The 57671-nt window shown below is 36.4% G+C and carries 50 protein-coding genes, 1 tRNA gene and 3 riboswitches (2 of these 54 cut by a window edge); of the genes, 17 read left to right on the forward strand and 34 right to left on the reverse strand.

Annotated features, from left to right (window positions below; genetic code table 11):
- The 7 genes from LY60_RS00515 to LY60_RS00545 form a co-directional block, all read right to left on the reverse strand.
- A protein-coding gene (locus LY60_RS00515) for a signal peptidase I (protein WP_145078503.1) crosses the window boundary here: on the reverse strand, positions 1 to 902 show its 5' portion. Its footprint begins 313 nt before the window's first position; the window shows 902 of its 1215 coding nt (coding positions 1–902); it begins with the start codon at positions 900 to 902; its stop codon lies off the left edge, out of view.
- A 36-nt stretch (positions 903 to 938) separates the two neighbouring features.
- A complete protein-coding gene (locus LY60_RS00520) occupies positions 939 to 1388 on the reverse strand; it encodes a hypothetical protein (RefSeq protein WP_145078506.1) in 450 nt (149 codons plus the stop codon).
- A gap of 19 nt (positions 1389 to 1407) precedes the next feature.
- Positions 1408 to 1983 (reverse strand): hypothetical protein, encoded by a 576-nt coding sequence (locus LY60_RS00525; RefSeq protein ID WP_145078509.1) that lies wholly within the window; start codon positions 1981 to 1983, stop codon positions 1408 to 1410.
- Positions 1971 to 2609, reverse strand: coding sequence for a response regulator (locus LY60_RS00530; protein ID WP_145078512.1), 639 nt, complete (start codon positions 2607 to 2609; stop codon positions 1971 to 1973). The genes LY60_RS00525 and LY60_RS00530 overlap by 13 nt, the downstream gene beginning before the upstream one ends.
- Positions 2606 to 4300, reverse strand: a complete 1695-nt coding sequence (locus tag LY60_RS00535; protein ID WP_145078515.1) for a sensor histidine kinase — start codon at positions 4298 to 4300, stop codon at positions 2606 to 2608. Before LY60_RS00535 ends, LY60_RS00530 begins: the two co-directional genes overlap by 4 nt.
- A gap of 63 nt (positions 4301 to 4363) precedes the next feature.
- A riboswitch (cyclic di-GMP riboswitch) is annotated at positions 4364 to 4447 on the reverse strand.
- Positions 4448 to 4672: 225 nt separating this feature from the next.
- Positions 4673 to 4762: transfer RNA gene (locus LY60_RS00540), tRNA-Ser, on the reverse strand.
- 162 nt (positions 4763 to 4924) lie between these two features.
- Complete coding sequence (locus tag LY60_RS00545; protein WP_145078518.1) at positions 4925 to 5797, reverse strand: DegV family protein; 873 nt, start codon at positions 5795 to 5797, stop codon at positions 4925 to 4927.
- A gap of 174 nt (positions 5798 to 5971) precedes the next feature.
- Between LY60_RS00545 and LY60_RS00550 the strand changes: the two genes are divergently transcribed.
- Entirely contained in the window at positions 5972 to 6529 is a 558-nt protein-coding gene (locus LY60_RS00550; RefSeq protein WP_145078520.1) for an NADPH-dependent FMN reductase, read from the forward strand.
- Positions 6530 to 6550: 21 nt separating this feature from the next.
- On the opposite strand, the gene LY60_RS00555 is transcribed toward LY60_RS00550, so the two are convergent.
- Positions 6551 to 7864 carry an HD domain-containing phosphohydrolase gene (locus LY60_RS00555; protein WP_145078523.1) on the reverse strand — a complete coding sequence of 438 codons (1314 nt, stop codon included), beginning with the start codon at positions 7862 to 7864 and terminating at the stop codon, positions 6551 to 6553.
- 165 nt (positions 7865 to 8029) lie between these two features.
- Here LY60_RS00555 and LY60_RS00560 point away from each other — a divergent pair, with 165 nt between their 5' ends.
- From LY60_RS00560 to LY60_RS00580, 5 genes are all read left to right on the forward strand, one after another.
- Complete coding sequence (locus LY60_RS00560; RefSeq protein WP_145078526.1) at positions 8030 to 9823, forward strand: DUF4153 domain-containing protein; 1794 nt, start codon at positions 8030 to 8032, stop codon at positions 9821 to 9823.
- 308 nt (positions 9824 to 10131) lie between these two features.
- Entirely contained in the window at positions 10132 to 11316 is a 1185-nt protein-coding gene (locus LY60_RS00565) for a pyridoxal phosphate-dependent aminotransferase (protein ID WP_145078529.1), read from the forward strand.
- On the forward strand, positions 11306 to 12667 hold the full coding sequence (locus LY60_RS00570; RefSeq protein WP_145078532.1) for a YjiH family protein: 1362 nt from the start codon (positions 11306 to 11308) through the stop codon (positions 12665 to 12667). The genes LY60_RS00565 and LY60_RS00570 overlap by 11 nt, the downstream gene beginning before the upstream one ends.
- 185 nt (positions 12668 to 12852) lie before the next feature.
- Positions 12853 to 14013: a pyridoxal phosphate-dependent aminotransferase gene (locus LY60_RS00575; RefSeq protein WP_145078535.1), complete on the forward strand. Its 1161-nt coding sequence runs from the start codon at positions 12853 to 12855 to the stop codon at positions 14011 to 14013.
- Positions 14014 to 14028: 15 nt separating this feature from the next.
- Positions 14029 to 15387, forward strand: a complete 1359-nt coding sequence (locus LY60_RS00580) for a YjiH family protein (protein ID WP_145078538.1) — start codon at positions 14029 to 14031, stop codon at positions 15385 to 15387.
- Positions 15388 to 15428: 41 nt separating this feature from the next.
- Here the strand turns inward: LY60_RS00580 and LY60_RS00585 are convergent, their stop codons facing one another.
- On the reverse strand, positions 15429 to 16127 hold the full coding sequence (locus tag LY60_RS00585) for a FadR/GntR family transcriptional regulator (protein ID WP_145078541.1): 699 nt from the start codon (positions 16125 to 16127) through the stop codon (positions 15429 to 15431).
- Positions 16128 to 16338: 211 nt separating this feature from the next.
- On the opposite strand from LY60_RS00585, the gene LY60_RS00590 reads away from it, so the two are divergent.
- From LY60_RS00590 to LY60_RS00600, 3 genes are read left to right on the forward strand one after another with little or no spacing between them, the layout of a single operon-like run.
- Complete coding sequence (locus LY60_RS00590; protein ID WP_145078544.1) at positions 16339 to 17133, forward strand: electron transfer flavoprotein subunit beta/FixA family protein; 795 nt, start codon at positions 16339 to 16341, stop codon at positions 17131 to 17133.
- A 4-nt stretch (positions 17134 to 17137) separates the two neighbouring features.
- Positions 17138 to 18121 (forward strand): electron transfer flavoprotein subunit alpha/FixB family protein, encoded by a 984-nt coding sequence (locus tag LY60_RS00595; RefSeq protein WP_145078547.1) that lies wholly within the window; start codon positions 17138 to 17140, stop codon positions 18119 to 18121.
- The gene (locus tag LY60_RS00600) at positions 18112 to 19497 is read left to right on the forward strand and encodes an FAD-binding oxidoreductase (protein WP_145078550.1); all 1386 of its coding nucleotides are present in this window, start codon (positions 18112 to 18114) and stop codon (positions 19495 to 19497) included. Before LY60_RS00595 ends, LY60_RS00600 begins: the two co-directional genes overlap by 10 nt.
- Positions 19498 to 19693: 196 nt before the next feature.
- On the opposite strand, the gene LY60_RS00605 is transcribed toward LY60_RS00600, so the two are convergent.
- From LY60_RS00605 to LY60_RS00625, 5 genes are all read right to left on the reverse strand, one after another.
- A complete protein-coding gene (locus LY60_RS00605) occupies positions 19694 to 20551 on the reverse strand; it encodes a MetQ/NlpA family ABC transporter substrate-binding protein (RefSeq protein WP_484346120.1) in 858 nt (285 codons plus the stop codon).
- A gap of 132 nt (positions 20552 to 20683) precedes the next feature.
- The gene (locus tag LY60_RS00610; RefSeq protein WP_145078556.1) at positions 20684 to 21346 is read right to left on the reverse strand and encodes a methionine ABC transporter permease; all 663 of its coding nucleotides are present in this window, start codon (positions 21344 to 21346) and stop codon (positions 20684 to 20686) included.
- Positions 21336 to 22352: a methionine ABC transporter ATP-binding protein gene (locus tag LY60_RS00615; protein WP_145078559.1), complete on the reverse strand. Its 1017-nt coding sequence runs from the start codon at positions 22350 to 22352 to the stop codon at positions 21336 to 21338. The genes LY60_RS00610 and LY60_RS00615 overlap by 11 nt, the downstream gene beginning before the upstream one ends.
- Positions 22353 to 22365: 13 nt before the next feature.
- Entirely contained in the window at positions 22366 to 23118 is a 753-nt protein-coding gene (locus LY60_RS00620; protein WP_145078561.1) for a tRNA threonylcarbamoyladenosine dehydratase, read from the reverse strand.
- A gap of 31 nt (positions 23119 to 23149) precedes the next feature.
- Positions 23150 to 23623, reverse strand: coding sequence for a YbaK/EbsC family protein (locus LY60_RS00625; RefSeq protein WP_145079740.1), 474 nt, complete (start codon positions 23621 to 23623; stop codon positions 23150 to 23152).
- A gap of 59 nt (positions 23624 to 23682) precedes the next feature.
- A riboswitch (SAM riboswitch) is annotated at positions 23683 to 23785 on the reverse strand.
- 716 nt (positions 23786 to 24501) lie between these two features.
- Between LY60_RS00625 and LY60_RS00630 the strand changes: the two genes are divergently transcribed.
- Entirely contained in the window at positions 24502 to 25863 is a 1362-nt protein-coding gene (locus LY60_RS00630; protein ID WP_145078564.1) for a short-chain fatty acid transporter, read from the forward strand.
- Between the two features lie 52 nt (positions 25864 to 25915).
- Here LY60_RS00630 and pflA read toward each other — a convergent pair whose 3' ends face one another.
- The 3 genes from pflA to LY60_RS00645 form a co-directional block, all read right to left on the reverse strand.
- Positions 25916 to 26641 carry a pyruvate formate-lyase-activating protein gene (gene pflA, locus LY60_RS00635; protein ID WP_145078567.1) on the reverse strand — a complete coding sequence of 242 codons (726 nt, stop codon included), beginning with the start codon at positions 26639 to 26641 and terminating at the stop codon, positions 25916 to 25918.
- A gap of 4 nt (positions 26642 to 26645) precedes the next feature.
- Positions 26646 to 28874, reverse strand: a complete 2229-nt coding sequence (gene pflB, locus LY60_RS00640) for a formate C-acetyltransferase (protein WP_145078570.1) — start codon at positions 28872 to 28874, stop codon at positions 26646 to 26648.
- A gap of 43 nt (positions 28875 to 28917) precedes the next feature.
- A riboswitch (ZMP/ZTP riboswitch) is annotated at positions 28918 to 28998 on the reverse strand.
- 34 nt (positions 28999 to 29032) lie between these two features.
- Positions 29033 to 29968 (reverse strand): AAA family ATPase, encoded by a 936-nt coding sequence (locus LY60_RS00645; RefSeq protein ID WP_145078573.1) that lies wholly within the window; start codon positions 29966 to 29968, stop codon positions 29033 to 29035.
- A gap of 268 nt (positions 29969 to 30236) precedes the next feature.
- On the opposite strand from LY60_RS00645, the gene LY60_RS00650 reads away from it, so the two are divergent.
- The gene (locus tag LY60_RS00650; RefSeq protein ID WP_019228745.1) at positions 30237 to 30422 is read left to right on the forward strand and encodes a DUF1858 domain-containing protein; all 186 of its coding nucleotides are present in this window, start codon (positions 30237 to 30239) and stop codon (positions 30420 to 30422) included.
- 136 nt (positions 30423 to 30558) lie between these two features.
- Here LY60_RS00650 and LY60_RS00655 read toward each other — a convergent pair whose 3' ends face one another.
- Both LY60_RS00655 and LY60_RS00660 read right to left on the reverse strand, forming a co-directional pair.
- Positions 30559 to 31626 (reverse strand): 1-aminocyclopropane-1-carboxylate deaminase/D-cysteine desulfhydrase, encoded by a 1068-nt coding sequence (locus tag LY60_RS00655; RefSeq protein ID WP_145078575.1) that lies wholly within the window; start codon positions 31624 to 31626, stop codon positions 30559 to 30561.
- Positions 31627 to 31748: 122 nt separating this feature from the next.
- Positions 31749 to 31973, reverse strand: coding sequence for a glutaredoxin family protein (locus LY60_RS00660; RefSeq protein ID WP_019228747.1), 225 nt, complete (start codon positions 31971 to 31973; stop codon positions 31749 to 31751).
- A gap of 157 nt (positions 31974 to 32130) precedes the next feature.
- Here LY60_RS00660 and LY60_RS00665 point away from each other — a divergent pair, with 157 nt between their 5' ends.
- The gene (locus LY60_RS00665) at positions 32131 to 33000 is read left to right on the forward strand and encodes a hypothetical protein (RefSeq protein WP_145078578.1); all 870 of its coding nucleotides are present in this window, start codon (positions 32131 to 32133) and stop codon (positions 32998 to 33000) included.
- A 93-nt stretch (positions 33001 to 33093) separates the two neighbouring features.
- Here LY60_RS00665 and LY60_RS00670 read toward each other — a convergent pair whose 3' ends face one another.
- The 6 genes from LY60_RS00670 to LY60_RS00695 all read right to left on the reverse strand — a co-directional run bounded on the left by LY60_RS00670 (position 33094) and on the right by LY60_RS00695 (position 39232).
- Positions 33094 to 35016, reverse strand: a complete 1923-nt coding sequence (locus LY60_RS00670) for an LTA synthase family protein (RefSeq protein WP_145078580.1) — start codon at positions 35014 to 35016, stop codon at positions 33094 to 33096.
- 123 nt (positions 35017 to 35139) lie between these two features.
- A complete protein-coding gene (locus tag LY60_RS00675; RefSeq protein WP_145078582.1) occupies positions 35140 to 36162 on the reverse strand; it encodes a DmpA family aminopeptidase in 1023 nt (340 codons plus the stop codon).
- Positions 36163 to 36178: 16 nt separating this feature from the next.
- Entirely contained in the window at positions 36179 to 37084 is a 906-nt protein-coding gene (locus LY60_RS00680) for a D-2-hydroxyacid dehydrogenase (RefSeq protein WP_145078585.1), read from the reverse strand.
- 70 nt (positions 37085 to 37154) lie between these two features.
- A complete protein-coding gene (locus LY60_RS00685) occupies positions 37155 to 38018 on the reverse strand; it encodes a nitroreductase family protein (protein ID WP_145078588.1) in 864 nt (287 codons plus the stop codon).
- A 79-nt stretch (positions 38019 to 38097) separates the two neighbouring features.
- Positions 38098 to 38922 (reverse strand): DegV family protein, encoded by an 825-nt coding sequence (locus LY60_RS00690; protein WP_019228753.1) that lies wholly within the window; start codon positions 38920 to 38922, stop codon positions 38098 to 38100.
- A gap of 67 nt (positions 38923 to 38989) precedes the next feature.
- A complete protein-coding gene (locus LY60_RS00695; RefSeq protein WP_040582224.1) occupies positions 38990 to 39232 on the reverse strand; it encodes a GIY-YIG nuclease family protein in 243 nt (80 codons plus the stop codon).
- Positions 39233 to 39413: 181 nt separating this feature from the next.
- Between LY60_RS00695 and LY60_RS00700 the strand changes: the two genes are divergently transcribed.
- A complete protein-coding gene (locus LY60_RS00700) occupies positions 39414 to 40106 on the forward strand; it encodes a 5'-methylthioadenosine/adenosylhomocysteine nucleosidase (RefSeq protein WP_145078591.1) in 693 nt (230 codons plus the stop codon).
- Here the strand turns inward: LY60_RS00700 and LY60_RS00705 are convergent, their stop codons facing one another.
- Complete coding sequence (locus tag LY60_RS00705; RefSeq protein WP_145078594.1) at positions 40107 to 40997, reverse strand: diacylglycerol/lipid kinase family protein; 891 nt, start codon at positions 40995 to 40997, stop codon at positions 40107 to 40109. It lies immediately after the preceding gene.
- A 61-nt stretch (positions 40998 to 41058) separates the two neighbouring features.
- Positions 41059 to 42507 (reverse strand): cardiolipin synthase, encoded by a 1449-nt coding sequence (gene cls / locus LY60_RS00710; RefSeq protein WP_145078597.1) that lies wholly within the window; start codon positions 42505 to 42507, stop codon positions 41059 to 41061.
- Positions 42508 to 42625: 118 nt separating this feature from the next.
- Between cls and LY60_RS00715 the strand changes: the two genes are divergently transcribed.
- Positions 42626 to 43516: a DMT family transporter gene (locus LY60_RS00715; protein ID WP_145078600.1), complete on the forward strand. Its 891-nt coding sequence runs from the start codon at positions 42626 to 42628 to the stop codon at positions 43514 to 43516.
- 7 nt (positions 43517 to 43523) lie between these two features.
- Positions 43524 to 44711, forward strand: coding sequence for an O-antigen ligase family protein (locus LY60_RS00720; RefSeq protein ID WP_145078603.1), 1188 nt, complete (start codon positions 43524 to 43526; stop codon positions 44709 to 44711).
- A gap of 375 nt (positions 44712 to 45086) precedes the next feature.
- Here the strand turns inward: LY60_RS00720 and LY60_RS00725 are convergent, their stop codons facing one another.
- Positions 45087 to 46691, reverse strand: a complete 1605-nt coding sequence (locus LY60_RS00725) for a CTP synthase (RefSeq protein WP_145078605.1) — start codon at positions 46689 to 46691, stop codon at positions 45087 to 45089.
- A 330-nt stretch (positions 46692 to 47021) separates the two neighbouring features.
- On the opposite strand from LY60_RS00725, the gene LY60_RS00730 reads away from it, so the two are divergent.
- Positions 47022 to 48569, forward strand: a complete 1548-nt coding sequence (locus tag LY60_RS00730; protein ID WP_145078608.1) for a DUF3794 and LysM peptidoglycan-binding domain-containing protein — start codon at positions 47022 to 47024, stop codon at positions 48567 to 48569.
- A 194-nt stretch (positions 48570 to 48763) separates the two neighbouring features.
- On the opposite strand, the gene dnaB is transcribed toward LY60_RS00730, so the two are convergent.
- The 6 genes from dnaB to LY60_RS00760 form a co-directional block, all read right to left on the reverse strand.
- Positions 48764 to 50086 carry a replicative DNA helicase gene (gene dnaB / locus LY60_RS00735; RefSeq protein WP_145079744.1) on the reverse strand — a complete coding sequence of 441 codons (1323 nt, stop codon included), beginning with the start codon at positions 50084 to 50086 and terminating at the stop codon, positions 48764 to 48766.
- A gap of 22 nt (positions 50087 to 50108) precedes the next feature.
- Positions 50109 to 50555, reverse strand: a complete 447-nt coding sequence (gene rplI, locus LY60_RS00740; protein WP_145078611.1) for a 50S ribosomal protein L9 — start codon at positions 50553 to 50555, stop codon at positions 50109 to 50111.
- The gene (locus LY60_RS00745; protein ID WP_145078614.1) at positions 50552 to 52561 is read right to left on the reverse strand and encodes a DHH family phosphoesterase; all 2010 of its coding nucleotides are present in this window, start codon (positions 52559 to 52561) and stop codon (positions 50552 to 50554) included. Before LY60_RS00745 ends, rplI begins: the two co-directional genes overlap by 4 nt.
- 20 nt (positions 52562 to 52581) lie before the next feature.
- Positions 52582 to 53535 (reverse strand): DUF2232 domain-containing protein, encoded by a 954-nt coding sequence (locus LY60_RS00750; protein WP_145078617.1) that lies wholly within the window; start codon positions 53533 to 53535, stop codon positions 52582 to 52584.
- A gap of 107 nt (positions 53536 to 53642) precedes the next feature.
- The gene (locus LY60_RS00755; RefSeq protein WP_145078620.1) at positions 53643 to 55376 is read right to left on the reverse strand and encodes a sigma-54 interaction domain-containing protein; all 1734 of its coding nucleotides are present in this window, start codon (positions 55374 to 55376) and stop codon (positions 53643 to 53645) included.
- Positions 55377 to 55386: 10 nt separating this feature from the next.
- On the reverse strand, positions 55387 to 56706 hold the full coding sequence (locus LY60_RS00760; RefSeq protein ID WP_170226059.1) for a bifunctional folylpolyglutamate synthase/dihydrofolate synthase: 1320 nt from the start codon (positions 56704 to 56706) through the stop codon (positions 55387 to 55389).
- 344 nt (positions 56707 to 57050) lie between these two features.
- On the opposite strand from LY60_RS00760, the gene LY60_RS00765 reads away from it, so the two are divergent.
- Positions 57051 to 57671 carry the 5' end (the start) of an L-cysteine desulfidase family protein gene (locus LY60_RS00765; protein WP_145078626.1) on the forward strand. Its footprint extends 666 nt past the window's final position, so only the first 621 of its 1287 coding nucleotides appear in the window; the start codon lies at positions 57051 to 57053; its stop codon lies off the right edge, out of view.

Here is a 57671-nt window from a genome sequence, read left to right on the forward strand (position 1 = left end):
TGCGGTTCCATGCTTCCGGTAATTATAACTGACGGATAAATGGGAAAAACTCCAACAGAAAACCATATAATCAATATGGAAACAACACTTGTTACAATCCAGCTGAGCAGATCTTCATCTTCATTATGATATTTCTTTTTTTCTTTAGAATGACTTGCATAGGAAGACTGCAATGACATTAAAAAGAAAACCGGGCACAGAATTCCTATCAGAGCTGAATTAATCCATTTCAAATTTGGAAGCACAGGTGACATCCAATGAAACAATTGAGTAATGCCAAGGTATATGATCGATGAAGCAGGTCCTCCTAAATAAACCAGGTATGAAGCAAGTAAATTATGTGAAAATTCAGGCGCAAAATATTCTGCTAAAAACATTACGGCACTTTCCAATCTATTCTGTGCAACATATTTATTTATTGAAAATGTTGTAACAGTCATACAAAAAGCAACAACAATAAAAATTAGGTAATTTTCTTTCTTAACAGCACTGTTGATAAGATAGTTTCTTATAAATTCTCTCCCGATCAAACATGATCCAACTGTTATAAAATTAATAAGAATGCCCTCTAGACTATGATTATATGGACTTTTCCCTAATCCATCAAAAAAACCGGCAAATAAATTTATAAGAATAAAAGCAATTCCATAAATAAAAGACCAAGTATAAATGAATTTTTTATGTCTTAGCTTTGCTTTTGATTTTATGCTTGGCAATCTCCAGACATAAAAAGATATGCCAACCCATAATAATGGCTCTATAATATTTGCAGCAATTGAACGGTATATATTTAATTTTGCTGAATAATTATCTAAAACATATATAATTATTACTGTTCCTATAACAAGACTACTATTTAAAACCGAAATTCTTGTAGGCAGATATTTGCCGGAAGATAACATGCTCGTCCTCTTTTTGTTATATAATATATTTAGCTGTTAATTATTATTGGCTGTGCTGCCAGGTTCAATGCTTGACTCTTGTGGTTCAGCACTTGATTTTTCTGTTTCTATGTCTTTTTCTTCAGATTCATTGCCATAATCAATTGTTTCACTGTTTGAATTATCAATAATTGTATTATTAGTTTCCGGCTCTGTAACTGCACCTTGATTTTGGTTTAAAATCATTTGCTCTTCAATTACTTTTTGTTCTTCAAGTAATTTTTGCTCTTCAAGTATTCTTTGTTGTTCTTCAAAGGATTTTTGTAATTCTAACTCACTTTCCAATTCTTCAAGCTGCATTTTCATCGCTTCCAGTTTTTCAGGATCCGGAACTACATTTATACTGCCTATAATGTGTAAATCTTTTACCCAAAAACCATATCCAACTGTCAATAATGTTACAGAAACAAATATTGAAATAAAAATTATCAATAATTTACTTTTCATATATCCTCCAGCACCATATTTATAAACCTTGTTCGAAACTTAGTTTGTACTCAAATTCATATTTTCTTTCTTTGCTATAATAATTTATTTTTTCCCTAAGTATTTCTATTTGCTGCTCCAGACTTGAAGATTCTTCATTAAAGGTGGAGAATGATTCATATAACTGCATTAATTCTTCATCATTATTCGGACTGATATTCAGTGTATAAGATTCTGTATTCTTATTGATATTTTTGTTGATATTTAATTCTGAAACATTGCCCTTTTTTTCAGATAATTCATTAAAAACAGTTGGTATTGTGCCATCATCCATTATTTTCACCAATATATTTTCATTAAAATCAGGATAAACTTCACCTTTGACAATCAATGTATTGCCATTCTGAGATGGGGTTAATGATAATGCTCCATTCTTTACAGTTATAATAGATTCTGAACTATCCATTATGAAAACCGGATCAATAAAGCCTGTTTTATAAGATAAATTAATTGCTGCATCATCATTCCAAGCAGCATAACCAACCCCTGTTATGCTCATTGAAAAAATAATACATATAAAAATGAATTTTTTTCTTAGCAATTTTATTTTACGCATACCATACCCCCATAAAGATTGACTGCTTGATTAACAAGCAATGCTGCTTGTGTTCTATGACTCAATTGAAGTTTTAATAATATACTGCTGACATGTTTTTTTACTGTGTGTTCAGATATAAATAATTTATTTGCTATTTCTCCATTGCTTAATCCTTTGCCAATTTCAACTAACACATCATATTCTCTGGGCGTCAGTTCTGTAAAACTGTCAGATAATGTACTTTCCACCTGGTATTTCGTGATTTCTGGATCAATGAACTTCCTCCCTCTTAGAACAATATGAATTGCATACAGTATATCTTCAGAAAAGGCATCCTTTAGTATGTAACCATCCACACCTTCTTCTTCTGACCTGATGAAATCTTCCTTTTTTACAGATGAAGTAAATATTAAAAATTTAGTAGTTGTTCCCTTGACTTTAGATCTTTTTATTATTTCCAATCCATCTTCCTTGCCCAAATTTAAATCAACAATAGCTAAATTTGGTTTTTTAGAATTAATTAATGAAAGTGCTTCATCTATGCATGAGGCTTCCATTACCACATCAATATCTTCATCACATGAAAGTGTTGTTGAAATTCCTTTTCTCACCAATGGATGATCATCTACAACCAGTACGTTCATATTGCAGCTTCTCCTTTCAATAGCATATTTGGAAATGAAATTGTCAATTTAGTTCCATTCATACTTTCTATATTTATTTCTCCATGTAAAATTTTTGATAACTGTTGAAGATTTTGTAACCCTAATCCACTTGTCGAACTCGGTATCACCTCTTTTGTATCGAAACCTACTCCGTCATCAATAATGCTGAGAAATGTTCTTTCAGCAGAAATATCCAATATAATTTCAATATTTTTTGCTTTGCCATGCCGAACTGCATTTCCTAATCCTTCACAAATCATTCTATATAGTGCTTTCTTTTGTTCTGTTGTAAGAATTTCCAAACTTCCATAAATGCTGAATGGAATGCTGACATTATTAAATTTTTTTATGTCATCAACATATCTTTTTACGTCTGCACTAAAACTGCTGCTTCCCGTCTTCTTCCAGCTAAGTCCATATATTTTATCTCTAAGTTCTTTCATTGTTAAATCAATAGTATTTCTGTAAACATTTAAATCTTCTTCAATATCTTTTACTTTATAAGAATTTAAATTTTTTATTGTTGAAAACATTCCGCAGGATAAACTAAAAAGTCTTTGTAACACGCTGTCATGTATCTCATTGGCTATTCTGTTTTGTTCTTCTGAAATAAGCAATCTGTCATTAACTTCTTCTAAAGTTAATCGTTCAAATGCATTAGACAGAAGTTCAGATAAAAATTGCAGCTGATAAGCACTGTTTTCATAAATTATACTTTCTTGATTTGTTGTAATTTCCATTCCCAGCAAACCGTATGTTGAATAGTTGTTTCCAACATGCATAATTAAAAAGTTAGCATCGCACACACATAACTCATATGGAACATTAAATTCAATATTGTCCATGTCTTTTAATATATGTTCTTCAATTGAGCTTAAATTATGGTAATTTTCATCAGATGAAAGCATTTTGTTATACTCAGCTGTTATGTCATAGTAAAATACAACTTTTGTTTTAGTAATTCTTTTAATGTGATCAAATGAAAGTTTTATTATCCCTTCTCGATTTCCTTGATTAGTTAAAATACTTACTGATTCATATAATTCCTTAATATGATCCAGGGATTCAAGTATCCTGACATTTGCTGTTTTTAGCTGAATATTAGTTTCTTCAAGATTTTTGCTTGTTTCTTTAGTCTTATTAATGGAAATTACTATGACTTGAAAAGCAGCAACTATCATGATAAAACTTAATAAAAGATTAGAGTCTTTAATTATAGATTCCGGAACGTATGTGCTATTATTTGTAAAATATTTCATGATTATTCCATAACATAAAAGGTATATTAAAAAAATCACCCAGCCAAAACCCTTTTTCAAAAATACAACGCTTATTAAAATTGCATTTAAACTATACCAAATGAATGGGCTGTTAATTCCACCCGTCGGCACCAAAAGCAATGTATTGCCCACAATTTCAATAACAAGTAAAATTTTAATGCTTTTTTGCGACTTTTCGTATATTGGATACAAGTAAGATAAAATCACCGATGAAACAAAAATACACCCAATAATGACAATTTTTCTTATAAAGTCATGTCCTTGATTATTTAAAAAATAAAAAACAGATGTTATAATAAACGATATAAATCTATAAGAAACCAATATCTTTGATTCATCTGACTTATCCTTAAAAAAAGTTAAACTATTTTTTAATAATTTTGTATTCAATACAATCACCTTACTAAAGATATTTTTCTTTGCTGATTTATTTTGAACATAATAAAACCAACTAAATTAGTTGGTCGGTTGCACCACTTGCTCCACATGTCCCAGGTGCCCAGTTTTAGAACATACATCACAGCATCGCAATAATATTTTTTATTATAGCAACTGTAATAGTTACAAATTGTCGTAATATGTTATTTAAGTTCAACTTATTAAATTTTAAAAAATAATTGGGGTATAATTTTAGCTTCTTTTACAACATTTTGTCGAAATACATCTAAAGAATAAAGCTTTTACAACAATATTTCCTAAAAACAAAAACCCGCCTCCTAAAGGATTGCGGGTATTTTACATTATATTATTTAAATTTCATTTTGGCGGAGAAAGGGGGATTCGAACCCCCGATACAGTTTCCCGTATACACGCTTTCCAGGCGTGCTCCTTAAACCACTCGGACATCTCTCCACAGTGCCTTACAGCAAAAGTAATTATATCCTAAACCATCGTCATATGTCAATGGTTTTTTAAGGTAAACAAGATGAGATCATTCACTATCGTTAAGATTACAGCATCATAGTTTGTCAAAAGTCTGAGAGAGCCATAGCTCTCTCGATTTACTTCCTGTTTTTATCTCTTTGTTCCGAAGAAGAACAAAGTTATTCCGCCCTGGCCCAGGTGCGAACCAATTATAGGACCTATGTCGTTGATAATAATTTCTTTTACACTGAAATTTTCTCTGACCATTTTAGCCAGATATTCTGCATCTTCCAGACAGTCGCAGTGGCCGATGAATATGGTCTGTCCTTCCGGGCTCACGCATGTTTCTGTCATTTTGTCAAGAAGTGCTCCCAGAGATTTTTTTCTTCCCCTTACATTGTCAACAGCCATAAGCATTCCGTCATCGTCCACGTGAAGAATTGGCTTCACATTCAATGCAGTTCCTATAGTTGCTTTTACGGCGCTGATTCTGCCGCCTCTTTTTAAATGGTTAAGATCGTCAACAGTAAACCAGTGGCATGTGTGCGGAATATTTTCAATTGCCCAATCATGAACCTGATCCAGTGAATATCCGTCTCTTTTAAGTTTTGCAGCAGAATATACCAACAGCCCTTGTCCTATGTTGGCGCTTTTGGTGTCTACACATTTTATAACTGATTCAGGATATTTTTCTTTAAGTTCTTCGGAAGCAATGAGAGATGCCTGGTAAGTGCCGCTCAGTCCTGATGAAAAACCAAGGTACAATATGTCATTTCCTTTTTCCAGTTCAGGTGAAAAATGCTCTTCAAATGTTTTTGAATTCACCAGAGCTGTTGTTGAACGCTCTCCATTTTTCAGTCTTTCGTAAAAAACCTTTATATCCAGCTCCCTGTGGTCAGGATAATCCACATAACTTTCATTTTCAAAACCAAAAACCATGGGTATAACCTTAATGTCTAGTTCTTCAATTATATCAATCGGAAGGTCTGCAGTTGATTCTGTAAAAATTACATAATTTCTCATGTTTATATTCCCCTTCTGTATTCGCATTTTAAGTATCAGGATAATATTAGCATATTGTAATATTATTTTCAACAGATAAAAATTTATGTTTCGTTCTTGTTATTTCAGGGTATCTATACAACATAAGTAGTTAAAAACTTAAATAAGATAACATATATAATTCAGGAGGAATAAATGAATAAAATAGGTATAATTTTAGGAAGCACAAAACCGGGACGCAACGGTGAAGCTGTTGCAAAGTGGGTTTATGATATAGCAAAGAAACGTGAGGATGCTCAGTTTGAGCTGGTGGATATAAAGGATTATGATTTACCGCTTTATGACGAGCCATATCCTGCAATGATGCAGCAGTATACAAAGGACCACACAAAAAAATGGTCTGCAAAAATCAAGGAATTTGATGGTTTCGTGTTTGTTACGGCTGAGTATAACCACAGCATTCCAGGGGCATTAAAAAATGCAATAGACTTTTTGTCAGTTGAATGGAACAACAAAGCCTGCGGAATAGTCAGCTATGGAAGTGCAGGAGGTGCCAGAGCAGCAGAGCACTTAAGGCAGGTTGCAGCAGAGCTCCAAATGGCAGATGTAAGAGCCCAGGTAATGCTTTCATTGTTCACAGATTTTGAAAACATGAGCGTGTTCAAACCGGACCCACGACATGAAAATGAAGTTAATGATGTTTTTAACCAGGTAATAGCCTGGAGCGGTGCTTTAAAAACTTTAAGAAAATAAACTATATCAGGCAAGCTTAGTTCAAGCTTGCCTGTTGCTTTCAAAACTCTTGTATAAATCGTAAAATTCTGTCTTGTGACGTATGAAAGAATCAATGATTTCCGGATCAAAATGACTTCCTCTTTCATCTACTATATAGTTGAAACTTTCATCAAAAGAAAATTGCTTCTTGTATGGACGCTTGCTTGTGAGAGCATCAAATACATCTGCAACTGCAACAATCCTTGCACTTAATGGTATGTCTCTTCCTGATTTTTGTCCGGGATACCCTGTTCCATTCCACTTTTCGTGATGTCCTTCCACAATCTCTATACCCATCTGAAACATGCTGTAGCTTAATTTAGCAATGTTGCTTTCTGCACTTCTTAAAACCTCGACACCATAAGCAACATGTTTTTTCATTTCATCATATTCTTCAGCTGTAAGTTTTCCGGGCTTCAGTAAAATTCCATCCTTCACTCCAACTTTTCCTATGTCATGCATTGGGCTGAATCGTTCAATATTTTTTAAGAATGACACGTCGATAATATCTTCAAAACATCTGTCTTCCATTAAAAATTCAGATATCTTAACAGCATAAGCCGTCATCCTGTCAAGATGATCACCTGTATCCTCATCTCTTGCTTCAGCCATTTTTGTAAGTGCAAGCAAAGTGCTGTAAAGCATTTCATCTATGAAAATATTTTTATTTAAACTTAATGCAATGCTGCTTGAAAGTGTTTCAAGAAATACAATGTGTTCTTCCTTGTATATATTTTTTTCAGTGCTTGAAAAAAATATTATTCCTATGGGTTTATCGTTTATTTTAAGAGGAAGTGTTATTGAGGATTTAATTCCTGCTTCAAGCAATATCTTGTTGTATTCTGTGTCTTTGTGAGTTGTATAACTCTTCAGGTCGTTAATTACTCTCGGCGTACCATTTTTTACAATATTTTCAAGGCTTGTGCTGCTTATTTCTGCCTTTATTCCCATCATCCTTTTTGGAAGATCGCTTAAAAATGGTGCTGAAATACCGAAAGAAGCTTCAAGCAATTTACCGTCTTCTTTAAGAAGGGCAATTCCAATGTGGGAATATGGAATAAATTCAGTAAAATTCATGTAGATATATTCAAGAATTCCTTCAAAAGAAATTTTTTTGCTCATGTTTTCTATGAGAACCACCAGCTTGTCTAATTTGCTGATGTTTGATTCTAATTCCCGAATAACCGGATTAAGTTCCATTTTCACATTATGTGAAATTCCATTGTTTTGTTTTTCAATTCTTATTACATTATTTATTAAATGATTTATGGGCTCTGTTATGTATTTTCGCAACCCGTTTTCTGTTTTATTCATCACTTTTGTCCTTTTTTATTTTAAACCTATATTAAATATCGGCACTTAAAAGATAAATTTAATCACTGACTACAAATATGTTTAGATGTATAGGGAACAATTTAGAATAACTTACGTCTAGACAAATGAAAGGAATGTGCAAAATTCTTTGTACAAGGTGATCACATGAGCAAAATAAAGAATTTTATAAACACAACATCTGCAAATTTAAAATCGACTGTGGCCAGGTTCCCTGCAGCCATATTGTTTTTAGTCACAACAACATCAATAGTTTTCACCGAAATACAAGGCAACCACTTTGATGACAACATTCTTGCAAGAATTGCCTTTTCTTGTATTTTCGGAGCTTTTTTGTCCATTGGGCTTCAGTTTGCAGTTGAACGTTTCAACAATTTAAAAAAATATTCTCTCATGTTAAATATACTTTCATTTGTTTCTACAGCAGCATATTACTTGTTCATGACTGATGGAAGCACATCGCAGTCAATGGTCGTGCACTTGTTTGTAATTGTTTTTGCTGTATTTGCAGCAACACTTTACATTCAATCATCAAAAAATAGACTGAATTTCGGAAATGTTTTTTTGGCTCATTTCAAATCAGCATTTATTTCAGTTCTTTACAGTGGTGTGATGTTCTTAGGCATAGCTGCAATTGTTTCAGCAATAGATCTTCTCTTGTTCAACCTGGACTACAAAGCATATGCCCACAGTGCAAACATAGTATTTACATTTTTTCTTCCTGTTTATTATTTGTCTCTGCTTCCAAAGTTTAATTCTCAGGAAGAAGAAGACATAAAGAAAAGCGAAATAGCATACACGTATCCAAGAGTTTTGGAAATACTGGTTTCATATATTACAATTCCTCTGATCTCAATATTTTCAATAGTGCTGATAATATACTTCATCAAGATTCTATCAACAAGAGTTTGGCCGGTGGGTCAGGTGGGACCAATGGTGCTTGGTTATTCAGCAGCAGTCTACGTTATTTATATACTTGGATCAAATCTTACAAACCGTCTTGTAGTCATGTTCAGAAAAGTGTTTCCCTATGTGCTGATTCCACTGGTGGCAATGCAGCTTGTTTCTTCATATATACGAATTGAAGCATATGGAATAACAGAGTCAAGGTACTATGTTGTGCTCTTTGGAATATTCTCCATAACAGGAGCGCTGATGCTGATTTTAAGAAAAAATAAAAACCCCGGAGCGATTGTTCTTCTTGCAGCTTGTTTTGCTGTCATATCAATCATTCCTCCCGTGGACGCCTTTACTGTTTCCATGAACTCTCAAAAATCCAGGCTTGAGGAAATTCTTACAAGGAATGAAATGCTAAAGAACAATGAAATAATTCCAAAGTCAGATCTGACTGTACTGGACAGACATGAAATCACCAGCATCACAGATTACATGTTCAGGATGGGATATCTTGATGACGTTGAATTTTTCCCTGAAAAGTATGCAAAAGAAAACACCTATTACGGGAACTTTGACAAAATTTACGGTTTCAACCCTCAGTATGGAATCTATGTGCCTGAGGAAGAACCTAGATTCATGTACGCCATGCTTGACGTGAGCAAACAGATGGATATTGAAGGATATGATCAATTTATAAAAGCGAACATCTTCACAAGCTCTAGTGAAAAAGTAAAAATCGGAGACATAAATCTCGACGGTAAAAATTATACCATAAACCAAAAGTTTATAGATAACGAATTGATTATTTATGCATCCGATGAAAATAATGCAACTTTAGTTGAAGTTTCTCTTAAGCAGTTGATCGACGGTCTTTTAGAATTTGCAGGCGATTCAAAAGCAGTCATGGCACCTGAGGTTTTAACAGTCAACAGAACAACAAAAGCAATGAAAATGAAGGTAATAATAAATGAACTCAATGTTGACTTGACAGCTGACAACATGAACATTAATGGAAATATCTTCGTATTTGTAGCTATACCTTAGTAATTTAACATATAAGCACATCAGAAATATTGTGCTCTGACCATTGACAAACCTCGGTACTGTCATCCTGAACGATAGTGAAGGATCTCATCTTTGTTGAAAACATGAGATTCTTCGAGCAAGCTCTCAGAATGACAACGCCAAATTTAAACTTTGTCATCAACCGAAGCACATCAGAAATATTCTGATGTGCTTTTTGTATTCAAAAATATTTTTAATTTTTAAAATATTAGTTGTGTATTTATAAAGGTATGTTATAATAGTTATACATTAGAGGTCTTACCTTAATATAACTTTACGGAGGTATAATGAAAAACAAATTCATATCAAAAAGATACTGGAAAAATAACTCCACACCTATGGGCCAGGTGGATGAACTTGCTAAAAATTTCGATGATGTAATCAATTTAAGCCTTGGTGATCCTGATTTGATTACTCACAACATCATAATTGATAACGCATTTAAGGATGCTAGGCAGGGACACACAAAGTATACGGATTTTAGAGGCGACCCTGAACTTAGATGCGAAATAGCAAAATTCTACAAAGAAGAATATGCACTTGACGTCCATGATAAAGAAATATTTGTAACAACAAGCGGATGTCTGGCAATGTACCTGGTTCTTGAAGCAATTCTCGATGATGGCGATGAGGTCATATTGCAGGCACCATACTTCACTCCTTACTATCAGCAGGTTGAACTGGCAAGAGGAATTCCCGTGGAACTTTCCACCTATGAAGAAGATGATTTTCAAATAAGCTTTGATAAACTTGAAAAATTAATCAATGAAAGAACAAAAGCAATAATAATAAATTCCCCATGCAATCCCACAGGCAACATTCTGTCAAGACAAACACTTGAAAGCATCAGGGACATTGCAGTGAAGTATGACCTCATTGTTATATCCGATGATATTTATACTTCGTTCAGCTTCAACGAACCATTCATTCCTATTGCATCTATTGAAGGCATGAAGGAAAGAACAATAATAATAAACAGTTTCTCCAAGAACTTCACCATGACCGGATGGCGTATAGGAAACATAATTGCACCTGGCTACATAATCAATGTAATTCAGCAGATAAATGAAAATCTTGTGTTTACTTCCCCTTCCATTTCTCAAAGAGGAGCCATTCATGCCTTGAGAAACAGAAAAGAAATACAGCCTGAAATAATAAAAGAATACAAGGACCGCGTGTTTTATGCAGCTGACAGAATCAATCGCATACCAAACATGTCTGTTATAAGCCCCAAGGGAACATTTTATCTGTTTGTAAACATCAAAAAAACAGGATTGAGTTCAATAGAAGCAAGCGATGCAATACTAAAGGAAGCTCATGTTCTGACAATACCGGGAATTGCATTTGGAGACTGCGGCGAAGGATATTTGAGACTTGCCTGCACCGTTGGTGTTGAAAAGCTTAAGGAAGCTTTTGACAGAATTGAAAAAATGGATATTTTTAAAATTAAAGGAGAACATCATGAACAATGACAATACAACAAAAATAGATTCTAAAAGCATAATGAAATTTGCAATACCATCAGCACTTGGAGTTTTTATATTTCTTTTCCCTCTGCCATGGAATGGTTCCGTAAACATACCAATAGGAATTTTATCCGAATGGCTGGCAGCCTTAATAGCTCCTGCTGCTCCAACTTTAATAACAATATTTATTCTGATATCTGCAATAATGACAGCAATTACTTCGTTACTTAAGCCTAAGGCAATTATTGACAACAAGCTTTTATCAAAACTTTTTACATCCAGCCCATTTTATCTGCTTTTTAAAATAATAGGTGCTGTGGTTGTTTTGATGGTTTATTTTAACGTAGGACCTGAGTACGTGATTTCCGGCGACACAGGTGGAACAATGCTGTCACTTTTAAAAACCCTGGTTGCATGGTTTTTTGCAGCATCATTTCTGATTCCTCTCTTGATGGATTTCGGCATTATGGACTACACAGGAACATTGGTCAGAAATTTTACTCAGCCTCTTTTCAAACTTCCTGGCAGATCTGCAATTGACCTTCTTGCATCCTGGGTTGGAAACTGCAACGTGGGAGTTGTTCTTACAACAACACAGTACGAACAGGGATATTACACAGCCAGAGAAGCAATAACAATTGCCACATGTTTTTCTGCAGTATCTCTTCCTTTTTGTCTTGTTATTGCTGCACTTTTAAAAGTTGAACACCTGTTCATTCCGTTTTATGCAATACTCACAATAACAGGAATATTGAGCGTAGTAATAATGACAAGAATTCCGCCTTTGAGCAAATATCCCAATGAATACTATGCTCCTGTAGGCAAGCAGGTAAATGAAGTTGAACCGCAAGGAATAACAAAATCCCAATGGGCTCTGAAACTTGCTGTGGAAAGAGCCGCAACAGCACCAGATGCCAAGGGTGTTTTAAACAAAGGATTTGAAATGTTTATGGGCATTGTATTCCAGCTCACTCCTCTTGTAATGTCCTTTGGAACCATCGCCTGCATACTTGCTACTTACACACCCATATTTAACTGGCTCTCAGTACCATTTGGATACTACCTGCAGATGCTTGGTGTAGAAGAAGCATTTGCTGCAGCTCCTGCAACCATCGTTGGATTTGTAGATATGTTCCTTCCTGCTGTCCTTGCTGCAAACATCGTGTCCTTAAAAACAAGGTTTATAATAGGAATATTGTCACTGGTTCAAATAATTTACATGACAGAAGTGGGAACTCTTATAATTACATCAAAAATGCCTGTTGATTTCAAAGGAGTGCTTATATTGTTCCTTGAAAAAACTATCATAGCCCTTCCTATTATAGTTCTTCTCACAAACATATTCGGCATAGCATAATAGAAGGCGTTTCGTATAATCAGCGAAACGCCTTTTTGTATGCCTATTTTTGTCACCATAAATTTTTAATTTTTTCACCAAAAAATATATTTGAAAACGAAAAAACGCTTGCATAATTATTTGACTGTGTTATAATTATGCTATGGATTAGTGGTCTTACCTTAAAACAACAATGGAGGTGAAATATGAAACACAAATTTATTGCAAAAAGATATTGGAAAGACAAATCAACACCAATGGGTCAGGTAGATGAGCTGGCTAAAAATTATGATGATGTGATTAATCTTAGTCTAGGTGACCCTGATTTGATTACACATGACATCATTATTGACAATGCATTTAAGGATGCAAGACAAGGTCATACGAAGTACACAGATTTCAGAGGCGACCCTGTACTTAGAAAGGAAATCATCAACTATTACCGAGAGGAATACGATTTACCGGTAAAGGATGAAGAAATATTTGTAGCTGCCAGCGGATGTCTAGGAATGTACCTTGCTCTTGAAGCAATTCTTGATGATGGTGACGAAGTCATTCTGCAAGCCCCATTCTTCACACCATATCCCCAACAGGTGGAACTAGCAAGAGGAATACCTGTTCCTTTAAACACATATGAAGAGGAAGATTTTCAGATTAACATTAAAAGACTTGAGAGCCTTATTACGGAAAGAACAAAAGCCTTAGTTATTAATTCACCCAGCAATCCCACAGGCAACATCCTGTCAAGACAAACACTTGAAAGCATCAGGAACATTGCAGTAAAGTATGACCTCATTGTTATATCCGATGATATTTATACTTCATTCAGCTTCAATGAACCTTTTATTCCTATTGCTTCAATTGAAGGAATGAAGGAAAGGACAATAATAATAAACAGTTTCTCCAAAAACTTCACCATGACCGGATGGAGGATAGGAAATATAATAGCCCCAGACTACATTATAAAGGTTATTCAGCAGATAAATGAAAACGTTGTATTCACTGCTCCATCTATTTCTCAAAGAGGTGCAATACATGCTCTGAGAAACAGAAATGAAATACAGCCCGAAATGATCAATGAATACAAGAATCGTGTGTTTTATGCAGCAGACAGAATCAACCGCATTCCAAACATGTCTGTCATAAGCCCCAAGGGAACATTTTATCTGTTCGTTAACATCAAAAAAACAGGATTGAGCTCAATTGAAGCAAGCGATGCTATACTAAAGGAAGCTCATGTTCTGACAATACCGGGAATTGCATTTGGAGACTGCGGCGAAGGATACGTAAGAATCGCCTGTACATTAGGCATTGACAAACTAAGGGAAGCATTTGACAGAATTGAAAAAATGAATATTTTCAAATAAAAATGGAGGCTACCTATGGAATACGATGTAAATAATTTGAATAAAAAAAGTATCATGAAATTTGCAATACCATCAGCACTTGGAGTTTTTATATTTCTTTTCCCCCTGCCATGGAATGGTTCCGTAAACATACCAATAGGAATTTTATCCGAATGGCTGGCAGCCTTAATAGCTCCTGTTGCTCCAACCTTAATAACAGTGTTTATTTTAATATCTGCAATAATGACAGCAATTACTTCGTTACTTAAGCCTAAGGCAATTCTTGACAACAAGCTTTTATCAAAACTTTTTACATCCAGCCCATTTTACCTGTTTTTTAAAATAATAGGTGCTGTGGTTGTTTTAATGGTTTATTTTAACGTAGGACCTGAATACGTGATTTCCGGCGACACAGGCGGAACAATGCTGTCACTTTTAAAAACTCTTGTTGCATGGTTTTTTGCAGCATCATTTTTGATTCCTCTCTTGATGGATTTTGGCATTATGGACTACACAGGAACATTGGTCAGAAATTTTACTCAGCCTCTTTTCAAACTTCCTGGCAGATCTGCAATTGACCTTCTTGCATCCTGGGTTGGAAACTGCAACGTGGGAGTTGTTCTTACAACAACACAGTACGAACAGGGATACTACACAGCAAGAGAAGCAATAACAATTGCCACATGTTTTTCAGCAGTATCTCTTCCGTTTTGTCTTGTTATTGCTGCACTGCTAAAGGTTGACCACCTGTTCATTCCGTTTTATGCAATACTCACAATAACAGGAATACTGAGCGTAGTAATTATGACAAGAATTCCACCTTTGAGCAAGTATCCCAATGAATATTATGCTCCTGTAGGTAAGCAGGTAAATGAAGTAGAACCGCAAGGAATAACAAAATCCCAATGGGCTCTGAAGCTTGCTGTGGAAAGAGCCGCAGCAGCACCTGATGTGAAGGGTGTTTTAAATAAAGGCATTGACATGTTCTTAGGCATTGTATTCCAGCTTACTCCTCTTGTTATGTCCTTTGGAACCATTGCCTGCATACTTGCTACATACACACCTATATTTCAATGGCTCTCAGTACCGTTTGGATACTACCTGCAGATGCTTGGTGTAGAAGAAGCATTTGCTGCAGCTCCTGCGACCATAGTTGGATTTGTGGATATGTTCCTTCCTGCTGTCCTTGCTGCAAACATCGTGTCCTTAAAAACAAGGTTTATAATAGGAATATTGTCACTGGTTCAAATAATTTACATGACAGAAGTTGGAACCCTTATGATTACATCAAAAATGCCTGTTGATTTCAAAGGAGTGCTTGCTTTATTCCTTGAAAAAACAATAATAGCCCTTCCTATTATAGTTCTTCTCACAAACATATTCGGCATAGCATAATAGAAGGTGGTTTCCATACCGGAAACCACCTTTTGATTTAATTATTGTTCATTGAGCAAATACACATCTATGTTGTTCATATGAATATGCATCCTTCTGGCAGCCTCTTTGGCATCGTGTTTTTCAATAGCCTCAATTATACGAAGGTGTTCTTCATAAATTTTGTCTATTGAATCTTCGCCGAAGAAAGACATTCTTACAGTCTTGTTGATAAAACTGTCAAAAAGATATGACGTACTTTCAAGCAAGCTGTTTATCAATATGTTTTTGCTGATTCTAGCAATTTCATAATGAAACTGCTTATCGTACTGCGACTTTTGCTCTGTAGTATCTGCATTTACCATAGCATTGTGTATTTCCTGAAGTATCACTGTGTCTTTTTTATCAGCCAGAATAGCTGCCTGCTTCACTGTGTAGTCTTCAATTAAGCGCCTCAGCTCCAGAATTTCTTCAATATTTCCGTTGGAAAGCTTGAAAGATAGAGAAAGCGGTTTAAACACACTGTTTTCTGTGTTATTTACAACGAAATTTCCCTGTCCATGACGGCTTTCAATAACACCAATTACTTCCAGGGCCTTTAATGCTTCTCTCAATGCAGGTCGTCCGATATTTAAGGTTTGGGTGAGTTCTCTTTCAGGAGGAAGCTTGTCGCCATTTTTAAGTTCGCCTCTCATGATCATACCCTGTATCTGCTCTATTACCATTTGGGATATTTTTTTATTTTCAATTGTTTCGAACATGGTTGCTCCTTATATGTTATAATATTTACAATTTTATACCATTTGAATAAATATTTCAATAAATTGTTGCAATAATTTAATAATAGTTTTAAATATTCATCTACATAATATTTTATAAATAATGCTTGAAATTTCTATGATGATATATTATAATAGTGGTAAGACCACAAATCCATTAAAAGTAAAATACTTTAACCACTAGGAGTTAAAAATGAATATACTTGTGCTTGTCAAAGAAGTACCTGATATGACTAAAGTGAAATTTGACTGCGAAAGAGGCGTTGTTGACAGATCATCAGCTGAGTCTGAAATCAATCCATTTGATATTAACGCCCTTCAAACAGCAGTAAACATAAAAAACCAATTTGGTGCAACAGTATCTGTATTAACCATGGGACCACCAAAAGCAGAAAAATCCTTAAGAGATGCTTATGCCCGTGGAGCTGATGAAGGAATTCTTTTAACAGACAAAAAATTCGGAGGCGCTGACACCTGCGCCACAGCAATGACATTGTCATCTGCTGTTAAGTATCTTGGGAACTTCGATTTAATAGTATGCGGTGAAAAATCCGTTGACGGCGACACTGCTCAGGTCGGAGCTGAAGTTGCTGAATTTTTAGACATTCCACATGCTTACTATGTTGATAAAATAATTGATACTAATAGTGAACATATAACAGTGGAAACAGAAGAGATTTGCGGCAGCAAACAAATAAGAAAAATGAAGATGCCTGCCCTCATAGGAGTTACTAAAAATATTAATTTTCCGAAACTCCCCACTGTAAACCGAAAGCTTAAGTCCATGTTAATTGATGTAAAAAAAATATCGCTTGAAGACTTGTCCCTTTATATTTCAGAAGAATCCACAGGCTTCAAGGGTTCTCCTACAAAGGTTTCAAAAATTGAAATTCCGAGGGCCATTAAAAGAGAAAGCTTAATTATAAGAGACGATTACAATACATTTAAAGAAATAATTCAAAACAAGACAAAGGGAGCCAGGAGGTAGCACCATGGACAATGTTGGAATATTAGTTTTAGCGGAACATAAAAATGGTTCCATTCACAAAATTAGTTATGAGCTCCTTGGAAAAGCTAAGGAACTGGCAAATGAACTGAATGAACCAATCAGCTGCCTTATGGTTGGCCCCGCAGGAATTGACTTAAAAGAGCTTAATCAAAGAGGAGCAGAAACTGTATATTACATAAAATCAGATGTTTTTTCAAATCCCGAAGAATATCTTTACAAGAAAAACATTGTTGATTTCATAAATGAACACAAGCCTAAAATAGTTCTAGTAGGAGCAACCAACTTCGGCCGTTCCCTGGCCCCTAGAATTGCAGCAGCATTAAAGACAGGACTTACGGCAGACTGTACAGATTTAAAAATTGATGAAGACGGAAATCTCATACAAATACGTCCTGCGTTCAGCGACAACATACTTGCTCATATAAAGACTGTAACTTATCCTCAGATTGCAACCATAAGATACAAGGAATTTACAGAAGCTGAAAGAGATGTAGATGCAAAAATAAATATTGTTGAAATGAAGCCATACATGGACAGCTATCCACAATCGGAAGTTCTTAGAATATTTTCTGATGAAAAAGACGACATAACTGAAGCTCAAATAGTTGTGGCAGCAGGCAGAGCCATAAGAAAAAAAGAAGATCTGAAAATGATTCAGGATCTTGCAGATACATTAGGCGGAGTAATGGGAGCATCCAGAGCATTAGTTGATGCAGGCATGGTATCAAGCGCATTTCAGGTTGGATACAGCGGAAACCGTGTAAAACCAAAAGTCTATATAGCCTGCGGTATATCCGGAGCACCTCAGCACCTGGCGGGTATGAAAGAATCAGGAACCATAATAGCAATAAACTCTGACCCATCAGCCCCTATTTTTTCCATAGCAGACTACGGCTATGTGGGAGATATTTATGAAATTGTACCTCAGCTCATAAGAGATTTGTCACAGGAGGAACCATGGAATTAAAAACTGTAAATGAATTAATCGGTATTGTTGGTGAAGATTACGTAATCACTAATCCGTCCCAGAAAATTTCATATATGTATGACCAGGTTGAAATGGCAATGAGGCCTGAAGCCAATGAAAATTCCATTGTTGTAAAGCCTAAAAACACTGATGAAATTTCTAAAATAATGAAGTATGCAAATGAACACAATATTGTGGTGGTTGTAAGAGGAGGAGGAACCGGTCTATGCGGAGCCTGCACTCCTGTAAGAGAAAGCATAATTCTTTCAACAGAAAGGCTTAATAAAATCATTGAAATTGATGAAGACAACATGGTGGCCGTTCTTGAAGCCGGAGTAACGCTTTATGATCTCCTTGAAGAACTAGAAAACCACGAAGGCGTAGGATTTCCTGTTCACCCTGGGGATGAAGGAGCACAGATGGGAGGCATGGCAGTTACAAATGCCGGAGGAGCCCGTGCTGTAAAACACGGCGTAATGCGCAAGCACATTCAGGGAATGGAAGTTGTTCTTCCTTCAGGTGAAATCATGGAACTTGGAGGGAAGCTCATAAAAAATAACGCAGGCTACAATCTCATGCAGCTTATTATAGGAAGCGAAGGAACACTGGCTGTTGTCACAAAAATAATACTTAAAATTTATCCCAAGGATAAGTATTCAGCAACAATAATTGCCCCATTTGAAAGCTTTGATGATGCATCAAGAGCGGTTCTTGAAATATTAAAAAGCGGAGTTACACCACTGGCTGTTGAATATCAGGACAAACATCTTTTTGTTGACACTGCAAAAATGCTGGGCACACAGTGGCAGGCTGAAAAAGGAAATGCAGACCTCATGATAATCATATCAGAAAAAACAGAAGCTGCACTTTATGAAACATGCAGTCTCATAAATGATATATGTGAAAAGAACAATTCATACGAAACATTGTTTGCAGGCAAGAAGAGCGAACAGGACGAATTGTTATTAATAAGAAGCCAGCACTACGAGCTCATAAAGGATATCATAGGCCATTCTTTCGACACTGCTGTTGCAGTTGCTGATGTTCCTGCATACCTCAAAGAACTTAAATCACTGGCTGAGGAATACAACACCATAACAAATATCACAGCCCACATTGCCGATGGCAACATACACAGCGACATTGTGCTTGTTGATGGAAAAATGCCACCTTACGCTGAGGAGTTGAAAGAAAAAATATTCAAAACATGCTTCAAGTACAACGGAACAATTACCGGTGAACATGGAATCGGAAAACTAAGAATCAATGACCTGAAGTTACAAAAATCCTCCACTGAGCTTGATTTGATGAGAGGAATAAAAAAACTGTTCGACCCTAACAACATTTTAAATCCAGGAACAGTTATAGAAGTTTAATCATCGCCCAAAGATTAATATAAAAAAATAACACCTGATCATGTCAGACTGTTGACAAACCACGACGCTGTCATCCTGAACGATAGTGAAGGATCTCATCCTTAAAATATGAGATTCTTCGAGCAAGCTCTCAGAATGACAACGTCATAAGTTACTTAGTCATCAACCTAATAACACATCAGGTGTTATTTTTTTATTAGTCCATTGCTATAACTGCACCCTGGTAAGTTTCTGCAATGTATGATTTAATTTTATCGCTCTTCAAAGCATCAATCAATGCTTTGATTTCTTCTTTTTCTTCATTGCCTGCTTTTACACATAGGATGTTTGCATAAACCTGAGCTGCTTCTGAATCCTGTTCTTCCTTAGCAAGGGCATCAGTTGCAACATTAAATCCTGCGTCAAGGGCGTAATTTCCGTTTAATACAACGAAATCTGTTTCTCCTGCAACTCTTGCCACCTGTGCAGCTTCAAGTTCTACAATTTCAAGATTGTGAGGATTTTCAACTATGTCTTTTTTAGTTGCAGAAAGTCCTGCGCCTTCTTTAACTTTAATAAGTCCGTTTGCTTCAAGAAGCAGAAGGGCTCTTGCTTCATTTGTTGTATCATTTGGAACTGCAATTGATGCTCCGTCAGGAATGTTTGAAAGGTCATTTGACTTTCCGGGATATATTCCAAGAGGCTCATAGTGAACAACAGCTACAGGAACAATATTTGTTTTGTTTTCTTTATTGAAATCATCCAGGTATGGTTTGTGCTGGAAGAAGTTTGCATCTATGTCTCCTGCTTCAACTACAAGGTTTGGCTGTACATAATCTGAAAATACAACTATTTCAAGCTCATAGCCTTCTGCCTTGAGGTCTTCCTTAACTTGTTCCAATATTTCTGCGTGTGGCACTGCTGTGGCAGCAACTGTAATTTTTTTAAGTTCTGCAGTGTCAGCTGCAGGTGTTTCTGCTGCAGGCTTCTCTGCAGGTGCTTCTTCTTTTTTCTGGCAGCCTGCTGCTCCAAGAGCAAGTGCTGCTACTACTAATAATAAAAATAATTTTTTAATGTTTTTCATAATTTTCTCCTTATGTCCTTTATTTTGAGTACTTTGAAATTATGAATATATGAACGGATCTTTCTCCCGGGTACGACCTGAACATCATATTGTATTTCTTGTACTTGTTAACTATAATTTTGACTAAACAACTCTTTTGTCCGTTTTTTTAGCGATTTTCATTCCTATGGACTGCAGAATCTGCACAAGTATTATCAACAGTATTACGGTAATCAGCATTATTTCTTTTTGATACCTGTAATATCCATACTGTATGGCTATGTCTCCCAGTCCTCCTCCTCCAACAACTCCTGCCATGGCAGAGTAGCTGAGGATTGTTCCTATGGCAATTGTTCCTCCCACAATGAGAGAAGATTTTGCTTCCGGAACCAACACTTTAAAAATTATTGTAGAAAGAGAAGCACCCATGCTTTGAGCTGCTTCAATTACTCCATTATCAACCTCTTGAAGAGATGATTCTATGAGCCTTGCAATAAACGGTGTTGATGCAATTACCAATGGAACTATTGTGGCAGTTGAACCGTAACTTTTACCGGCAATGAGCTTTGTCAAAGGTATAACTGCAATCAATAGTATTAAAAATGGTATTGAACGACCGATATTTACTGTAACATCAAGAATTCTATTAAAAAGTCCCATGGGGCTCAAACCGTCTTTTTTAGTTACAACCAAAGCTATTCCAATGGGAAAGGCAAACATATATGCAAATATGGTTGAAACAAATGTCATATATAGAGTGTCGATTGTTCCTTCAATAAGCATTGTCACAGTAGTATTATCCAACATAATCAACCAACTCCTCTACATTTACATTTTTGCTTTTGAGATAATGTATTATTTTGTCTGATATAATTTCGTCTTCAGGCAGCTGAAGGACCATTTGTCCGAATGCCTGTCCGTTTATGTCTCTTGTGTCTGCAAACAATATGTTAACCTGAGCCCTGCATTCCAAAACCATGTTTGCTATAACAGGCTCAAAGGATGATTTTCCGTCGAATACAATTCTTATGCATCTTTTTCCGGTCATTTCGCTTACTGCATTGCTGCTGTGGTATACAAGTTTTTTTGCTGCATCTGTCTTAGGTTTTGAAAATACTTCTTCTACTTTTCCGGTTTCTGCCAATCTGCCTTTATCAATTATTGCAACCTGATTGCATATTTCCTCTACTACTGCCATTTCATGAGTTATGATAATTATTGTGATTCCTAGTTTCTTATTGATATCCTTCAAAAGCCCCAGTATTGAACGGGTTGTAGTAGGGTCCAGGGCGCTGGTAGCTTCATCGCAAAGTAGTATATCAGGATTTGTAGCCAGCGCTCTTGCAATGGCAACTCTTTGTTTTTGCCCGCCGCTTAACTGTGATGGATATGATTTTTTCTTGTCTGAAAGTCCTACAAGTTCCAGAAGCTCAGAGGCTCTTTTTCTTCCTTCGCTTTTGCTCATTCCGCTTATTTCAAGAGGGAAGCAAATATTGTCTTCAACATTTCTTTGCATTAGCAGATTAAACTGCTGAAAAATCATTCCTATTTCCTGTCTTACGCTTCTTAGCTCCTTGTCGTTCAACAGGGATAAATCCTTGTCCCCTATTATAACTGTTCCACCCGTTGGCTTTTCCAGGAAGTTTATGCACCTTACCAGCGTGCTTTTTCCCGCGCCGCTCATTCCTATTATTCCAAAAATGTCTCCCTTGAGTATGTCAAGGTTTATACCGGAAAGAGCTGTCACCGCATTGTTCTGGCTTATATATTTTTTTTCTAAATCTACTAATTTAATTAATGGAGTTGTCCCCACGATGTTTCCTCCTTTAAGCTATTATATCCTTCACTACCTCGCCTGCGATTATAAGTCCTGCTACAGAAGGAACAAAGGAAACACTCCCCGGTATTGCTCTTCTAGATGTGCATTTTCTTGTGGTGCCAGGAGGGCAGACACAGCCTGTTTTACAGCTGTTTTCTCCGCTGTCTGCTGGTGTTATAGGTTTTTCTTTTGAATAAACAACTTTTAATTTTTTGATTCCTCTTTTTTTAAGTTCACTTCGCATTACTTTTGCCAGAGGATCCATGGATGTCTTGTAAATGTCCGTCACTTCAAACTTTGTTGGATCCAGTTTGTTTCCTGCTCCCATGCTGCTCATGATTGGAACTCCTGCAGCATTGGCTCTCACTATGAGCTCAAGCTTTGCCGTAACAGTGTCTATGGCATCCACCACATAATCATATGATGACAAATCATATTCATCTGCATTGTCTGGCATGTAAAAGCATGCATTTGTTTCAACATTGGCTTTTGGATTTATATCAAGTATCCTTTCTGCCATAACCTCAACTTTTTTTCTTCCAATTGTTTTTCTTGTTGCAATTAATTGCCTGTTTATGTTTGTAAGGCACACCTTGTCGTCATCAAACAGCACAAAGTTTCCCACTCCGCTCCTTGCCAGGGCTTCAGCAACATATGACCCTACGCCGCCTATTCCAAATATGGCAACCTTAGCATTTTTTAACTTTTCCATGGCTTCTTCGCCCAATAAAAGCTGTGTTCTTGAAAATTCGTTTAACATATTACCTTCCCGATTTATATTTTAATTAAAGTTATTGTTCCCAATTTTTGCACACGTCAATCCATTTTTTGCTTCTTGATGTTTTTTCCAGCTCATCCAGCGTAAGTTCAATTGCAGAATTGCTGCTTCCGCAAGCAGGAAACATTGTTTCAAATCTTTTCATGGAATCATCAAGGAATACATCAACATTTTCAGATAGAGCAAATGGACAAACACCGCCTATGGCATGACCAGTATATTTTACTGTATCCTCCGGGGCAAGCATTTTTGCCTTGAATCCAAATTCATCCTTGAACTTCTTGTTGTCTATTTTTGCATCACCTGCAACCACTATAACCATAGCACTGTCGCCATTGTAAAACGATAGTGATTTTGCAATTCTTGCTTCTGCCGTTCCAAGAGTTCGAGCAGCCAGTTCCACTGTTGCAGTTGATTCATCCATTTCAAGAATATCTTTATCCTTGTTGAATTGCTTTAAATAAATTCTTACTGTTTCTACAGACATCATTAAGCCTCCTAAAATAAAAACCCTCTACAAAGAGAGGGCAATATACATATACCGTCTCCTCATCTCCCAAAGAATCCTTTGTCGGAATTAGCACCTTTCAGCATACTGCAGGTTGCCGAGACATCACAGGGCCGATCCCTCCGTCTCTCTTGATAAGAAGTTTTTATTTAATTGATTAACGTTGTGACTACTTTATACCATACATAATTATTTGTCAATGGTAAATTTTAATTTTTTTCAAATATTTATTTAATATACATCATTTTAAAAATTAAACAGTTAAATATCAGCCTTATACAATTTATAGTTTTAAATTTTCATGGCGGTATTTACTTGCATCATTGTTAAACAGTACTGGTCTTTTGTGGATTTTAATATATCATTTAATAAAAAAATTTGCTTATCATTTATATCAATTCATATGCATAAAATTACTGTAGAAAAACATACATAATTTTAACGAAATAAAACTTCATTGATACAACTGTATTTTTTAGCATTTGAATGTATTAGGACGTGCAAACGTTTGATTATTTATACCGTTATATATATTAATGTAAATTTTTCCGCATTATTCTGCAAAATCAGATTTTTTTCGTATCAAATGCTCGAAAAAGATAAAAAATTATTATGAATTGTTAAACAACTGTCAGCTCCGCAGAGAAAAACAGAGCTTTATTAAGATAAACACACTTTTGACACATTTTTAACAACTTTGCTAATCATTAACAATAAATTGGAACATTCAATAAGGTTGAATTTAATTCAGTATAGTAATAAAATTACTGTGGTTCATTTAATCTAAGTTTCATTGATGAGTTACATATGAATGTAATGGCAATTGCCAATACAATAAAAATTTAGGAGGAATTTTTATGTTTAAAAAATTCACAAACGGCTGTGTATATGTTATGAACAAATACCTGCCAGACGCATTTATTTTTGCTATTGTTCTGACAATCATCACATTTATCGGCGGTGTGACTTTAACAGGACAATCACCATTTCAAATGATTCTGCACTGGGCAGGACCAAAAGGATTTTTCGGATTACTATCATTTACTATGCAAATGGTCTTGGTTCTTGTACTTGGAAGCGCAATGGCTCAGGCCAAAGTATTCAAAAACTTGCTTAAAAAGATAGCAAAAGCTGCTAAAACACCTGTAAGAGGAATTATGATCACTGCTTTTGTATCAGTTGTAGCATGCTGGATTAACTGGGGATTTGGTCTTGTAATAGGAGCTTTACTTGCAAGAGAAATCGCCAAAGAAGTAAAAGGAATTGACTACAGACTTTTAATTGCGACAGCTTATTCAGGTTTCGTCGTATGGCACGGTGGAATTTCAGGCTCTATTCCGCTTCAAGTAGCTAACCCGGGCGCTCTTGAAAAAGTAGCTCCTACAATATTTGACGGCACATTTACTATAGCAACAAGCAATACTATATTCTCGCCTATGAACTTATTTATTTCAGGAATTATAATATTTGGTCTTCCATTTGTATGCAAGGCTATGATACCTGACAAAGAACATACAGTTGAAGTTGACCCTGCATTATTAGTTGAAAAAGAAGCTCGTTCCGAAGATGCAAGCAAATTTTCTCCAGCCGATAAAATGGAACGCAGCAAAATTTTATGGATTATCACTTTGGCATTTGGTTTTGTATATATAGTTTACAACTTCACTCAGGTTGGTTTAAACTTAAGTCTTGACTTTGTAAACTTCATATTCCTGTTTGTTGGAGTACTTCTCCATGGAAACCTTAGAAATTACATTGACGCAGTTAATGAAGCTGCTGCCAGTGCTGCCGGCATCATTTTGCAGTTCCCGTTCTATGCAGGAATAATGGGAATGATGGTTGGTGCAAATCCTGAAACAGGTATATCTCTAGCAGGAGTTATATCCAACGGTTTTGTAAGCATTTCAAACAATGTGACTTTCCCGCTGTTCTCATTCTTAAGCGCAGGTATTGTTAACTTCTTCGTTCCTTCAGGCGGAGGACAATGGGCAGTACAGGCTCCTATAATGATGCCTGCTGGTCATGCTCTCGGAGTTGATCCTGCTAAGACTGCAATGGCTATTGCTTGGGGAGATGCATGGACAAACATGGTACAGCCTTTCTGGGCACTGCCTGCACTTTCCATAGCTGGTTTGAATGCAAAAGACGTTATGGGATATTGCGTAATTACCCTGTTGTTCAGCGGTATTATTATATCAGCAGGATTCCTGATTTTCTAGAAGTAAAATTAAAAGCTGTCTCGGCATTGCCGGACAGCTTTTTTTAACTTTTCTATCTTACAAGCTTTTCAATTGAAAGGCAGTTCTTCAATTCATAAAGTTTTTCCTTCAGCAATGGTTCAACGCCTTCAAGCCTGTATGCTACGTTTAATTCGCTGTATTTGTACACTCCAAGGGTGTGATAGGGCAAAAGTTCAACCTTTTTAACCATATCATCCGGAAATGTAATCACTTCCCTTTCAAATTCCCTCATGTTATTTAAGTTGTCATTTATTCCCGGCGTTACAACATGCTTTATCCAGATATCATTCTTATTTCTGATCAACGCTTCTTTGAATTCATTGTAACATCCTATATCCATACCTGTGATATCTTTGTACTTAATAGAATTTGAATGCTTGATGTCAAGAATAACCAAATCTGTGTAATTGAGAATTTCTTCATAATCACCCATACCCACTCCTGCAGTGTCCAGAACCGTATGAATTCCTTCCCTTTTGCACAGCTTAAGACATTCCAGCAGGAACTCCGGCTGCATGAGAGGCTCTCCTCCTGAGAAGGTTACTCCTCCGTCATTAAATTTAAAATAGGGCTTGTATCTTTTGGCTTTCTCAACTATATTTTCAGATGTTGTACTTATTCCTTTTCTAAAGGCCCAGGTGTCAGGATTGTGGCAGTAGGCGCACCTTAGTCTGCAACCCTGAAAAAATACAACCATGCGTATACCGGGGCCGTCCAGAGTACCTAAAGTTTCTATTGAATGTATATTTCCCTGCACTTCATCACATCCTGTCGTGGAACGTCCTGCCTATAACATCCATCTGCTGTTCTCTTGTGAGCCTGTTGAAGTTAACAGCATATCCGGAAACACGTATTGTAAGATTTGGATATTTGTCCGGATTTTCCATTGCATCGTACAATGTGTGGCGGTTCATGACATTAACGTTTATGTGATGAGCATCTTGTACAAAATATCCATCCAGTATGTTTGCAAGGTTGTCTATTCTGTGCCTTTCAAGTTTTCCCAGAGTTTCGGGAACAACCGTGAATGTGTTTGATATTCCATCTTCGCACACATTTTTGTACTTTAATTTTGCCACTGAATTTAGAGATGCAAGTATGCCGCTTTTATCTCTTCCGTTCATTGGATTTGCTCCCGGAGCAAATGGCTCCCCTGATTTTCTTCCGTCAGGAGTGGCTCCTGTTTTCTTTCCATACACAACGTTTGAAGTGATTGTAAGAACCGAAAGTGTGTGGTGAGCGTTTCTGTATGTCTGGTGCTTCTTAAGCTCTTTTGAGAAAAATTCCAGTATTTCTTCTGCAATAATGTCAACTCTGTCATCGTCATTGCCGTACATGGGGAAATCCCCTTCAATTTTAAAGTCAACAGCTGTTCCGTCTTCATCTCTGATTGGTTTAACCTGTGCATACTTTATTGCGCTCAGAGAATCTGCAACTATGGAAAGACCTGCCACTCCAAATGCCATAAGCCTTCCAACATTATAGTCGTGAAGAGCCATGAGGCCTGCTTCATAGGCGTATTTGTCATGCATGTAATGGATTATGTTCATTGTGTTTACATAAAGTTCTGCAACATATTCCATGACTTTTTTGTAGCTTTCCAGAACTTCTTCATAATTTAAAATTTCTGAATCGATTTTTTTAATGTTGTCAATGACCTTTATTTTACTTTTTTCATCAATGCCACCGTTTATGGACATCAAAAGAGATTTTGCAAGGTTGCATCTCGCTCCGAAAAACTGCATGTCCTTTCCAATCCTCATAGCTGAAACGCAGCATGCTATGCCGTAATCATCTCCGTGCATTGTACGCATTATATCGTCATTTTCATATTGAATGGCAGATGTTTCAATGGACATTTTTGTGCAGTACTTTTTAAACCCTTCCGGTAAATTGTTTGACCAAAGAACCGTCATGTTAGGTTCGGGAGCCGATGACAAATTAGTTAATGTGTGAAGAAATCTGAAAGTTGTCTTTGAAACCAGTGTCCTTCCGTCAAGACCCATTCCTCCAAGGGATTCTGTCACCCAGTTAGGGTCTCCTGCAAACAGTTCATTGTATTCAGGAGTCCTCAAATGTCTTACCATTCTCAATTTAAGCACAAACTGGTCTATGATTTCCTGAGCCTCTGTTTCACATAATGTTCCTTCACAAACATCTCTTTCAATGTAAATGTCAAGAAACGTGCTCACTCTTCCCAGAGACATAGCTGCTCCATTGTTTTCCTTTACTCCTGCAAGATATCCAAAATACACAGCCTGTACAGCTTCCTTTGCATTTTCAGAGGGTCTTGATATGTCTGAGCCGTATTTTGCGGCCATTGACTTCATTTGTTTCAGAGCTCTTATTTGTTCCATAATTTCTTCTCTTGCCCTTATATTTTCTTCATTCATGGGCAAGGTTATATTACTATATTCTTCTTTTTTCTTTTCTATTAAAATATCTGTTCCGTAAAGGGCAACTCTTCTGAAATCACCGATTATCCTACCTCTTCCGTATGCATCGGGTAGACCTGTTAAAAGCCCCACGCTTCTTGCATTTTTAATTTCAGGAGTGTATGCATCAAATACTCCTTGATTGTGAGTTTTTCTGTACTTGTGGAATACATCCAATAGTTCCTGAGGTGCAGTGTAACCGTAAGCTTCCAGGGACTGCTCAACCATCCTTATTCCTCCAAATGGATTAAGCATCCTTTTTAAAGGAGCATCTGTCTGAAATCCTACAATAATTTCATTTTGTTTATCCAGATATCCTGGAGCAAAATTATCAATTCCTGAAATGTGTTCAGTGTCAATATCAAGAACTCCCTTTTGAAGCTCTTCCTTCATGAGAGCAGATGCCTTTTGGAACAAGTTTCTTGTTCTTTCAGTTGGCATGCTTAAAAAATCTTCGTTTCCTTCATAGGGCTTATAGTTTTTCTGTATAAAATCCCTTACATCAATTTCCTTTGTCCAGTTGCCACCTTTAAAACTTTTCCATGCTTCTTTCATTGTTCCTCCTAAGAAATTGTCCAGGAATACAAAAAAACCACCTGGACGCAGCCCAGGCGGTCGACTTTTAAATTTTCACACTCCCTCGTGGTGACCCACAATTCCGCCAGTCATGTGATAACTCATATTACATTAATTTATTTTTCTTGTCAATATTTTTATGCATTTTCTATGATGCGGTTTATTTGTTCTTCTATTTGGTTTATCATGAATTCTTCAGTTACTTTTTCCTCATACAGCTTAGACATAGCCTTATCTGTCTGATTTTTTATGTTCTTTACAGTATCAAGTGACTTACCTATGTCAGACAGCACTACCCAGTCATAAATGAGTCCATCAAAAAAATAATCAGCAAAAGTATCAAATGAAGTCACAGAAATTTCAGATCCTGTAATCATTATAATGTCAGAAATTTCTTTTTTGAAACGACTGAGCATTCTCTGAGATTCTTCAGCGTAATTTCTAGCCTCATCAACTGGACTTATGTTTTCTGAAGCAGATCTCATAGTGCGTCCTTTAACATCTGTACCCCAACCTTCTGCTCTTTCAAGTTTGTAGATTGTATTTTCCACAGAATTCAAGGCTTCTTCTCCGGAAGCAATCGCCTCATCAATTTCCTTGATGTTTGCTTTCATGCCTTCCTTGCGTTTTATGAGCTTCTTAATCTCTTCTCCTGTTTCTTTTGCTTCAATGTGTATTTTTTCAAGCTTTTTGTTTATAAGTTCTTCATAGTCAGCTTCACAACCATCTATTTCAGCTATTTCGTCAACAAGCCTTTTTGATTCTTCAGCAAGGTACTCAACATTATGTATGCACTGGTCATATCTGAGCCTGGCTTTCAACAGTTCCTGTCTTTCCTTTGTCTGATCTTCTTCCTTGTCTCCTAATATGGCGTAAAATAATGAAGTTGTATTAGTCGATTCAATTTTTAAAACATCCTGATTTTGCTTTTCAATGTCGCTTGCAAGTTTGTTCAACAGCAGCTTTTCTCTGATCATGTCCTGCTCTGTCTGTTTTAAAAGTCCCTTCAACTTATTCTTTTTCTGAATACATTCTTTCATGTAACTGATCTTTTCATTATATTCGCAATGCATATTAGTTTCTCCTTTGTATATCTGTTCATAGTCATATGTCAACCTAAACAGTATATCAGCTTCATAACTTTTTAAATTATATCATACATCAATTGTCTATTCAAACAGTTTTTAGCTTCTCAAAACAGGAATACGTTGCTAATTTTTTTGGCACTTTGCATGATTTAACAAAATATTTACATTGTTCTTAAAAATTATTTTGTTGAATATATTTATAACCTAATGTATAATGATATAAAGTATGTACTAACTAAAGGAGGAAATTGCAATGGCTATTACAAAAGACATGGTAATCCGCGAAGTAATAAATGCAAGACCTGAAGCTGCTGAAATATTAATGGCTCACGGAATGGGATGCGTTGGATGTCCTGGAGCTCAAATGGAAACATTAGAAGAAGCTGCAGCTGTTCATGGCATGAATCTTGATCATTTACTGGCTGCATTAAATAAATAGATGCAAAAACCGGCTTCAAAAAGCCGGTTTTTTATTTGAAAAGCAATCAATTAAACAGCTGTTTCATGTTTGCTTATGATACTATTATTTACACATTTCAGATTGCTAGTATGTAAATTTTTGTTAATTGATCATTTTAAAGTTTAAATTCTTTTTGATCTTCTCCCCATAGTTCTTCCTGCATGGCTTGAGAATGGCTGTCTGAAAATATTCCCGGTATTCCTCCTGTGTGCAGAAGCATTACATTTTTATCCTTGGATATTTTTCCCTCCTGAATCATTTCTATCATTCCTCTGAAAACTTTTCCAGTGTAGCATGCATCAAGAATTATTGCTTCTTCTCTTGCCATCATATACATGTATTTTCTTGTTACTGGATCCGGAATGTTGTAGGATATTCCAACATACCCTTCTTCAATCCACAAGTCGTCTCTTGAAACATCTATTCCCAGTTCAAGATAATCGCTTGTTTCTTGTATGTAATTAATTTTTTCCTGCAGTTCCTCTTCATTTTTGTGAGATATGCTTATTCCTATTGGTTCAAAGCCGGCATTAAAATATTTTGCACCAAGGTACAATCCGCCGTATGTTCCCACTGAACCAAATCCAGTGAATACATAATCTATTTTTACTTTCATTTCTTCAAGCTGGTCTTTTATTTCCTTTGCTGCCATGACATATCCTGCTGCTCCTAAGGGAGAACTTCCCCCTATGGGAATCATGTATACTTTTTCACCCTGATCCTCATACATCTTAACTACTTCAGCAGTAGTTTTGTCCACAAGCTGCTTGTATTTATCTGCCTTTACGTCCGGCTTCTCATCCTTAAAACTTGTGTCGTCCATAAAAAACAAATCAGCGCCCATCATCTTGTCAAGAATCAGGTTTCCTGATGCTTTCTTTGGGGCAGGTCCATCCATTATAATTCCGCATTTGAGACCGAATCTGGCTGCCACAGCTGCAGTAAGCCTGCCGTGGTTCGTCTGCTGTCCTCCGTATGTAAGAAGGACTGTGCACTCCTTGTCCAAGGCATCCTTTAACAAGTAGTCTAACTTTCTAAGCTTGTTTCCTCCTGTTGCATATCCCGTAAGGTCATCTCTCTTGATGTATATATTAATGCCGTATTTTTTGCTTAAGTTTTCAAGCTTGTGAATTGGTGTGTTGTAAAAACCCGTAGTTATCTTTTCCATATTTTCCAGCTTCATATATCCTCCTAAAATTGCCGCGCTTCCCTAAAGTTAAGGCCGAACACTCGTTTTATATAAAAAGGCTTTCCTGATTCATAAAAACTGAGGGCAGCGCTAGGCATACCCTTCCATAATGATTGTTATAACAATTCGTCCAACTTGCTCTTGTTGAATCCCACAACAACATCTTCATCAATCATAATTACAGGAACACCCATGTATCCCATGGAAATGAGCTCTTTTTTAGCAGCCTGGTCTGTTGAAACATTTTTTTCCTCGTACTCATATCCTTTTTCTTTCAAGTATTCCTTTGCAGCAGTACAATTAGAACATGTATTGCTTGAATAAATTTTTATATTTTTCATACTAGCCTCCTGTATTTTGTAATTTTATCACTATTAATTGTAAGTAATTTTAACATAAATTATGCCAAAACTCCATAATTTAATTATAATTTTTTCACAAAATGAACTCTGCGGAATAAAATAAACTATGCGCATTATATATGAAAGGAATGATTAAATGAAAGAATGTACTATTTCTATAGATGCTCCGGACAAAATACTGAAAGGAGCAGGTATTCCTGACAGTTCATTTGTTCCATCAGGCATTTACAATATTAAAATCAAATTTTCGAACACCGGTGAAAATTCTAAAATTTGCTCCTTCAGCTCAACATTAGGAAACGGAATAAGATACCTGAAAAACTTCAGCCTGGAAGGACCGGATGAATCCTTAAAAAGCAAGTTAATTGTGGTTGAGCCCAACGCCCTGCTTGGAAATAACAATTGTATAATTTTTGCTAATAACTTCATTTTATCCCCCGGTTCAACAAATGTCCTCTCATTTAATGTTGCTCTCTGCGACAGATATACTACAGGTAGCGTTGAAAATTCCGGTGATAAAATACCTCATAAAGAAAAAATAAACTTCTTTGCCCATTTAATAGAAGGAGAAAATGTTGATTCCTGCAGTGCTTCATCATCTGCTCACGATTATGAAATGAAAGTTATGTGCCAGGAAGAAAACATAAAGCCCGGAGAAACCACAAAGTTTTATGTCCACTGCTGCACAGGACAATATGATGTTGCAAGAAGCGTATACATAAGGAGCATTTTAGACGACGGGCTTGAGTTTGTTGCTGATTCATGCAACTTAGAACCAAGAAATGTCTACAAGTTCAATGGAAAGACTGTTATTAAATGGGATGTGGGAACACTTCAGCCTTCAGAAACAAGACGCATAGGATACATGGTTAAACTCAGAAGTGATTTTAATAAAGAGTCTGGAACCATGCTTAGAAACAAGCTGAATTCAAACTGCATAAACAACTCAGAGTACACACAATGCCCATCTAGCTGTTCTTACAGCCTCAGAGTGATTAATACATAATTATAACAAAACTATTGATTAACACGGGCGGACACAAGGTCCGCCCCTACAATTTACAGAATTCAAAATTTGAATACATAACAGTTTTGAAATTTATTTATTTCCTAGAACTATGCTGTAATAATCATCGTCCAGAATTTTCGCTGCATATTTAAACTTATCTTTTACCTTGGAAGATATTTCTTCCACATAAGAATCATTTATGTTTTGACCTTCCTTCACAGCTGAGATTCCCGTCTTTGCATCAAAATATACCTTATCAGTTACCCAGCTTCTGTCAGAAAACATTACAAGAGGCTGAGAATCGGACAATATATCGCTTCCCATAAGAAGCCTTGAGTCATATTCAACACCCATGAGGTTGGACAATGTTGGTATGATGTCCAGACTTGAACATGTCTTGTTTATTTCTACTGGCTCCATTCCTTCAGACCAAAGGATAAAAATTCCCTTATACAGATCAAACTCAGAACTTATTTCATGTCCCGCCAGCTCGCTTATTTCTGATTTTTCAAGACCGTATGGATAATGATCCGGGCTTATGGCAATGAGAGTGTCATCAGCTATTCCTTTTGCTTCAAGACTTTTTATCAATTTTTCCATTGCTCTGTCAAGCTCAATGTTGCAGGCAATGTAAGCCTTAACCCTTTCAGAATAAGGAAGATCTTCCACAAGTGCACGGTTCTTGCTTGCTATGAAATTTCCTGAAAATGTGTACTGTAAATGTCCGCTCACAGTCATATAGTATGTGTGAAACGGCTGATTGTCTATATATTCGGGAATTGTAAGCTCCATCATCTCAATGTCTGACTCAGGCCATGTTTCAGTTACATCAAGTCCGTTTCCAAGGCCCTTGTACTCATATCCAAGATTTGGATGAGACAAGTTTCTGAAATAGTAGTCAAAATAATGGTCGTGATAGGCATTTGCAGTATAGCCTATATTTTTAAGCTGATTTCCCATGGCAAAAGGCATGTAATTTTCGGAGGACTTATAAAAGCTCCATATTCCTTCCTTAGGCAGAAGGCTTGTGCATGCCACATACTCTCCGTCAGAGGTGCTCACTCCCCACAGAGGAGTGTAAAAGTCAGTGAATCTGAAACCTTCCTGCTGCATTTTGTACAGGGTGGGAGTAAGCTTCTCATCCACTGCATATGGAGAAAAACCTTCGGCAGTTATCATTATTAAATTTTTACCCTTGAACATTCCTGTGTATTTATTTTTTTCAGTGGGCTTTAAGTTACCGAAATATTCATGCATTGCTCTGATTTCCTTGTTGCCTTCAACGGAGGCTAATTCTGCAAAATCAATATCCATGACGTTGTATTCAGCTTCCGCCTCATCTTCAACAATTGGATTTTTTTCCTCTGAATTTGTCTCATCAGGTACTTCTTTTTTCACTACCGGTTCGGATTCGCTGGCGAAAACCTCTGAATTTTTCAGAATATTCTGAATATCAAGCCTTCCTGTTGTAAGAAGGCCAAAACGGTCAATAGAATCCACCACCAAAAATGTTTCCCTGTAAAGATATGAGGAACTTAACATTCCCTTGTCAGAAGATAAAACAAGCATTACAACAAAAATCTGCAGGCATAAGGCTGCTGCAGCAGAAAACTTTATGTTTCTTGAATTATTTTTCGGGAACTTCATTTTTTTAACAAATATTAAAGACAATGCTGAAGGTATGAGCATAAGGATTAACATGTGAATATTTCTAAGCACTGCATCTTCAAGAACGTCCATAAATTGAGCAGCCTTCCCAGCTCCTATGAAAAAGTAAAGGCTTGCAAATGTTGAAAATATTTTAAAATAAGTCATCTGTGCTGCATAATAAAATGTGAGGATAGATGTAACTGCAACGTAGATGATTTTGTTCCATTTTTCACTGAATGCTGATGTTGCTATGAAAAAAACAATACCTGCTGGCAGAGAAAAAAGGCACATAAAAACATAGCCTGCATTAAAAACATTGTCATATGATGAGATTTTAAGAATTGTTTCAAAATAGACAATCATTGCAGGAAAAAACAATATTCGCGCTATTTTTTTCAAATGATCATTCAAGATTATACTTCTTTCTGGTTATTTTTTAGTTGCTGCTCCGACTATTTCGTGATTATTGAGTCAGAGCAGCATATTTTACAATAAGTCTCTCAGTGATTCTCTTGTGTTTCCATTGATTCCCACTGTTGTTTCAGCGTGATACATTGAACTAATTATTGATTCTTCAACAGCCTCGGCAGCAGCTCTGAACACCTGGTCGATTGCTTCATCATCAAGCATTTTCATGCTTACAATGTTTGTGTCTGAATAGTGCTTTAGTATGTTAGCTGTTGTAAATGATATGCATATGTCACCGCTTCCGTTTCCCAGATAAGATCCTGTTCTTCCAAGACCTATAACTGCTCTTTTTGAAACTCTCTTAAGCTGTCTTTCACTTAATGGAATGTCTGTTGCAATAATCATAATGATGGAGCCTTTGTCTTTTTCTTGCTGCTGGTTGTTATAAATTCTTTCTCCTGCTTTGTCGCCGCCTATGATCAAATCCTTCAATGAGCCGAAGTTTGACATAACTATGGCACCCAGGGTGTATTCCTTGTTGTCAAGTTCTACAATTCTTGAAGAGGAACCAATTCCTCCCTTAATACTGTAACACACCATTCCTGTTCCGGAACCTACGGCTCCTTCTTCAAAATCTTCTGAAGCGTTTTTAATTGCTTCTAAAACGTGTTCTTCCTTCACATGAAGGCCTCTTATGTCGTTGAGTCTTCCGTCGTTGCATTCTGTAACAACACAGTTTACGGTTCCCGTAGTTGAGCCTATGTCTTCATTTTGTTCCAGCATATATTTAACAAGTCCTGTGGCTGCAGTTCCAACGCTGAGGGTGTTTGTCATGATTATTGGTGTTTCAATGGTTCCAAGTTCTTCAATCTGAAGTATGCCCATGCTTTTTCCAAAACCATTAATCACACATGAAGATGCCATCACTTTTTCCTTGAAAATATTCCCTTCATGAGGAAGCACTGCCGTCACTCCTGTCTTTATGTTTCCGTCGTTCAATGTCACATGTCCGACCTTCACACCCTTTACATCAGTAATGAGGTTTCTTTTGCCTTTTTTTAAAGACCCTATGGCAATGCCAAAATCTTTGTCTAAACCCATTTGTTCCTCCGAAATTTTATTTGATTACATTTATAAGCGCTTCATTGTCAACAAAATTTTGTATGTTGATTTTAATGAGCTTCTCCCACCTTGTCTTGTTGTTCTTTACAATTCCAGACGTGTGTGGAGTTAAATATACATTTTTCATATCCCACAATTCATTGTTTTCTTCTAGAGGCTCTGTTTCGAAAACATCCATTGAAGCATAGCTGATTACATTGTTTTTCAATGCTTCAGCTAAGTCTTTCTCATTGATAATGCTTCCCCTTGCTATGTTTATTAAGGAAGCGCTGTTCTTCATGAGATTTATGTTATCCTTGTTGATCATGTGGTATGTGTCCTTATTTAAGTCCACTGTCACAACAATGTAATCGCTGTTAGCCATTACATGTTCAAGACCTTTTTTTCCTGAATATATTTCATCAAAATATGCCATAGCGAGAACCGGTGTCCTCTTAAAACCTAAAACTTTCACTCCAAAGCCCTGCAGTCTTTTTGCAATTTCAGTTGCAATGGAGCCGGTGCCTATGATACCTATGGTCTGCCCCATGAGCTCTGTTCTTTTAAATCTTTCCCACTTGTGTTGTTTCTGATTATCAATATATTTAAGTGCATTGGCGTTGTGCATGAGAATTCTCAACACTACCTCCTCTGCTATGGGCACTGAGAAAATATCTCTTCCGTTAGTAAATGTTATTTTTCTCTTTTTCAGATACTCCATGTCTATGTTGTCATAGCCTGCCCTGAATGATTGAATCCATCTTAAGTTAGGCATTTTATCAAGAATTTCAGGCTTGAAGTTGTGAGGCTCCCCTATGAGAGCTTCTGCTTCAGGGCACTGGTCAATTTCTTCGAAAAATTTTATATCAGGATACGTCTTCCTTGCATATTCCAAATAATGCTTATCAATTATTATATTCATATTATTCTCCCATATTTATGATTTATTGTCAAATATAAAACAAAAGGCGCCTCAGCGCCTTTTTGTTGTATTAACTGATGCAGTATCCAACAATTTCGTAATCAGCCGGAACTTCATAATTTTTTTCAGTCTTTCCTAATTTCCATTTCATATCAAACAATGTACTGTCTATTATTGCCTCAAAATAAAGCATTATAACACCTGTATCAATTTTTTCCTCATAGTTGTCTGCGTATGAATCAGACCTCAATGCCAGCACTATTGTTCCGTCGTCAACTATGAATCTCCACGGCTGTCTGTTCTTTGTGGAAGGAGCCCTTCTTGCGCTTACAAAAGCTTCAAGCAGTCCCATATTTGCCAGCTCATCCGGGTCTGCATTTTCTCCCCACTTTTTCATGAACACAACGTCTCTGATGCCAAGCCTGTCTGAAACATTGTCTTCTATTATTTTAACTTCAGTCTTTGTAGGGTTGTGTTCATACACTGTTTCATAAATCACTTTATTCTTATTGTCGTCAAATCCCAGTGATATAAGTGCAGTTACTTTTTTGTCGGATTGGATGTTAAGTTTCTTTTTAAGATCTTCTCCATCCTTAAATGTAATCCAGCATGAGCCAATACCAAGTTCCCATGCCTTGAGCATTATGTCTTCTGCTGCATAGCCAGTATTTTCTATATAATGATCTTTTTCTTCGGAAAGGATGATCATATAGTGCGGAGCTTCAATCATCCGGTCGTTATAGCCTGCGCTATTTTTAAGATTATCATAAACTTCATTTTTATTCTTTAATAAAACTTCTATATTAATGTCTTCAAACAATCTTTTCCCTTTGTCAAAATAATCTTTCAACTGGTCTAATTTCTGAAGACTGACTTCTTCTTTCTTGTAATCTCTGATTGATTTTATAGATGCGATAGTATCCTTGTAATTCATTTTATTACCTCCATGTAAGTTATATTTTATATATACCCACATTTAGAATAAATTAACATAGTAATTTAAAATTTACTATTTAAAATGCAATTACAATTCCTCCGTCATCTGCATAGACAGTGCTCAATCCTGACGACTTGAAAATTTTTACATCCTTGAAAGGATATCTTGCCATTATCTGGTCTCTTAATTTTTCTGCTTTTTCCAGACAATCAACATGAGTTATGCCAAGAACAGTGTTTTCAAAATCCACATTGTATTCGGCTATCATGTCCACCAGTCTCTCAAAAGCTTTTTTCTTTCCTCTTACTTTTTCCTTGAGCTCAATTTTTCCGTTGCCGTCTTCTCCCATTATGGGAACTATGTGCATAATGTTTGCAAGCATTGCCTTGAAGTTTGTTATTCTGCCGTTTTTTGCAAGATTGTCCAGGGACTCAAGTATAAAAAATGTTTTCAATTTTGAAATATATTTGTTTGTCTGCTCAATTATTTCTGCAGTATTGATATTTTCTTCAATAAGCTGCTTCACTTTCATGGCAATCATTGTTTCCCCTGCTGCTGCAGATTTTGAATCAATAACATGGACAAAACTCTCGGGAAATTTTTCCCTGAATGAATCAACAGCAACCATAGCGCTGTTGTATGAACCGCTTAATTGGCTTGATATTGTTACTATAAAATTGTCAGTATGGTCCTTGAGTTTATTGATAAATTCTTCCGGAGGAGCACATGCTGTTTTTATCTGAGAAGTACTGTTTTTCATTTTGCGGATAAGTTCATTAATATCCAGATTTTCATCAACTATCTCTTCATTTTCTATAAGTATTCTAAAGGGAACCCTTTCAATATCTTCCGTATAATCGTTAAAATCAACACAACTGTCGACAATTAAATTTTTCTTCATACAGATCACTCCTCATAAATTTTATATACAATTATAACAAAATTCAACAACCTATTCAATTGAATTTTTAAATATTATGGAAAAGCAGTTGCTTTTTAGGCCTCGTCAGTTTTTTTATCTGTGCTTCTCTTTTAAGAGCATCACCCTTGCACTGATATTCTTCAAAATACTTGAGCTCTACGGGATTTCTGCCCCTTGTGTACTTTGCCCCCTTGTTCTCGTTGTGGGCTTTGATTCTTTTCTCCAGGTTGTTTGTATACCCCGTGTACAATGTTCCGTCACAGCACTGCACGATATATATGTAATGCATATTTTCACCTTTATTATTTTCAGATAAAATCATTTTAACATATTTTTATAAAAAATTCAGCATTTTATGTCCAGAAAATTTATATAGATTATTTTAACTTGTTATGCGATGATAAATCAATTGTTTAAATTGACATTTAGATTTTGCTATATTAAAATAACCTTATACAGTGGAGGTTAATATGAAAATAGGAATAATTGGAGCCATGGATGTTGAAGTTGCAGAACTGATTGAATCCATGGAGAACATAAAAAAAGACACAATAAGCGGTATAGTGTATTACGAAGGAACACTTCAAGGAAAAGATGTTGTTGTTGCAAAATGCGGAATAGGCAAGGTACATGCTGCAGTGTGTACTCAGACCATGATACTTAAATATAATCCTGCAGCAATCATAAACACAGGAGTTGCAGGAAGTCTAAGCGCATCTCTTGACATAGGAGATCTTGTTGTTTCAAACAAGGTTGTTCAGCACGACTTTGACACTTCAGGAGTAGGCGACCCAATTGGGCTTATTTCCGGAATTGATCTTATTGAAATACCATGCCCTGAAATGCTGGTTGAAAAAATAGAAGCAAGTGCAAAAAAAATTGAAAACACAAAAGTATTTGTAGGTACAATTGCTTCCGGAGACCAGTTCATTTGCAGTGCATCAAAAAAAGATTACATTGTTGAAAACTTCAAGGCTCTTTGCGCAGAAATGGAAGGTGCTGCCATAGGACATGTGTGTTATCTGAACAATGTGGATTTCTGCATAATAAGAGCCATCTCCGACAAAGCAGACGGCTCAGCTCACATGGATTTTCCTGCCTTTGTCCAAGTAGCAGCGAAAAAATCAATAAATCTCATAAACAATTTTTTAAAAACTGTTTAATTAAGGAACCAGAAGTTCAATGGCATTGTGGACAGAAGATATTTCAAGTGGTGCGTATCCCCCGAAATCTCCGTCGGCATCCACTGACAAATCCTTGTCAGAAATAATTTTAATATTTTTCCCCTGGTAGTAATGAACCTTGGGGTGCTTAATGTGCTGACCGTTAAAAACCTTCGTAAATATTTGAAGGAGGTCAGCATTATTTGTTTTTTCGAAAATAACCAAATCAAGGAGACCGTCGTTTATTTTAGCATCGGGACACAAATATTTGAATCCTCCAGCTCCAGACGAATTTACAACAAGAAAAAGCAGCGTGCTGAACTTGTATTGATTTCCGTCAATTTCATATGTTATGTTGTGTGAGCTTTCAAGTTCTTCCGGAACCTGCACAGCAGCCTTGAAATAATATGCGTATTTTCCCAGTATTGTCTTAGCTTCAACTGTGACGTTGTGTGGTATACTGGTAAATGCCCCTCCGCCCACAACATTTACAAAATAATCATCATTTATTTTCCCAACATCTATGGAAATAAACTTTTTCTTTAATAAAAGTGATGCAAAATTAGCATAAGCCTTTGGCATTTTCAGCTGTTCAGCGAAATCGTTAACTGTTCCAGCAGGAAGAATTGCAAGATTTGGTCTTTCTGGACATTTCATCATGCCGTTTACAACTTCATGGACTGTACCATCACCTCCGCAGGAAATTATCATGTCAAATCCTTCTTGGCATCCCCTTATGGCAGCAGCTTCACCGTCTCCCTTTTTCTTTGTTGCAAAAAATGTAAATTCAGTATCTTCAATTTCCATTATGGATTCCGCAGCATGAAATATTTTTTGCGGAGCCAGTTCCTTACCTGATGATGGGTTATATATTACAAAGTATTTTTTCATTTTATCTCCGTATTCATATGATACATAATTATATCAATTAATGAAAATTTTTCAATCTAAATCATAAAAGTGGAGCCAGAAGTCTGCAAATTGATTCCTTCATCCTGATAATAACCCCTCTTTCAAGATAAAGCTCTCTTGTGAGCTCCATGGAATAATTTAAATCCTCCATGAAAATATCATAGAGATTGCCTGAAATTTTCTGGTCATAAATCAATGCATTGCTTTCGAAATTCAGTTTGAAGCTCCTCATATCAAAGTTGGCCGTCCCTGCAGAAGAAACCACTTTGTCTATCACAATTGTCTTGGCATGAAGAAAACCATATTCATAGGTATAAACCTTCACTCCGTATTTTAAGAGCCCTCCGCAATACCAGTATGTCGCCCAGTAAACAAATGGATGGTCAGGCTTGCAGGGAATCATTATTTTCACATCCACTCCTGACATGGCAGCAATTTTAATGGATTCAAACACGCTGGCATCAGGTATGAAGTAGGGTGTCTGGATTAAAATGCTTTCCTTTGCTGAATTGATCATTTTAACATAGCTGCTTTTTATTGTCTGGTCTGGTGTATCCGGACCGCTGCTTATAATTTGTATGCCCACTGCACCTGAGTTGTTGCTGTCAGGAAAATATTTGGGCAAAAATATGAGGTCTTCTTCCTTGGATGCATGGCCCCAGTCCAGAAAAAATCGTGTCTGAAGATCAATGACTGCATCTCCTGTTATTTTCAAATGTGTATCCCGCCAGTATCCGATTTTCTTATTCAAACCCAGGTATTCATCACCTATGTTGAATCCTCCTATAAAAGCTGTATTACCGTCTATTACAACAATTTTCCTGTGGTTTCTGTAATTTATCTTAAAGTTAAAAAACGGAAAGCGACTTTCAAAAAACACTGCAACTTTTACTCCTGAAGAAGTCATTTCCTTGATTTTTTCCTTAGGCACATGTCTTCCTCCTACAGAATCAAACAAAAGCCTCACTTCAACTCCTTCGGCTGCTTTTTTCTTTAAAATTTCAAAAAGTTTGTTTCCTAAACCATCATTTTTAATGATGTAATATTCAATGTGGATGTGGTGCTGTGCTTTTTCCAGCAATCCGAAAAGTTCGTAGAACTTTTCCTGACCATCAGTATATATTGTTACATCATTGTTTTGAGTGTATGAAAAACCATGAAAAAAAAGGTTCATCTTAATTAAGTCCTTGAAACGTTCAGCATTTTTGTCATTTAACACCAGTTTACCCGAACTGAACAGTTCCTGCTGAACCTTGATGTAATCACCGAATGTTTTCCTGGTGTATATTTTCATTGCAAAAAGTTTTTTCCTGCTGAAGTTTTGAGAAAGCATGAGATAGAGCAAAAATCCGAATCCGGGAAATATGAGTAAGACAAGCACCCAGGCCAGCGTTGCTGTAGGGTCCTTCCTTTCAAGAAAAATCACAACGACAGCCATAGCGATGTTTATAAAATAAATTATTGAAATAGAACTGAAAATATTTAACATGACTGCCTCCTTGTCAATACTTTATTATTACATATATATTGTTTATTATTCTTTTTGTTCCTGTATTGAAATAATAATGCTCTTATGCTAATATTATCTATACGAAAGGCAGGCACATATGGAAAAATCACCTTCTAAATACTGGATTCTGGCAGGAACTTTTTTTACTTCCCTGTCATCAATAATAATAAGATATTCAACTGCTCCGGCTTTGGTCATATCGGCCTACCGCATGCTGTTTACATGCATGATGTTATTGTTTCCTGTCATGATTAAAAGCAGGAAAGAGTTTCAGGAAATACGCAAAAAAGATTTTATTCTTTGCATTTTAAGCGGTATTTTCCTTGCCCTTCATTATGCGTCCTGGATATCTTCCATTAAAATGACCACCATTGCTAACTCAACTGTATTGGTGGCATGCAGCCCCATGTTTGTTGCTCTTGCAAACTTTTTTTTCCTTAAGGAAAAGCCTTCCGGCAGGATGGTAATTGGAATAGCAATGTCTCTGACAGGAACAGCAATCATTGCCATGGGTTCTGCAGGCAGCACTCAGACTAGCATGATGACAGGCAACATCCTTGCTTTCTTAGGAGCAATTTTTGTTGCTGGTTACTTGGTTATAGGTGGAATTGTAAGGAAAAATTTAAGCGCCGGCACATATGTGTTCATAGTGTATTCTGTCTCGGCTGTCGTTTTGTTTGCAATGTGTTTTTTAAGCAGCACTCCTGTCTACCCGTACCCTGTAAGAGAATTTGCACTGTTTTTTGCTCTGGCATTTTTCTGCTCCATACTTGGTCACACGGTGTACAATTACCTTGTCAAATATTTTTCCTCTACTCTCATATCAGTATCCACCTTGAGCGAGCCTATATTTGCAAGTATACTTGCTTTGATCATATTCAGAGAAATACCTTCAGTATACACACTGGCTGGAGGAATAATAATTATAACGGGTATTTTTTATTACATAATTACACAAAATAAAGAATCGGGAATTAATAACAATTGAGGTTTTTATGGACTACGAAATTTTAAACAGCAAACTTAACTCCGGGGCATCTGTCAAGATAGGCTCCATTCCTTATATAACGTTGATTTTATCTGTTGCATTCATTCCTGCTGCATATGTTACAGTTGCAGCAGTTTTTGTTGCCCATTGGTCAAACAAAGACATGTTCTTTATTTCAAGGGACTACGAATTCAAGATGTTAAAAGTATACATATTCATGGGCGTACTTTTTTCTCAATTTAAAGCAATATCATTTGTTTATGCAATAATTTATATTCTTTGCTTGTTTTCATACTACATGTTCTTTGAATCCATGAGTGAAGAAGAGGCTGTTAAGCTTAAGAAAATAATATATATTGTTTCAATAATTGCATTTTTCATTGGAATAATACAATATTTCAACCCCGGATTTTCAATTCCGGGAAAATGGGTGGATGCAAATCAGTTCAAATTGAACAAAAGAATTTATTCAACATTTTTTAATCCCAACATATTCGGTTTTTACATCAATCTACTAATAATTTCAGCATGCGGAAATCTTGATTTCAAAAAAATAAATTTGTCACTGGCTGTATTTTTAACGGGGATTAGTTGCTTGTTCCTTACTTTTTCAAGAACATCATGGATTTCTCTCATAGCATCCCTTTTAATTGCAAGCATATTTAATAAAAAATATCTTAAATATGCAGCAATAGTTTCGGCTGTTATGTTTGGTATGGACTATGTGTTTGGAATCGGAAGATTAAATCCATCAAGCGCTGCAAGTGACAGCTCTTTTCTTTACAGGATTGAAATATGGAAAGCATGCATTCAAATAATTAAGGATAATCCCCTTACCGGAATAGGCTTTGGGACATTGTTCAAACACATTTCTGCATATTCAACTGTTGTTAAAACAAATATAGAGCACTGCCACAACATATATATACAGTCATTAACTGAAACCGGAATTATTGGATTTGGAATTTTTTTATTTATTATATTTAAATCAGCAGCTACAATAATCAAGAACATAAAAACAGCACAAGACAATCAAATTTGGATAACAGCATTTATTATACTATCAATGGCACTCATACACGGTCTGGTGGATTCTGTGCTCCTGACCCCACAGATCTTGTTGATAATGTCCATGTACGCAGGAACTTTAAAGGCAATTAAGAATGAAGAGTTAAGAATGAAGAATTTTAAGTAAAAAATTTAAAATCCGTTGATTCAATCAACAAATCAGATTCCTTAAATCTACAAATTGTAGGGGAGGACCTCGTGTCCTCCCGCGGGCGGGCACAAGACGAGTCCACTGAAAAACTATACATTTATTCACTGTCATTCTGAGGCATAGCCGAAGAATCTCATGTTTTCAACAAAGATGAGATCCTTCACTGTCGTTCAGGATGACAGGAAAGACTTTTTCAGTGACGTCCACAAGACCCGCCCCTACGATCATTAGAAGCTGATTTCTAAGCATATAACAAAAATCCGTTCAGCTGAACGGATTTTTTCATTTAATTCTTAATTCTTAACTCTTAACTCTTAATTTTATTCCTTAACTCTTCATTCTTAATTTTAATTACTTGTTTTCTATTGCTGCCTTAATCAGGTGTTTGAACAACGGATGACTTCTTGTAGGTCTTGACTTGAATTCCGGATGGAACTGAGCTGCCACATACCACGGATGGTCTTTAAGCTCAACTATTTCAACAAGCTTGTTGTCAGGAGAAGCACCGGAAATTATGAGCCCGTTTTCTTCGCACACTTGCCTGAAGCTGTTGTTGAATTCATATCTGTGCCTGTGTCTTTCATGGATTATGTCAGCACCGTCATATGCTTCCTTTGCTTTTGTCCCTTCCACAAGCTTGCATGGATATGTTCCAAGCCTCATGGTACCGCCCTTGTTTTCAATATCCTTCTGGCTTTCCATAATGTCAATCATAGGATAATTTGTTTCAGGACTGAATTCTGTGCTGTCTGCTCCCGCGTATCCCAATACGTTTCTTGCAAATTCAACCACAGCCATTTGCATTCCAAGGCATATTCCCAAAAATGGTTTTTTGTTTTCACGTGCATACCTTGCAGCAAGAATTTTTCCTTCTATGCCTCTGTCACCAAAACCGCCCGGAACAAGAATTCCATCATGACCCTTCAATATTTCCTCATAGTTTTCCTCATTCACTATTTCAGAATGAATCCATGAAATTTCAACTTCTGCCGAGTTGTCAATTCCTGCATGCCTCAATGCCTCTGCAACTGATAAATACGCATCTCTTAATTCTACATATTTTCCCACCAGAGCTATTTTTACATTATGAACGTGGTTCTTGGACCTCTTCACCATGTCTTTCCACTCTGAAAGATCAGGCTCCTTACTGCAGCAAAGATCGAAGTGCTTGCAAACTAAATTTGCCAGGCCTTCCTTTTCCAGCAAAAGAGGGATTTCATAAAGTGAATCTGCATCTGTATTTTGAATAACATTTTGTTTGTCTACATTGCAGAACAATGCAATCTTGGATTTCAAATCTCCTGTTAATTCTTTTTCTGTCCTGCACACAAGCATGTCCGGCTGAATACCAATGCTCAAGAGTTCCTTTACGCTGTGCTGAGTTGGCTTTGTCTTAAGCTCCCCGGCCTTGCTCAAGTAAGGCAAGAGTGTCACATGTATGTACATTACATTTTCTCTTCCCACTTCATAACGCATTTGGCGTATTGCCTCCAAAAACGGAAGGCTTTCTATGTCTCCTACAGTACCGCCTATTTCCGTTATGACCACATCTACATCACTTACAGTTGATATTCGTGTAAGCATACACTTGATTTCATTTGTGATGTGAGGAATTACCTGGACAGTTCCACCGAGATAATCTCCTTTTCTTTCCTTGTTAAGTACGGACCAGTAAATTTTACCCGATGTGATGCTGCTGTACTTTGTCAAATCAACATCCACTATTCTCTCATAATGACCCAGGTCTAAATCTGTTTCTGCTCCGTCATCTGTAACATATACTTCCCCATGCTGGTATGGGCTCATGGTTCCCGGATCTACATTCAAATATGGATCAAATTTCTGCAATGTTACTCTCAGCCCTCTGGCTTTTAAAAGTCTTCCAAGCGATGCTGCTGTTATCCCCTTTCCAAGGGAAGAAACAACTCCTCCTGTGATAAAAATGTATTTTGGCATTTTCTCCTCCTATACTCCAATTTCTGCTTAATAAATTAATTAAATTAGTATTGCAAACTGACAAAAATAAAAACAGAGACCAAAAAAGGGGTTTTTTTTTTAGTCTCTGCTATATTTTAATTATTAATTTCGCACATCACATAAATCATTAATCTAAAACAAATAAATCAGATATTTACTAAACAATTTTATATTAAAAGAATAAAAAGGTCAATGTTTTTTTAAAATTTTTTATTTTTATTGTATGTAAGTTGTACTAACTGAAAATTAAGCGGCATATACATTTATAAAAGAATACTGAAATACTGTAAACTAAAGGAGGATTTAATATTGTTTAAATTATTCAGCGATACTTTTAATATTAATGAAGTCATCGATTCAAGCTCCAATGAAGTATTATTAGAGAACGAATTTACCGTTGCCGATAACCTGCCTGATATAGAAAAAATAATATCAACAGAGGGAAAAATTAAAATAACCAATGCAACGGTTAACAATGGAACGGTTACGGTAAACGGAGAATTGGTGTACAACATCATATACCGCTCACCTGATGAAGAAGTAACAGCATGTTCCATGTCAGACAAGGTTCCGTTTTCAGCAGAATTTGCAGTACCCGGCGGTACAGACCTCATGAATGTACAAGTAAACGCATACATCGATTACATTGATGCCGAACCCATCACAGAAAGAAATTACATGGTTAAGTCAGTAATAATATTGGAAACAGATGTAATAAGCAAGCATCCGGTGGACTTTGTTTCAAACCTTGAGTCAGACGGAAGCTTTCAAGCAAAGACCAAAAACATCAGGTACACAGACGTTATAAACGAAATTTCCGAGGAAGCAAGCATTGATGATGCAGTTGAACTCAACAAGAACTCCGATGAAATTGCAAGAATATTGAAGGTAGAATCAGATGCATACATAACAAACGTTGAAACAATGGACGAAAAAATGCTGGTTGAAGGAATCTGCAAAGTTGGTTTCCTCTATGCAGAAGACAACAGCTTAAATTCCACTGGATACATTTCTGAGGAATTTCCGTTCACCCACTACCTGGAAGTGAAAAATTCCAATGACCATATGCTCAAGGACATAAATATTGTTTTAAATGAAATGACATATGCAGCAGCAGAAAATTATGACAATGAAAAAAGGATGATTGAGTTCAACCTTCCTTTCACCATCAATGCAACATTGTATGATACTGTTGAAAAAAACATAATAACTGACTGTTATTCAACTGAATCACTTCTTGATCTTACGTCTGCAAAGGTAAACTTAAGTTCATTGAAGGATATTACAAACAAGACACTCAAATATGAAAATAACCTTGATGTTGTTTCAGGAACAGTAAAAGACATTTACACAGTTGATATAAGTCCAAAAGTTTCTGAAAAAAGAATGTATGATGACAAATATGTAGTTGATGGATTTTTGGATGTAAACATTCTTTATTTGAACTCTGACATCAACAAAATCGACAAGGCCTACGGTTCAATGCCATTTACAGCATCGGTTGACCTCAATGAAGGGGAAGCACAAAGCATTATAGACTCCACAGTAAAAATCAGCAAGTGCGGAGCTTACAGAAAAGGAAGCAATTCCGTAATAGTAAACTGCGACATCAACGTTGGAATGAAATTAAAAGACAATGAAGAAATAGAGATTATCAGCAACATTGTTGAAACAGGGGCAGTTGATCACAGCAAAATGCCAAGTTTGCTTTTCAGAGTTGTTCAACCCGGTGAAACAGTGTGGGAAATAGCCAAAAATTACAATCTTTCAATCAATTATCTCAAGGAACTAAACGACATCCCTGCAGACAATGCACTGACACCGGGAACAAAGATTATAATTGCAAGAAAAGTTTAGAGAATTAAAAATTAAGAGTTAAGAGTTAAGAATTAAACGAAAAAATCCGTTCAGCCGAACGGATTTTGTTTATATGACGAATATTCGGCTTTCATTGACCGTAGGGGCGGGTTACTGCCCGCCCGTGTTATTAATTCAATAATTTCGTTATCTCCGGGAGGACACGAGGTCCTCCCCTACATTATTGAAAAAGGTTATTTCTGAATGTTGCCGAACTTCGTGTACTGTCCTATCCAGGCAAGCTCCACTGTTCCAACCGGGCCGTTTCTTTGCTTTGTAATGATTACGTCTGTGATGCCTTTCTTCTCGGATTCTTCCTTCAAATAATATTCATCTCTGTAAAGCATCATTACAACATCGGCGTCCTGCTCTATGGCTCCTGACTCTCTCAAGTCAGACATTATAGGCCTGTGGTCGTTTCTGAGTTCAGGTGCACGGGAAAGCTGCGACAAAGCAATTACCGGGCAGTTAAGTTCTCTGGCCATTGCCTTCAGTCCTCTTGAAATATTTGAAATTTCCTGCTGCCTGTTGTCTCCGCTTCTTCCTCCGTCAGTCATGAGCTGGAGGTAGTCCACTATTACCATGTCAAGTCCCGACTCTATTTTAAGTCTTCTGCACTTTGACATTACTTCAAACAATGAAACAGAAGCCGTGTCGTCTATGAACACATTGTAGTTTGAAATAGTGCTCATAACTGAAATCAGCCTGCTCCAGTCATCATCATCAAGATTGCCTGACCTGAGTTTTGTGCTCTCAACCATTGATTCCATGCTTATGATTCTCTGTACATATTGTTCTTTGGACATTTCAAGACTGAACAATGCAACAGAAGCACCGGATTTTACGGCGTTCATGGCAATGTTAAGCGCCAGGGCTGTCTTTCCCATGGAAGGTCTGGCGGCCAGTAAAATCAAATCAGACCTTTGAAGACCAGATGTCATTCTGTCCAGATCGTCATAGCCTGTTGTGATTCCTGTGAGGCTTCCCTTGTTCATGGCTCTTTCTTCAAGCTGGTTGAAGACATTCATGAGAACATCCTTGATCTGGGAAAATGAATTGACACCACGATTTTGAGATATGGAAAAAATTCTTGACTCTGCTAGTTCAATTATTTTTTGTACGTCGTCACTTTCCTTGAATCCCTTTTCAATTATTTCACTTGAAGCGCTTATGAGTTTTCTTAGAGTAGATTTTTCCTTAATGATGTTGCAATACGCTTCCACGTTTTTTGAAGTTATTATATTTTCGGTAAGTCTCGCCAGGTACTCAAAACCGCCCACATATTCAATTTTTCCTCTTTTTTTCAATTCTTCAGTTACAGTCAGCGCATCCACAGGAATGTTCTGTGAGTGCACCTGCTTTATGCTGTCAAAAATTTCTCTGTTTGCTTCAAAATAAAAATCTTCATTGTTAAGCAAGTCCACAGTTTTTTCAACAGCAACGTGATCTATGAGCGCAGCACCAAGCACAGTCTGTTCTGCTTCTGAATTGTGAGGCGGAATTTTTCCTAAATTCATTAAATCTGACATGTCAACCCTCTTATTTTTCTGTAACAATTACCTTTACCTTGGCATTAACTGTAGGATGTAGTCTTACTTTAACAAAATATTCGCCCACAGATTTAATAGTGTCATCAAGTTCAAGTTTTTTCTTGTCAAACACAAAGCCATGATCTTTTTCCAGAATTTCGGCAAGTTCTTTAGTTGTTATTGAGCCGAATAGCTTTCCGTTTTCGCCTGTCTTTGTTTTTATGACAATAGTAATCTGCATTAGTTTTTCTTCAAGTTGTTTTGCTTCTTCAAGAATTTCTTTTTCTTTTGCTTCCTTTTGTTTTTTTGCATTTTCAAGATTCTTTAAATTTACATCATTTGCTTCTATGGCTAAATTTTTAGGAAAAAGGAAGTTTCTTGCATATCCGTCTTTGGCATTTATAATTGTTCCTTTTTTTCCTACATTCTTAACATCTTCCAACAATATTACTTTCATTTGTCTTTACTCTCCTTTTTATAATTGGTTATAGCTTCGTAGAGCTTTGTTTTGGCCTCTTCCATATCCTGTGTCTGTACCTGTGCACCGGCCATGTTCAGGTGTCCTCCACCTCCAAGAGATTCCATTATTACCTGCACGTTCACATTACCTTGAGAACGTCCGCTTATGTTGATGTAATCTTTATTTCTCACAAGCACGAAGCTCAATTTGACATCCTTTATGGTCAGAAGTTCATCTGCGCTTTGAGCAGCTATTACATTTGAGTCTTCCGACAGTTCGTCTATATATGATACCGCAACATCACCAAACAATATTTCAGATCTTTCGATTATTTCTGTCTTTTTCTTCATGGAGTCAAGGCTTTCATTGAAAAGCTGCTTGACATCAGCAGTGTCTGCACCGTTTCTTCTCAGGAAGGACGCTGCTTCAAATGTTCTCACTCCTGTCTTGAATGTGAAAGAATTAGTGTCCACAACAATTCCTGCAAGAAGAGCATCTGCTTCAAACTTTGTTAGCTTTATGTGGTCATCCATGTACTGCACTATTTCCGAAACAAGCTCACAAGTGGAGGAAGCGTATGGCTCAATGTAATCCAGCAGAGTATTTTCAATGTATTCTTCACTTCTTCTGTGATGGTCTATCAGAACAATTTTGTCAATTTTACCGAGCAGCTCAGGAGCTTCAGTATAGCTTCTCCTGTGAGTGTCAAGAACAACAACAAGAGTGTTTTGATCAATCATGTTCATGGCAGCTTCAGTTGTTATTAAAGCCTCCTTGTAGTGGCTTTCCTCATGCTTCATTCTTTCATGCATGTTTTTCAAGGCATAGTTTACTTTGTTCAATACAATATTAGCCTTTTTGCCCCTGCTTCTTGCTATGCTGTAAAGTCCTATGGAAGCACCAAGACTGTCCATGTCTCCGACCCTGTGCCCCATTATCAGCACATTGGAGCTTTGGTCTATTATCTGCCTCAAAGCGTAGGAAATAATCCTGGCCTTTACCTTTGTTCTCTTTTCCACTGCCTTGCTTGTTCCGCCGTAAAACTTAACAGAATTTATTCTCTTGACAACTGCCTGATCTCCGCCTCTTCCAAGAGCCACATCAAGTGCCCCCTTGGCATAATCTATAAGCTGCGTCAGATTCTTGGCAAGAGCTCCTGCTCCTATGCTTAAGGTGAAGTTGAAGTCTCCGCTTCCCTTAAGATTTTTTACATCGTCAAGCATTGGGAATTTCTTGGCTTCAAGAGTGTCAAGAAATTTGTTTTCTATCATCATGAGAAACTTGGATGTGTCATATTTAAGGACATAACCGTTCATTTCCGAAGCATATCTGTTGAGAATCTTTTCAACCTCTGCAGTCATTGCGGATTTTTCGCCCTTGTCAAGTTTTTCTGATATTTCATCATAATTATCAATTTGTACAAGTACAGCTATAGGTCTTTCATCGTTGTACCTTGACTTAAGACTTGTGTATGCGGTGTTTTCATTCCAGTAGCACACATATGACATGTCCTGACCGAACCGTCCTTCTTCAAGCTGGTAATACATGACATTGAAGCTTTTCCCGGATTTATCTATTTCTATATTATTGATTGTTCCTTCCTTGTTGCCTTCCATTGACTTCAAAGGAAAATCACTGTCATACTCTTCAATATTTTCTATGCTGTCAGCCAGTGCTCCGATAAGTTCCTTGAACTTGCTGTTGAACCAGAAAATCTTTCCTGCCGTTCCTATAATGCATATTGGCAAAGGAGAATAATAAAAAGAATTCACAGATAAGTTTTCTATGTTTTTTGTATATTCTATAATGTAATTTTTAAGTTCTTTTTCTCTGACAACTTGTTTCCTCAATGTGATAGCAGCCACTCCAAGCAAAATAAGTGCTGCAAATCCCACATAGACATACATTCCTTCTATGAGAAACACTGCTATCAAGCAGATAATCACTATAAAATATAATATGCTGTCATCCTTTAAAAACTTTGGAGTCATTTTATTATCCATGCATTACCTCCATACAAAACTTATTTTATCTTTCTCAAATCTATTGCCAAATCCACAAGTCCGACAATGGCCAGCATCTGAGCAAATCCTCCGCTCATTAATAAGACCATTGCCAGTATTATGGTTCTTAACGTCTTGTTTATGCTTGATCTCATAAGGAAAAATTTCAACACTGCAAATCCCTGGAAAAACATTGCAGCAAATACAATCATGAACAAATTCACTTGAATCAAGCTTACATTTATATTGAACAAATTAAGTACAAACGACAAAATAAGAAGTGCTGCCATGGCCGCCATAAATGTTCTCGGAAATGAAAAATAGCTCAAACCTTCATGTTGCCTTATGCTTATGGAAAAGCGCTTTGCAAATTTGCTTGCAACCAGGTAATTGATATAAGATGTCACGACAGAAGCAACAACCAGAATAGCCGGAAAAACATTTGTTATGATGAAATTCATGGTTTTGCCCATATCGTCGAAAGTTTTAATCATTTGCTCTGTACCTGCGGTGTTTGTTCCTGCAGGCATATTGGAAACCATCTCTTTCATTATGTTAATACTTTCATCGTACATTTCAGTCATCTGCTGTACAAAATTTACACCCATTACAGCATTCATCAAGAGAATAAGCACAACAAAAGAAACCATGTACGCTGCCGAGCCGTATAAAATGGTTTTGTTTGCATCTTCATCCTTACATACGCCATAAGCAAGAGCAATGGCAAGCGGTGTGTATAAAATCAGAAATATCATTCCTGTTTGAATACCTAAAAGCATTGAAACCAAAATATCAGAGGCCATCAAAGAAAGTGCTGCATACTTTAATCCCTTCCTTTTAGCCAGAATAATTGCAGGAGTAGGGTAAAAAAACATTACAAGCGAAAAAAAGTTTGACAGATATGCCAGGATAACAAGGATTCCCGTTATCATTGCTGATTCTGTAATACTGGATGTTTTAAAATTTCTGTTCATTATTACCTCAACTTATTTATAATTCTAATATATTATTTTACCCTAAAAACTATATAAAGTCAAAATTAATTTGAATAGGCCTAAAAGTCAATAACAGTTTATAAAAATCAGCTTTCAAGTTTTCTGTACAAAGTTGCTATGCTTATTCCAAGCTGGCGGGCTGCTTCTTTTTTTGAGTCCACTGAATCACCCAGACTTCTGATTCTGTTTGTTATGATTGATTTTTCATAAGATTTTGTAAGGTCAGACAGCTTTAAGTTTTCAGTTTCCTTTTCTTTCCCGATTTTCTTTCTAAGATTATGTGCTCCGATAATGCTGTCTTCCTCGAAAATTACAGCATATTCTATTAAATTTCTCAGTTCCCTAATATTGCCTGGGAAATTGTGTTTCATGAGAATTTTTTCTGCTTCTGGAGTAAATCCTGCAAGGTCCTTGCTGTATGCTTTAGAAAAACGATTCAGGAAAAATCTTGCAAGAATAATTACATCGTAACCCCTGTCCCTTAAGGCAGGGAGATGTATGGGTACAACATTTAACCTGTAATAAAGATCCTCTCTGAACAGATTTTTCTCTGCAAGAGAGTTTAAATTTCTGTGGGTTGCTGATATTATTCTGGGATTTACTTTAATGGGAGAATTTCCTCCAACCCTGACAATTTCCTTTTCCTCAAGAGCACGGTTTAATTTGACCTGCATGAGGAAAGGAAGATCACCTATTTCATCCAAGAAAAGGGTACCATCCTTGCATATTTCAAATTTTCCTGCCTTTCCCGAACTATTTGCTCCGGTAAAGGATCCCTTTTCATATCCGAAAAGCTCACTTTCAATTAAATTTTCAGGAATGGCTCCGCAGTTCACAGCCATGAACACGTCATCTTTTCTCCTGCTGGCTGAATGAATGGCCCTTGCAAACACTTCCTTGCCCGTACCTGTCTCACCCATAATGAGCACCGCTGCATCCATCTGAGCAACCTGAATGGCTTCCCTTCTGGCCTGAAGTATGGCTTCACTTTCACCTACAATTTCTTCAAATGTTACAAGGTCCTTTTTCCTGTTTTCTTCAAGAACAGATTCCTTCATTTTGTCAAAGTCTGAAAGCACAAAGACTATTCCTTCCTGTTCACCCTTAATCACTATGGGATTTGCATTTATTACAAATTCCATTCCCTCAAGAGTCACAGGCCCAACCTGATCATTAAAATGCAGGGATGCAAGCTTTTTATATGCCTTTTCAGTCAAAAGCTCAGTGATGTCAGGCATGGTGTTTGTTTTTACATTCAATTTTTCCTTGATGTAATTGTTGATTGTGATTATTTCCTTGTTGTTGTTAATGATGATAATTCCTTCATTTATGGAATTTATGAGCGTAATAAGCTCAGAGGATCTATACTCAAGCTTGCGTGTTATGTTTTTTTCACTGAGTATTGTGGATATGATCCTGCTTAACTGGCTTTCAAAATTCATGTAGCTCTCCTTGTTTGTAAGGAGATTTTTCTTAGCCAGCTCATCATAAGCACACATACCAAGAACACCTATAATCTCGTTGTTAAATCTCACAGGTATGCAAAATTCAACAAGCTCTCTGCAAATTTCCTTAGAAGCACAGTTGCGGCAGATCTTGTCATCCTTGGGATCCTCTATAAAATACTGCTCACCGGTTATGATGCAATTGTGAAATGCTGAAAAAAGCGGAGCCTTGTTGCCTGAAGCAAACTTTTTTCCTACTGTTGAAACAATTCGGTCAAGCTTCTCATCAACTATAATTATGTCAACATTTGTAACCGCCTTTAGAGCTTCCACTATATGCGTGAGTTCAGATCTGATGCTCATCAATACGCTCATTTAAATCCCTCTATTTTCCAAAATTAAGTTTTTTCTGATAGTTTTTTATGATTGTCCTCACTTCACCAATCATGTACAATGATCCTACAAATGCTGCCACTTCGTCCCCGCCCATATTGTCAATAATATCTATTATGTCCTCAACATTATGTAAAGGCACAGTATCCACATCTGTGTGTTTTTTAATCAGCTCAGCCATTTCATTAGAACTCATTGCCCTGTGGCTGTTTGGAGTAATTGTGTATATTTTCTTGCTTATTGGAAACAAGTAGCTTAAAACTGATTCAGGGTTTTTGTCTTTCAGCATTCCATAAAACAACGTAATTTTTTTGTCTTTAAAATTATGTGACACAGTCCTTGAAAAATATTCTATGCCATTGATGTTATGTGCTCCGTCAAGAATAACCACAGGACTTTCGCATACTACTTCGAACCTTCCTGGGTATTTGCTCCCTTCAAGTCCGGATACAATGCTTTGTTCAGTTATGTTGAACCCTGCCTTTTTTATTACCTCTAAAGCCAAAAGCACTGTTGCTGCATTGAAAACCTGGTGTTCTCCAAGAAAATTTATTTTCAGTTCATTTATATTGAACACATCTTTTTTCATATATTCAAAAACTTGTCCTGTTAAATCACTTTTAATGATCCTTATGTTTTCCGGGTCAGCCAAATAGGTTTTCGAATTTTTCTTTCTAGCTTCTTCAACTATTACATCCACTATTTCATCCTGCTGAGGATATATGACAACATTTGAATTTTCCTTAATAATTCCTGCCTTTTCCCATGCAATTTCCCCGAGAGTATTTCCCAGAAATTCTGTATGATCAAGGCTAATAGATGTAATCACTGAAACAACGCTGTCTTTTATAACATTGCTTGCATCATGTCTTCCGCCCATTCCTACTTCCAGCACCAAGACATCTATGTTCTGCTCCTGAAAATACTTAAACCCTATTGCAGTAACAACTTCAAATTCTGTAAATTCTCCGAATCCTTCCTCGTGCATTATATCTATTTTTTCTTTTACAACCTGCGTTATTCTTACAAGTGATTCTTTGTCAATAGGGACTTTATTTATTTGAATGCGTTCTGTAAAGTCTTCAAGATGAGGGCTTATAAATAAGCCGGTTTTGTAACCTGATGCAACAAGAACATCATGTATCATGTTGCAGGTTGAACCCTTTCCATTGGTGCCTGCAACGTGTATAATTTTATAACTGTCCTGGGGATTTCCAAGAAGTTCAGCCAGACGCAATCCTCTTTCAAGTCCCAGCTTTGTACCGTTGTTGTGCACTGCTCTTATATAGCTTATTGCTTGTTCGTAATTCAAAAATTCCACCCCCTTTAATATTTTATATATATTATAATATAAAAAATGCTCTTATACAAAATTTAAATTAATATAATTTAAATATTTTTTAAAATATTTAAATTGTGTTTGTTTTGCTGTCGATAAACAAAGATGAAAATTATCATTATTGATAATCAGTTTTCAAAATTAATAAATTTAAAATTTGCTTAAAAAACAGCACTGTTTTTAACCAAGCATTAACCTCGTATCATTTTTGAGAATTTTCTACAATCTTATGCACAATCTATCTAGTACTTTTGCTGATTTTTAATAATTCAAAAATTGGTATGAATTTTGCAACTTAACAGTAAGGAGGTAGTGCTATGGATAAAAGTTTACTTATTAACATATTAAAAAATCAGGTTACACCTGCTCTGGGGTGTACAGAACCAGGCGCAGTGGCATATGCTGTTGCAAGAGCAAAGGAAATTTTAGGCACCGAAGTAAGCAAGCTTACTATTGAGGTTGACAAAAATATATTAAAAAATGGAATGAGTGTAGGAATACCCGGAACCAACGAGCACGGAATAGTCTTTGCAGCGGCATTGTCACTGGTAATAGGAAAATCGGAATATGTGCTTGAGGTTTTAAAGGACGTTGACGATAAAAGCATAAACAAGGCTTTGGAAATAGTAAAAAAAGACATTATAAAGCTTAATCTTAATGAAAACATAAGCGGGCTTTACATAAGGGTGGATGCCGAAGGAAACGTTGAAAAATCAACGGTCATCATCAAAAACGCACACAGCCGAATTGTCTTTGAGAGTAAAAACAACAATGTTCTGTTTGACAACACTGCCCCTGTGGGTATACAATCAACAAATAAACAAAATTCCGGCAATGAGATAAAGTATGAAATTAAAAATTATTCCATTGATGATTTGATTCTTTTTGCTGGTGAATGTCCAATTGAAGAACTGGATTTCATAAAAACCGGCATAGAA

Source organism: Sedimentibacter saalensis (assembly GCF_007830175.1).
Taxonomy (GTDB): Bacteria; Bacillota; Clostridia; order Tissierellales; family Sedimentibacteraceae; genus Sedimentibacter; species Sedimentibacter saalensis.

Bases quoted from the DNA above. Each gene is read 5' to 3' on its own strand.
- LY60_RS00520 (WP_145078506.1), bottom strand. From the start codon at position 1,388: ATGAAAAGTAAATTATTGATAATTTTTATTTCAATATTTGTTTCTGTA.
- LY60_RS00525 (WP_145078509.1), bottom strand. From the start codon at position 1,983: ATGCGTAAAATAAAATTGCTAAGAAAAAAATTCATTTTTATATGTATT.
- LY60_RS00530 (WP_145078512.1), bottom strand. From the start codon at position 2,609: ATGAACGTACTGGTTGTAGATGATCATCCATTGGTGAGAAAAGGAATT.
- LY60_RS00545 (WP_145078518.1), bottom strand. From the start codon at position 5,797: ATGAGAAATTATGTAATTTTTACAGAATCAACTGCAGACCTTCCGATT.
- LY60_RS00550 (WP_145078520.1), top strand. From the start codon at position 5,972: ATGAATAAAATAGGTATAATTTTAGGAAGCACAAAACCGGGACGCAAC.
- LY60_RS00555 (WP_145078523.1), bottom strand. From the start codon at position 7,864: ATGAATAAAACAGAAAACGGGTTGCGAAAATACATAACAGAGCCCATA.
- LY60_RS00560 (WP_145078526.1), top strand. From the start codon at position 8,030: ATGAGCAAAATAAAGAATTTTATAAACACAACATCTGCAAATTTAAAA.
- LY60_RS00565 (WP_145078529.1), top strand. From the start codon at position 10,132: ATGAAAAACAAATTCATATCAAAAAGATACTGGAAAAATAACTCCACA.
- LY60_RS00570 (WP_145078532.1), top strand. From the start codon at position 11,306: ATGAACAATGACAATACAACAAAAATAGATTCTAAAAGCATAATGAAA.
- LY60_RS00575 (WP_145078535.1), top strand. From the start codon at position 12,853: ATGAAACACAAATTTATTGCAAAAAGATATTGGAAAGACAAATCAACA.
- LY60_RS00580 (WP_145078538.1), top strand. From the start codon at position 14,029: ATGGAATACGATGTAAATAATTTGAATAAAAAAAGTATCATGAAATTT.
- LY60_RS00585 (WP_145078541.1), bottom strand. From the start codon at position 16,127: ATGTTCGAAACAATTGAAAATAAAAAAATATCCCAAATGGTAATAGAG.
- LY60_RS00590 (WP_145078544.1), top strand. From the start codon at position 16,339: ATGAATATACTTGTGCTTGTCAAAGAAGTACCTGATATGACTAAAGTG.
- LY60_RS00595 (WP_145078547.1), top strand. From the start codon at position 17,138: ATGGACAATGTTGGAATATTAGTTTTAGCGGAACATAAAAATGGTTCC.
- LY60_RS00600 (WP_145078550.1), top strand. From the start codon at position 18,112: ATGGAATTAAAAACTGTAAATGAATTAATCGGTATTGTTGGTGAAGAT.
- LY60_RS00610 (WP_145078556.1), bottom strand. From the start codon at position 21,346: ATGTTGGATAATACTACTGTGACAATGCTTATTGAAGGAACAATCGAC.
- LY60_RS00620 (WP_145078561.1), bottom strand. From the start codon at position 23,118: ATGTTAAACGAATTTTCAAGAACACAGCTTTTATTGGGCGAAGAAGCC.
- LY60_RS00625 (WP_145079740.1), bottom strand. From the start codon at position 23,623: ATGTCTGTAGAAACAGTAAGAATTTATTTAAAGCAATTCAACAAGGAT.
- LY60_RS00630 (WP_145078564.1), top strand. From the start codon at position 24,502: ATGTTTAAAAAATTCACAAACGGCTGTGTATATGTTATGAACAAATAC.
- pflB (WP_145078570.1), bottom strand. From the start codon at position 28,874: ATGAAAGAAGCATGGAAAAGTTTTAAAGGTGGCAACTGGACAAAGGAA.
- LY60_RS00645 (WP_145078573.1), bottom strand. From the start codon at position 29,968: ATGCATTGCGAATATAATGAAAAGATCAGTTACATGAAAGAATGTATT.
- LY60_RS00650 (WP_019228745.1), top strand. From the start codon at position 30,237: ATGGCTATTACAAAAGACATGGTAATCCGCGAAGTAATAAATGCAAGA.
- LY60_RS00655 (WP_145078575.1), bottom strand. From the start codon at position 31,626: ATGAAGCTGGAAAATATGGAAAAGATAACTACGGGTTTTTACAACACA.
- LY60_RS00660 (WP_019228747.1), bottom strand. From the start codon at position 31,973: ATGAAAAATATAAAAATTTATTCAAGCAATACATGTTCTAATTGTACT.
- LY60_RS00665 (WP_145078578.1), top strand. From the start codon at position 32,131: ATGAAAGAATGTACTATTTCTATAGATGCTCCGGACAAAATACTGAAA.
- LY60_RS00670 (WP_145078580.1), bottom strand. From the start codon at position 35,016: ATGATTGTCTATTTTGAAACAATTCTTAAAATCTCATCATATGACAAT.
- LY60_RS00675 (WP_145078582.1), bottom strand. From the start codon at position 36,162: ATGGGTTTAGACAAAGATTTTGGCATTGCCATAGGGTCTTTAAAAAAA.
- LY60_RS00680 (WP_145078585.1), bottom strand. From the start codon at position 37,084: ATGAATATAATAATTGATAAGCATTATTTGGAATATGCAAGGAAGACG.
- LY60_RS00685 (WP_145078588.1), bottom strand. From the start codon at position 38,018: ATGAATTACAAGGATACTATCGCATCTATAAAATCAATCAGAGATTAC.
- LY60_RS00690 (WP_019228753.1), bottom strand. From the start codon at position 38,922: ATGAAGAAAAATTTAATTGTCGACAGTTGTGTTGATTTTAACGATTAT.
- LY60_RS00695 (WP_040582224.1), bottom strand. From the start codon at position 39,232: ATGCATTACATATATATCGTGCAGTGCTGTGACGGAACATTGTACACG.
- LY60_RS00700 (WP_145078591.1), top strand. From the start codon at position 39,414: ATGAAAATAGGAATAATTGGAGCCATGGATGTTGAAGTTGCAGAACTG.
- LY60_RS00705 (WP_145078594.1), bottom strand. From the start codon at position 40,997: ATGAAAAAATACTTTGTAATATATAACCCATCATCAGGTAAGGAACTG.
- cls (WP_145078597.1), bottom strand. From the start codon at position 42,507: ATGTTAAATATTTTCAGTTCTATTTCAATAATTTATTTTATAAACATC.
- LY60_RS00715 (WP_145078600.1), top strand. From the start codon at position 42,626: ATGGAAAAATCACCTTCTAAATACTGGATTCTGGCAGGAACTTTTTTT.
- LY60_RS00720 (WP_145078603.1), top strand. From the start codon at position 43,524: ATGGACTACGAAATTTTAAACAGCAAACTTAACTCCGGGGCATCTGTC.
- LY60_RS00725 (WP_145078605.1), bottom strand. From the start codon at position 46,691: ATGCCAAAATACATTTTTATCACAGGAGGAGTTGTTTCTTCCCTTGGA.
- dnaB (WP_145079744.1), bottom strand. From the start codon at position 50,086: ATGAATTTAGGAAAAATTCCGCCTCACAATTCAGAAGCAGAACAGACT.
- rplI (WP_145078611.1), bottom strand. From the start codon at position 50,555: ATGAAAGTAATATTGTTGGAAGATGTTAAGAATGTAGGAAAAAAAGGA.
- LY60_RS00745 (WP_145078614.1), bottom strand. From the start codon at position 52,561: ATGGATAATAAAATGACTCCAAAGTTTTTAAAGGATGACAGCATATTA.
- LY60_RS00750 (WP_145078617.1), bottom strand. From the start codon at position 53,535: ATGAACAGAAATTTTAAAACATCCAGTATTACAGAATCAGCAATGATA.
- LY60_RS00755 (WP_145078620.1), bottom strand. From the start codon at position 55,376: ATGAGCGTATTGATGAGCATCAGATCTGAACTCACGCATATAGTGGAA.